This window comes from Pseudidiomarina xizangensis (assembly GCF_052541995.1).
The window spans coordinates 115,344-173,014 of sequence record NZ_JBOBQA010000002.1 but is presented as its reverse complement, the minus strand read 5'-3'; the positions used below and the strand labels follow the sequence as shown (position 1 = coordinate 173,014).

The 57,671-nt window shown below is 48.5% G+C and carries 50 protein-coding genes and 1 tRNA gene (2 of these 51 cut by a window edge); 33 read left to right on the top strand and 18 right to left on the bottom strand.

Annotation, left to right across the window (positions count from 1 at the left end; all coding sequences use genetic code 11):
- The 6 genes from ACQ5ES_RS08195 to tgt all read left to right on the top strand — a co-directional run.
- On the top strand, positions 1–211 hold the end of the coding sequence (locus tag ACQ5ES_RS08195; RefSeq protein ID WP_445015700.1) for an inorganic phosphate transporter. Its footprint begins 1,058 nt before the window's first position; only the last 211 of its 1,269 coding nucleotides appear in the window; the start codon falls outside the window, past its left edge; its stop codon occupies positions 209–211.
- 135 nt (positions 212–346) lie between these two features.
- Positions 347–889: an RNA polymerase sigma factor gene (locus ACQ5ES_RS08190; protein WP_445015698.1), complete on the top strand. Its 543-nt coding sequence runs from the start codon at positions 347–349 to the stop codon at positions 887–889.
- Entirely contained in the window at positions 886–1,431 is a 546-nt protein-coding gene (locus ACQ5ES_RS08185; RefSeq protein ID WP_445015696.1) for a hypothetical protein, read from the top strand. Before ACQ5ES_RS08190 ends, ACQ5ES_RS08185 begins: the two co-directional genes overlap by 4 nt.
- A gap of 34 nt (positions 1,432–1,465) precedes the next feature.
- Entirely contained in the window at positions 1,466–2,419 is a 954-nt protein-coding gene (locus tag ACQ5ES_RS08180) for a hypothetical protein (RefSeq protein ID WP_445015694.1), read from the top strand.
- Between the two features lie 108 nt (positions 2,420–2,527).
- Complete coding sequence (gene queA, locus ACQ5ES_RS08175) at positions 2,528–3,574, top strand: tRNA preQ1(34) S-adenosylmethionine ribosyltransferase-isomerase QueA (RefSeq protein WP_445015692.1); 1,047 nt, start codon at positions 2,528–2,530, stop codon at positions 3,572–3,574.
- A 54-nt stretch (positions 3,575–3,628) separates the two neighbouring features.
- A complete protein-coding gene (tgt, locus tag ACQ5ES_RS08170) occupies positions 3,629–4,744 on the top strand; it encodes a tRNA guanosine(34) transglycosylase Tgt (protein ID WP_445015690.1) in 1,116 nt (371 codons plus the stop codon).
- Positions 4,745–4,772: 28 nt separating this feature from the next.
- On the opposite strand, the gene ACQ5ES_RS08165 is transcribed toward tgt, so the two are convergent.
- Entirely contained in the window at positions 4,773–5,420 is a 648-nt protein-coding gene (locus tag ACQ5ES_RS08165) for a MarC family protein (RefSeq protein WP_445015688.1), read from the bottom strand.
- A 448-nt stretch (positions 5,421–5,868) separates the two neighbouring features.
- On the opposite strand from ACQ5ES_RS08165, the gene rpsU reads away from it, so the two are divergent.
- The 9 genes from rpsU (at position 5,869) to ACQ5ES_RS08120 (ending at position 17,242) form a co-directional block, all read left to right on the top strand.
- Positions 5,869–6,084 (top strand): 30S ribosomal protein S21, encoded by a 216-nt coding sequence (gene rpsU / locus ACQ5ES_RS08160; protein WP_034733010.1) that lies wholly within the window; start codon positions 5,869–5,871, stop codon positions 6,082–6,084.
- Between the two features lie 213 nt (positions 6,085–6,297).
- A complete protein-coding gene (dnaG, locus tag ACQ5ES_RS08155; protein ID WP_445015686.1) occupies positions 6,298–8,085 on the top strand; it encodes a DNA primase in 1,788 nt (595 codons plus the stop codon).
- Positions 8,086–8,392: 307 nt separating this feature from the next.
- Positions 8,393–10,225: an RNA polymerase sigma factor RpoD gene (gene rpoD, locus ACQ5ES_RS08150; RefSeq protein ID WP_445015684.1), complete on the top strand. Its 1,833-nt coding sequence runs from the start codon at positions 8,393–8,395 to the stop codon at positions 10,223–10,225.
- 148 nt (positions 10,226–10,373) lie between these two features.
- On the top strand, positions 10,374–11,168 hold the full coding sequence (locus ACQ5ES_RS08145) for an amidohydrolase family protein (protein ID WP_445015682.1): 795 nt from the start codon (positions 10,374–10,376) through the stop codon (positions 11,166–11,168).
- Between the two features lie 78 nt (positions 11,169–11,246).
- Positions 11,247–11,323, top strand: a tRNA-Ile gene (locus tag ACQ5ES_RS08140).
- Positions 11,324–11,456: 133 nt separating this feature from the next.
- On the top strand, positions 11,457–13,532 hold the full coding sequence (locus tag ACQ5ES_RS08135; RefSeq protein WP_445015680.1) for a S8 family peptidase: 2,076 nt from the start codon (positions 11,457–11,459) through the stop codon (positions 13,530–13,532).
- A gap of 382 nt (positions 13,533–13,914) precedes the next feature.
- On the top strand, positions 13,915–15,021 hold the full coding sequence (locus tag ACQ5ES_RS08130; protein ID WP_445015678.1) for a GGDEF domain-containing protein: 1,107 nt from the start codon (positions 13,915–13,917) through the stop codon (positions 15,019–15,021).
- A gap of 68 nt (positions 15,022–15,089) precedes the next feature.
- Complete coding sequence (locus ACQ5ES_RS08125; RefSeq protein ID WP_445015676.1) at positions 15,090–16,631, top strand: S10 family peptidase; 1,542 nt, start codon at positions 15,090–15,092, stop codon at positions 16,629–16,631.
- Positions 16,632–16,687: 56 nt separating this feature from the next.
- Positions 16,688–17,242, top strand: a complete 555-nt coding sequence (locus ACQ5ES_RS08120; protein WP_445015674.1) for a YaeQ family protein — start codon at positions 16,688–16,690, stop codon at positions 17,240–17,242.
- A 54-nt stretch (positions 17,243–17,296) separates the two neighbouring features.
- Here ACQ5ES_RS08120 and ACQ5ES_RS08115 read toward each other — a convergent pair whose 3' ends face one another.
- Both ACQ5ES_RS08115 and ACQ5ES_RS08110 read right to left on the bottom strand, forming a co-directional pair.
- The gene (locus ACQ5ES_RS08115) at positions 17,297–18,217 is read right to left on the bottom strand and encodes an alpha-E domain-containing protein (RefSeq protein WP_445015672.1); all 921 of its coding nucleotides are present in this window, start codon (positions 18,215–18,217) and stop codon (positions 17,297–17,299) included.
- Between the two features lie 2 nt (positions 18,218–18,219).
- The gene (locus ACQ5ES_RS08110) at positions 18,220–19,671 is read right to left on the bottom strand and encodes a circularly permuted type 2 ATP-grasp protein (protein WP_445015670.1); all 1,452 of its coding nucleotides are present in this window, start codon (positions 19,669–19,671) and stop codon (positions 18,220–18,222) included.
- 146 nt (positions 19,672–19,817) lie between these two features.
- Here ACQ5ES_RS08110 and ACQ5ES_RS08105 point away from each other — a divergent pair, with 146 nt between their 5' ends.
- Positions 19,818–20,558: a proteasome-type protease gene (locus ACQ5ES_RS08105; RefSeq protein ID WP_445015669.1), complete on the top strand. Its 741-nt coding sequence runs from the start codon at positions 19,818–19,820 to the stop codon at positions 20,556–20,558.
- 2 nt (positions 20,559–20,560) lie between these two features.
- Here ACQ5ES_RS08105 and ACQ5ES_RS08100 read toward each other — a convergent pair whose 3' ends face one another.
- Positions 20,561–21,646 (bottom strand): zinc-binding metallopeptidase family protein, encoded by a 1,086-nt coding sequence (locus ACQ5ES_RS08100; RefSeq protein ID WP_445015668.1) that lies wholly within the window; start codon positions 21,644–21,646, stop codon positions 20,561–20,563.
- A gap of 289 nt (positions 21,647–21,935) precedes the next feature.
- Here ACQ5ES_RS08100 and arcC point away from each other — a divergent pair, with 289 nt between their 5' ends.
- The 4 genes from arcC to ACQ5ES_RS08080 are packed head-to-tail and all read left to right on the top strand — an operon-like array spanning position 21,936 to position 24,991.
- On the top strand, positions 21,936–22,838 hold the full coding sequence (arcC, locus tag ACQ5ES_RS08095; protein ID WP_445015667.1) for a carbamate kinase: 903 nt from the start codon (positions 21,936–21,938) through the stop codon (positions 22,836–22,838).
- 11 nt (positions 22,839–22,849) lie between these two features.
- Positions 22,850–23,569, top strand: coding sequence for an EamA family transporter (locus tag ACQ5ES_RS08090; RefSeq protein ID WP_445015666.1), 720 nt, complete (start codon positions 22,850–22,852; stop codon positions 23,567–23,569).
- Positions 23,570–23,593: 24 nt separating this feature from the next.
- The gene (locus ACQ5ES_RS08085) at positions 23,594–24,433 is read left to right on the top strand and encodes a patatin-like phospholipase family protein (RefSeq protein ID WP_445015664.1); all 840 of its coding nucleotides are present in this window, start codon (positions 23,594–23,596) and stop codon (positions 24,431–24,433) included.
- Between the two features lie 33 nt (positions 24,434–24,466).
- A complete protein-coding gene (locus tag ACQ5ES_RS08080; RefSeq protein WP_445015662.1) occupies positions 24,467–24,991 on the top strand; it encodes an NUDIX hydrolase in 525 nt (174 codons plus the stop codon).
- Here the strand turns inward: ACQ5ES_RS08080 and ACQ5ES_RS08075 are convergent.
- From ACQ5ES_RS08075 to ACQ5ES_RS08065, 3 genes are read right to left on the bottom strand one after another with little or no spacing between them, the layout of a single operon-like run.
- Positions 24,988–25,326 (bottom strand): TraR/DksA family transcriptional regulator, encoded by a 339-nt coding sequence (locus tag ACQ5ES_RS08075; protein WP_445015660.1) that lies wholly within the window; start codon positions 25,324–25,326, stop codon positions 24,988–24,990. The genes ACQ5ES_RS08080 and ACQ5ES_RS08075 overlap by 4 nt on opposite strands.
- Positions 25,310–27,517 carry an OsmC domain/YcaO domain-containing protein gene (locus tag ACQ5ES_RS08070; protein WP_445015658.1) on the bottom strand — a complete coding sequence of 736 codons (2,208 nt, stop codon included), beginning with the start codon at positions 27,515–27,517 and terminating at the stop codon, positions 25,310–25,312. Before ACQ5ES_RS08070 ends, ACQ5ES_RS08075 begins: the two co-directional genes overlap by 17 nt.
- A 55-nt stretch (positions 27,518–27,572) precedes the next feature.
- On the bottom strand, positions 27,573–28,226 hold the full coding sequence (locus ACQ5ES_RS08065) for a DUF1707 SHOCT-like domain-containing protein (protein ID WP_445015656.1): 654 nt from the start codon (positions 28,224–28,226) through the stop codon (positions 27,573–27,575).
- A 330-nt stretch (positions 28,227–28,556) separates the two neighbouring features.
- On the opposite strand from ACQ5ES_RS08065, the gene ACQ5ES_RS08060 reads away from it, so the two are divergent.
- The 3 genes from ACQ5ES_RS08060 (at position 28,557) to ACQ5ES_RS08050 (ending at position 32,600) form a co-directional block, all read left to right on the top strand.
- Positions 28,557–29,996 (top strand): YdgA family protein, encoded by a 1,440-nt coding sequence (locus ACQ5ES_RS08060; RefSeq protein ID WP_445015654.1) that lies wholly within the window; start codon positions 28,557–28,559, stop codon positions 29,994–29,996.
- 245 nt (positions 29,997–30,241) lie between these two features.
- Entirely contained in the window at positions 30,242–31,732 is a 1,491-nt protein-coding gene (locus tag ACQ5ES_RS08055) for a SulP family inorganic anion transporter (RefSeq protein ID WP_445015652.1), read from the top strand.
- Between the two features lie 16 nt (positions 31,733–31,748).
- A complete protein-coding gene (locus ACQ5ES_RS08050; protein ID WP_445015650.1) occupies positions 31,749–32,600 on the top strand; it encodes a universal stress protein in 852 nt (283 codons plus the stop codon).
- A gap of 22 nt (positions 32,601–32,622) precedes the next feature.
- Here ACQ5ES_RS08050 and kynU read toward each other — a convergent pair whose 3' ends face one another.
- Genes kynU through ACQ5ES_RS08035 form a run of 3 tightly spaced genes read right to left on the bottom strand, consistent with a single transcriptional unit; the run spans position 32,623 to position 35,257 of the window.
- Complete coding sequence (gene kynU / locus ACQ5ES_RS08045; RefSeq protein WP_445015822.1) at positions 32,623–33,891, bottom strand: kynureninase; 1,269 nt, start codon at positions 33,889–33,891, stop codon at positions 32,623–32,625.
- A 1-nt stretch (position 33,892) separates the two neighbouring features.
- Positions 33,893–34,741: an alpha/beta fold hydrolase gene (locus tag ACQ5ES_RS08040; RefSeq protein WP_445015648.1), complete on the bottom strand. Its 849-nt coding sequence runs from the start codon at positions 34,739–34,741 to the stop codon at positions 33,893–33,895.
- A 24-nt stretch (positions 34,742–34,765) separates the two neighbouring features.
- Complete coding sequence (locus ACQ5ES_RS08035; RefSeq protein WP_445015646.1) at positions 34,766–35,257, bottom strand: Mpo1 family 2-hydroxy fatty acid dioxygenase; 492 nt, start codon at positions 35,255–35,257, stop codon at positions 34,766–34,768.
- Between the two features lie 82 nt (positions 35,258–35,339).
- Here ACQ5ES_RS08035 and ACQ5ES_RS08030 point away from each other — a divergent pair, with 82 nt between their 5' ends.
- Positions 35,340–36,386, top strand: a complete 1,047-nt coding sequence (locus ACQ5ES_RS08030; RefSeq protein ID WP_445015644.1) for an AI-2E family transporter — start codon at positions 35,340–35,342, stop codon at positions 36,384–36,386.
- A gap of 8 nt (positions 36,387–36,394) precedes the next feature.
- Here ACQ5ES_RS08030 and cfa read toward each other — a convergent pair whose 3' ends face one another.
- A complete protein-coding gene (cfa, locus tag ACQ5ES_RS08025) occupies positions 36,395–37,510 on the bottom strand; it encodes a cyclopropane fatty acyl phospholipid synthase (protein ID WP_445015642.1) in 1,116 nt (371 codons plus the stop codon).
- Positions 37,511–37,686: 176 nt separating this feature from the next.
- On the opposite strand from cfa, the gene ACQ5ES_RS08020 reads away from it, so the two are divergent.
- Together ACQ5ES_RS08020 and ACQ5ES_RS08015 are read left to right on the top strand one after the other, a co-directional pair.
- Positions 37,687–38,064, top strand: coding sequence for a hypothetical protein (locus ACQ5ES_RS08020; protein ID WP_445015640.1), 378 nt, complete (start codon positions 37,687–37,689; stop codon positions 38,062–38,064).
- Positions 38,065–38,083: 19 nt separating this feature from the next.
- Positions 38,084–39,130, top strand: coding sequence for a cysteine synthase A (locus ACQ5ES_RS08015; RefSeq protein ID WP_445015638.1), 1,047 nt, complete (start codon positions 38,084–38,086; stop codon positions 39,128–39,130).
- On the opposite strand, the gene ACQ5ES_RS08010 is transcribed toward ACQ5ES_RS08015, so the two are convergent.
- Together ACQ5ES_RS08010 and ACQ5ES_RS08005 are read right to left on the bottom strand one after the other, a co-directional pair.
- Positions 39,123–39,581: a GNAT family N-acetyltransferase gene (locus ACQ5ES_RS08010; protein WP_445015636.1), complete on the bottom strand. Its 459-nt coding sequence runs from the start codon at positions 39,579–39,581 to the stop codon at positions 39,123–39,125. The genes ACQ5ES_RS08015 and ACQ5ES_RS08010 overlap by 8 nt on opposite strands.
- Positions 39,581–41,047, bottom strand: coding sequence for a RimK family ATP-grasp domain-containing protein (locus tag ACQ5ES_RS08005; protein WP_445015634.1), 1,467 nt, complete (start codon positions 41,045–41,047; stop codon positions 39,581–39,583). The genes ACQ5ES_RS08010 and ACQ5ES_RS08005 overlap by 1 nt, the downstream gene beginning before the upstream one ends.
- A 158-nt stretch (positions 41,048–41,205) precedes the next feature.
- Here ACQ5ES_RS08005 and ACQ5ES_RS08000 point away from each other — a divergent pair, with 158 nt between their 5' ends.
- Both ACQ5ES_RS08000 and ACQ5ES_RS07995 read left to right on the top strand, forming a co-directional pair.
- On the top strand, positions 41,206–41,712 hold the full coding sequence (locus tag ACQ5ES_RS08000; RefSeq protein WP_445015632.1) for a TIGR03546 family protein: 507 nt from the start codon (positions 41,206–41,208) through the stop codon (positions 41,710–41,712).
- Between the two features lie 4 nt (positions 41,713–41,716).
- Positions 41,717–43,492, top strand: a complete 1,776-nt coding sequence (locus tag ACQ5ES_RS07995) for a TIGR03545 family protein (RefSeq protein WP_445015630.1) — start codon at positions 41,717–41,719, stop codon at positions 43,490–43,492.
- Positions 43,493–43,512: 20 nt separating this feature from the next.
- Here ACQ5ES_RS07995 and ACQ5ES_RS07990 read toward each other — a convergent pair whose 3' ends face one another.
- Genes ACQ5ES_RS07990 through ACQ5ES_RS07980 form a run of 3 tightly spaced genes read right to left on the bottom strand, consistent with a single transcriptional unit; the run spans position 43,513 to position 47,700 of the window.
- Entirely contained in the window at positions 43,513–44,703 is a 1,191-nt protein-coding gene (locus tag ACQ5ES_RS07990; RefSeq protein WP_445015628.1) for an E22 family MetX-like putative esterase, read from the bottom strand.
- 12 nt (positions 44,704–44,715) lie between these two features.
- Entirely contained in the window at positions 44,716–46,389 is a 1,674-nt protein-coding gene (locus ACQ5ES_RS07985; protein ID WP_445015626.1) for a long-chain fatty acid--CoA ligase, read from the bottom strand.
- Between the two features lie 15 nt (positions 46,390–46,404).
- Positions 46,405–47,700: a GntP family permease gene (locus ACQ5ES_RS07980; RefSeq protein ID WP_445015624.1), complete on the bottom strand. Its 1,296-nt coding sequence runs from the start codon at positions 47,698–47,700 to the stop codon at positions 46,405–46,407.
- A gap of 215 nt (positions 47,701–47,915) precedes the next feature.
- Between ACQ5ES_RS07980 and ACQ5ES_RS07975 the strand changes: the two genes are divergently transcribed.
- Both ACQ5ES_RS07975 and ACQ5ES_RS07970 read left to right on the top strand, forming a co-directional pair.
- On the top strand, positions 47,916–50,183 hold the full coding sequence (locus ACQ5ES_RS07975) for a TonB-dependent receptor (RefSeq protein ID WP_445015622.1): 2,268 nt from the start codon (positions 47,916–47,918) through the stop codon (positions 50,181–50,183).
- 69 nt (positions 50,184–50,252) lie between these two features.
- On the top strand, positions 50,253–50,951 hold the full coding sequence (locus ACQ5ES_RS07970) for a response regulator (RefSeq protein ID WP_445015620.1): 699 nt from the start codon (positions 50,253–50,255) through the stop codon (positions 50,949–50,951).
- On the opposite strand, the gene ACQ5ES_RS07965 is transcribed toward ACQ5ES_RS07970, so the two are convergent.
- Both ACQ5ES_RS07965 and ACQ5ES_RS07960 read right to left on the bottom strand, forming a co-directional pair.
- Positions 50,929–54,306, bottom strand: coding sequence for a hybrid sensor histidine kinase/response regulator (locus tag ACQ5ES_RS07965; protein ID WP_445015618.1), 3,378 nt, complete (start codon positions 54,304–54,306; stop codon positions 50,929–50,931). The two genes, ACQ5ES_RS07970 and ACQ5ES_RS07965, sit on opposite strands and share 23 nt — an antisense overlap.
- Positions 54,307–54,308: 2 nt before the next feature.
- A complete protein-coding gene (locus ACQ5ES_RS07960; protein ID WP_445015820.1) occupies positions 54,309–54,929 on the bottom strand; it encodes a trimeric intracellular cation channel family protein in 621 nt (206 codons plus the stop codon).
- Between the two features lie 219 nt (positions 54,930–55,148).
- Here ACQ5ES_RS07960 and yajC point away from each other — a divergent pair, with 219 nt between their 5' ends.
- The 3 genes in view from yajC to secF are tightly spaced (at most 18 nt apart) and all read left to right on the top strand, a layout consistent with a single transcriptional unit that may run on beyond the window.
- On the top strand, positions 55,149–55,484 hold the full coding sequence (gene yajC, locus ACQ5ES_RS07955) for a preprotein translocase subunit YajC (RefSeq protein ID WP_445015616.1): 336 nt from the start codon (positions 55,149–55,151) through the stop codon (positions 55,482–55,484).
- Between the two features lie 18 nt (positions 55,485–55,502).
- Complete coding sequence (gene secD / locus ACQ5ES_RS07950; RefSeq protein ID WP_445015614.1) at positions 55,503–57,350, top strand: protein translocase subunit SecD; 1,848 nt, start codon at positions 55,503–55,505, stop codon at positions 57,348–57,350.
- 8 nt (positions 57,351–57,358) lie between these two features.
- Positions 57,359–57,671: the beginning of a protein translocase subunit SecF gene (gene secF, locus ACQ5ES_RS07945; RefSeq protein ID WP_445015612.1), read on the top strand. Its footprint extends 635 nt past the window's final position; 313 of the gene's 948 nt are visible here — the first part of the coding sequence; the start codon lies at positions 57,359–57,361; the stop codon falls past the right edge of the window.

The window sequence follows — 57,671 nt, the reverse complement described above, 5'->3', positions numbered from 1 at the left end:
CGTGGTCATTGCCTCAGGTACAGGGTTGCCGATTTCAACCACGCAAACCCTTGTTGGTGCTGTATTGGGTGTTGGTATGGCACGCGGAATCGCAGCATTGAACCTAGGCGTGGTACGTAACATTGTCGTGTCTTGGGTCGTTACTTTGCCTGCAGGTGCCATCATGTCGATTATTTTCTTCTATATTATTAAGGCGTCATTTGGCGTGTAAGCGTCCTTGATAATTAACCCAAAAGGCGACTTCGGTCGCCTTTTTTTGTGTCTGAACAAACTATTTTCAAATCTCTGACAACTTTTTACCTGGTTTATACGACTCTATAAGCAGAGAAAAAAAGGAAAGCACATTGTGTTTGCACCATCAGACGAACGGCTCGTGAAGCGAGCGCTGGAAAATAACAAACAAGCGTGGTTGCAGCTAGTAAAGCGTTACGAAGCACTTGTGTTCAACTATGCATTGCGTATGAGCGGTAGTCGCGATGACGCAATGGACCTGATGCAAGACGTGTTTATGTCGCTGTTTCGTAACCTGCAAGGGTGGCGCGGGGAAAGCTCGTTTAAGAATTGGTTGATGACCATTGCGCACTATCGTTGCATTGAACACTTCCGCAGGCGCAAGGACTATGCCGATGACTACGACTTCGAGCAGCAGTCGAGTGACTCGGACTGGCATGATCCGGAAGCGGTGTATCAGGGACAACAACAAACCCATATATTGGTAGCTGCCATGCAAAAATTACCGTTGGAACAGCGTTTGGTGGTGGAATTGAAATTTTTTCAGCACTTAAAGTTACAACAAATTAGTGTGCAGCTTGAAGTGCCATTGAATACCGTGAAAGCACGCTTGTACAAAGCGGTAGAAACCTTACAGACGTTGGTGGAGGGTGTATGAATAAGCAGCAGGAATTTCAAGCTTGGTTAGAGACAACCGCCACAGCGACGCAGCCAGAATCAGTTCCCGAATGGCCGCGAGAGTCCACCTTTCGGGCCCAGAGGTTAACTGAGACATCGTGGTGGCAGCGGCCATTTCTACCGATTGCATCGCTGGCTTGTTCAGTCTTGGCTGTGCTCACGGTTGTGACGCAACTGCAAGTACAGGTGACCGAACAGGGTTTTAATGTCCATTTCGGCGGGGGCTTGAGTGAACAGCAGTTGCAAGCTGCGGTTGATGAAAAAATGACACGTCTTGCCACCGAACAACAGTTACAGCTCGCAAACTATGCGGCCAACCTGCGCCAGGACTTCAGTGATGATGTTGCAGCAGCGAATCAGCAACTGGTGAATTACGTGTTAACCACTAACCGCAACGAGCGACAAGAAGATATGGAAGATCTGATTCGCTACGTCAACGCACAGCGCGAAGATGACCAAGTCTATTTGGCGCATCAGCTTTCACAGGTCACCAGTCAATTCTTGGACCAAGGTGACTTATAGAACTACCCAACTTAGGGATTCAAGGAGTAAGACCATGCGTACATTAGTACTAGCTTCAGCCATAGCGGTTGCTTTGGTGGCCAGCGTGACAGCACAAGCGGACCAACAACAACGCGATGAGCTGCGTAAGCAACTCGAAATTATGAACAGTATTTTAACCACAGCGATGGAACAACAACGTGATGATGACTCAGACCGAAGATTTCAACGTGTTCGCCTAAACTACAACTATTTAGCAGGGCAAGGCGTGGTTTATCGAACTCAAATGGGTGGTGGCCGGATGGTGTTTTTTAATGGTGATGCGCCTATGCCTCCGATGCCTCCGATGCCTCCGATGCCACATCTGGATGACATCGAAAGTATTGAAGTCGAAGCCGCTATGGCGGAAGGTTTAGCAAAAGCAGGCAAAGTTATACGGGACTTGGAAATTGTCACTGACGAAGTCGTCGTTGGCGACGGTGAAGTGTTCTTCCGTTCTGACGATGGTGCGGGCAATGTCGAAGTTGTGCGACAGGTGTCGCGAAAGATGCGTGACAATGCGCATGAAGTTCGTGAACTACGGCGTTTGGTGAGAGATTTGGAGTTAGCCAAAGCAAATGCGGATGGTGATACCAAAAATATTGAGAAAGAGCTTGTTGAGGCCCAGTCTGAGCTGCTTAGACGCGAACAGGAAATGGCGACAGCACATAGTGAACTTGCTGAAGTGCGCAAGGAGTTGAGAGTCAAAGCAGCGGAGCATCGGGCTAAACGCGTGGAGCGAAAAGCAGTGCAACTGGCGCAATTTGAACAAACTATGGTAACCACCTTATGCGATTATGGGCGCACGTTGCGTGCTCTTCCTGCAAATGAAAATATTTCCTTTGTCGTAGAAAACGGCGGAGATTCTGAAAAGGGTAGCGATAAGATCTTCATTTTTAACAAACAGCAACTCGATAATTGTTCATCGCCGGGTGATCTTTTGAGCACGGCAACGACGTATAGCTTCTGACTGGTCAAAAGATCGGTTGTCATCTCTGTTTAGCACGTCTTCGGACGTGCTTTTTTTTGTCTCGTAAAAAAGGTAAAGTACGCGCTCAAAACAGCAGCAGTAAGCTTTATGGACGTAAAAGACTTTAGTTTCGACTTACCCGATGAATTAATCGCTCGTTATCCGCAACCGGAACGCAGTGCGAGTCGTCTGTTGGTGCTTGATGGCGCCACTGGCAACGTGAAACATGACCAATTCAAAGCCATCGTAGATCATCTACAGCCAGGCGATTTATTGGTGTTTAATGACACCCGAGTGATCCCAGCGCGTATGTTGGGTGAAAAGCTGTCTGGTGGCAAAGTCGAAATCCTGGTGGAACGTATGCTTGATGACCATCGCGTGCTGGCGCACGTGCGCAGCAATCGGGCCCCAAAGCCCGGGCAACGCATGCGCATGGAAAACGCCGTTGACGTCGAAATGATTGGCCGTGATGGCGCGTTGTTTGAGTTGCAATTTATCACCGAACAAACGGTTCTCGATGTGTTAGAAGAGCATGGCCACATGCCTTTGCCGCCCTACATTGATCGTCCTGATGAAGCCAGCGATCGCGAGCGTTACCAAACCGTCTACAATAAAAAACCCGGAGCCGTTGCCGCACCGACGGCGGGTCTGCATTTCGATGATGCTATTCTCTCCGCACTGCAGGCAAAAGGTGTCAATTTTGCCTATGTCACTTTGCATGTTGGTGCGGGTACATTTCAGCCGGTACGGGTTGATAAAATTGAAGAACATCACATGCATAGCGAGTATGCTGAAGTGCCGGCCGAGACCGTTGAGGCGATCAAGCAAACGCAAACCAACGGTGGTCGCGTAGTTGCGGTTGGTACGACCTCAGTACGCTCACTGGAGTCGGCGGCGCAGGCTGCGTTAAACGAGCAACGTGAGCTGGCGCCATTTTTCTCTGATACGGATATCTTTATCTATCCAGGTTATAAGTTCCAGATAATTGACGCCATGATCACCAATTTCCACTTGCCGGAATCGACTTTAATCATGTTAGTTTCGGCATTTGCGGGGCGTGACAATGTGCTCGGTGCGTATCAGCAAGCTATTGATAACACCTACCGTTTCTTCAGTTATGGCGATGCAATGTTTGTGACCCGCCAGCCGAGCTAAGATATACTGTTACCCTCGGACTGTTTTTCCGTGATTTAATCTAACGGTGATGAAATGAAGTTTGAATTACTCTCTACCTGCGGCAAAGCGCGCCGCGGGCGCATGATTTTTGAGCGCGGTGTGGTCGAAACACCAGCTTTTATGCCAGTAGGTACCGCGGGTACCGTGAAAGGCATGACTCCAGAAGAAGTGAAGGCCACCGGTGCCCACATCTGTTTGGGTAACACCTTTCATTTAATGCTGCGCCCCGGCACACAAATCATCAAACAACATGGTGACCTGCATGACTTTATGAATTGGGACAAGCCGATTCTCACGGATTCCGGCGGGTTTCAAGTATTCAGTCTTGGTGAGTTACGCAAAATTACGGAAGAGGGCGCGACGTTTCGATCGCCGATCAACGGCGAAAAAATTCTGCTGACTCCGGAAAAATCAATGGAAGTTCAGCGCGATCTTGGCGCTGATGTCGTAATGATTTTTGATGAGTGCACGCCTTATCCGGCGACGCAAGGCGAAGCTCGCAATTCGATGGAACTTTCATTGCGCTGGGCTGAACGTTCGAAGACAGCACATGGCGACAACCCGGCGGCATTGTTTGGGATTATTCAAGGCGGCATGTACGAAGAACTCCGCACTATTTCCCTCGAAGGCTTAACAGATATAGGGTTTGATGGTTATGCCATCGGTGGTCTGTCGGTAGGCGAACCGAAAGATGACATGATGCGGGTGCTTAATCATATTGCACCGCAAATGCCAATCGACAAACCACGGTACTTGATGGGCGTAGGTAAACCCGAAGATTTGGTGGAAGCGGTGCGGCGCGGAGTGGACATGTTTGATTGCGTGATGCCAACGCGCAATGCTCGCAATGGTCATTTGTTTGTGAGTACCGGGGTGGTGAAAATTCGTAATGCAGTGCATCGCACCGATACCGGCCCCTTAGACCCGGAATGTGATTGCTACACCTGTAAGAATTATTCACGAGCCTATTTGCATCATCTGGACCGCTCAAATGAAATGCTCGGTGGACGTCTAAATACGATCCACAATTTGCACTTCTATCAGAAAGTCATGCAAGATTTGCGTGATGCGATTGAAGCGGATCGACTTGATGAGCATGTCGCAGAGTTTTATGCAAAACGTGATTTAGACGTGCCAGCTTTAGGCTAACTAAGCTAATCAGCCTCGGTCCCGGCGGTTAGGCAGGGATCGAGGTGGCGATATCGATAATGTAGGGTTTGATACCGGCGAAGAAAAATTCGACGGCAATAAGCATGACAATTAAACCCATCAAACGCATCAGAATTTTACTGCCACTGCGGCCCAACTTAGCCAGCATTTGCCGGCCGCTGGCGAGCACAATTGCGGTGAGTACGCAGACAGCTGCAATTGCAAGAAACAAACTGATAGTGGCCGAAGCGGTCGCAACGGTAGTTTTACCTTCCTGAATAAACAAAATTACCATGGTAATGGCACCGGGACCGGCAATCATTGGAATACCGATGGGCGTGACGGCAACGTCAGAGCCAAAATCGCCATCGGTTTCGCCATCAACTCGTTTAGGCACGGTGCGGCCGCGGAGCATCTCAAAGCCCATAACGAAGAAAAGAATACCACCAGCAACACGCAGACCATTCACGGAAATATTAAAAAAGCTAAAAATAACTTCACCTAGCAGTGCGAACACCGCCAGCGCAATAAATGCCGTTATCGCTGCACGCATTGCCACCCACCGGGCAGCCTTGGGGGTCATGGCCTCAGTAAGTGCAATATAAATCGGAATTGCTGCTATCGGGTTAATCATGGTGAATAACGAGGTGAACTGGAATAGGAAAGTATCAAGCATAATAAAAATCTCTGCGCATAAGTTGTCGTATTGTATCAACTTTTAAAAATTGTAGCGAAAAAAGCGAAAGGATTGCGCAAAAAGAATCGCTGCGACATGAGCTGACGCAATACTATGGCATAGTATTTGTTACAAAAATAATACAAAATATAGCGTTGTTTTTGTAGAAATATCTTTCTCTGACTATTCTCTGAATAGGAAGCGGTGGCTCAAATGCATGGGACTCTCGTTGACCAGCCTGATACCATGCGTCACCGCTTCCATCCATCGCTTTCATCCGCAAAACATACTGAAGAACTTCGACCTTTTCTCTACTAATTAAATTGATCGTACGCTTTACATCAGGATCTGAACTCGCTACAATTCAGCACCATTTTTATTCGTCTTGGTCAATAAATGGCCAATGTTGATAACCCAACAACAGAATTTTCATTGAGGTGAGATTTTAATGCCAGTTGTTAAAGTAAAAGAAAACGAACCGTTTGACGTAGCATTACGCCGTTTCAAGCGTTCTTGCGAAAAAGCCGGTGTACTTTCAGAAGTGCGTCGTCGTGAATTCTACGAAAAGCCAACTTCAGAGCGTAAGCGCAAGAAAGCTGCAGCCGTAAAACGTCACGCGAAGAAATTATCGCGCGAAAACGCGCGCCGCACTCGTCTGTACTAAGCCTGCGCTTAGCATAGAGAGTCGCTAGCTTTTACGTCGCGACTGGTTGCTGGAACGCTCAGTAACTATTCGAAGGCCGGGGCACGGAAACGTGGTCCGGCTTTTTCATTTGGGTTTTGCGATTTATCTTCAAGCAAGTACAATTTATCTAACTCATTTATCTAACTCATTTATCTAACTCAATAACGTGCAGACGAACGGAACACAAACACCATGGCAGGCCTAATACCCAAAAGCTTTATTCACGATCTCCTCGACCGTGCCGATGTGGTTGAAGTTGTGGATAGCCGTGTGCCGTTAAAAAAAGCAGGTCGCAACTATCAGGCCTGTTGCCCGTTTCATAACGAAAAATCGCCGAGTTTTACGGTTGCCCCAGACAAACAATTCTTTCATTGCTTTGGTTGCGGCGAGCACGGAAATGCAATTGATTTCCTGATGCGTTATGACGGTTTAGAATTTCCCGATGCAGTAGAAGAATTAGCTGCACTGTTGGGTATGGAAGTACCGCGGGAGACCTCTGTTAACCCCCAGGCTGAGGCGCGAAAACGTCAACAAGCAGCTGACGACTATCAACAGATGGAGCATGCAGCAAAGTTTTTTGCGCATCAGCTGCGGCGTCATAAAAACGCCCCGACGGTGATCGACTATTTGAAAGGTCGTGGCTTAAGCGGCGAAATCGTCAAAGCATTTCAAATCGGTTATGCCCCAGACGGTTGGGATGAGTTACTCAAGACCCTCAGTAAAGATCAACGAGCACGGGATCAGTTAGTCGACCTTAAACTGGTAAATCGCAACGATAACGGCCGTTATTATGACTTCTTCCGTGACCGGGTGATGTTTCCTATTCGCGATCGCCGTGGCCGCGTGGTTGGTTTTGGTGGGCGTATTCTTGAGGGTGATGGACCGAAATATCTCAACTCGCCGGAAACACGGATTTTTCATAAGGGGCGTGAACTCTATGGTTTCTATGAGGTAAAACAAGCACACCGCCAGATCGAGCAAGTAGTGATTGTGGAAGGCTACATGGATGTGGTCGCACTGGCGCAAGCGGGCATCGATTTCGCGGTCGCCTCGTTAGGCACTGCGACCACCACGGATCAACTGCAGATGCTGTTTCGGGCAACGCGAAAAGTGGTGTGTTGTTATGATGGTGATCGCGCCGGTCGAGATGCTGCGTGGCGCGCTCTGGAAAATGCATTGCCTCTGCTTACCGATGGTCTGGAGCTAAGTTTTCTGTTCTTACCTGACGGTGAAGACCCCGATAGTCTGGTGCGCAAAGAAGGTGCCGAAGCCTTTACTGCGCGACTTGGACAAGCGCAGAGCTTTACCAGCTACTTTTTCAGCCACCTATCTGAGCAGCTTGATTTGGCGTCAGATAGCGGTCGAGCTGCACTATTGAGCCAGGCAAAACCACTTATTGAACGCATTGCCAGTGACTATTATCGCGAAGCCTTATTGGCTGAGTTGGCGCGGTTGCTAAGACGCGAGGTTTCCCAGATTGCGGCGCAGGTGAAGCAAGCACAGTCGACGACGGTAAAACGAGAAGAGTTGAAGATCACGCCGATCCGCCGTGCAATTGCGTTACTGTTGCAATACCCGCAGCTGGCGCAAGAAGTTCCGGTGCACGAGGCGCTGGGGCAACTTAAGGTGCCAGGTATTCAGGTGTTTATGCAGTTGCACAAACAGGCGCGCGAGCAAAATCTGACTTCGGCACAATTACTTGAGTTATGGCGCGATACCAGGGAAGAAAAACTGTTACGCCAGTTAGTCACCTGGGAACACCATCTCGACCAAGATAAAATTAGCCAGGAGTTCTTCGACACCTTTTTGTACTTCATCGATTTATTTGTCGAGCAGCGTGCCAACCAGCTATTAGCCAAAGAACGTGAAGCCCCGCTGACGCATACCGAGAAGAAAGAGTATATGGCGTTGATGCAGCATCGCGCGCAGAAAAATACCAATGGTGATGAAGCCAGTGAGCAAAGTCGTAAAAAAAGTTAGTTAAATTTGCGAAAGCTTTGTCGTTTCTGACGGTAAGCATGGTGACAATTATTCAAGCAGCGATTTTCGTAAAATGGAAGAAAAAAACCGTCGTATGATTTCGGCACGTGATGATAGCGCCACTGGTCTTTAAAGACGGCGTATTGGTCGGAACAGGCGACTTGGCAATGAGCCGAATCCGACAAAGTTACTGATTAATTTCTGGCTCAAAACTGCATAATCTGCTACAATTTCCGGTCTTGAATTTGATTTTCCGTGTAAGATCGGATTTTACTTATCCATTTGAAATCACAGGTGGTAGATCTGTATGCAGCAGAGTCGTCAATCGCAACTCAGAATTCTTATTGCCAAGGGAAAAGAACAGGGTTACCTGACTTTTGCTGAGGTTAACGATCATTTACCTTCTGAGATTGTAGATTCCGATCAAATCGAAGATATTATTGCCATGATCAACGACATGGGTATCAAGGTGTTTGAAAACGCACCGGATGCCGATGACTTGATGATGAGCGAAGACACCGCCGATGAAGATGCCGCGGAAGCAGCAGCTCAAGCGCTTGCTAGCGTTGACGGTGAGCTTGGTCGTACCACCGATCCCGTGCGCATGTACATGCGCGAAATGGGTACCGTGGAGTTGCTGACTCGTGAAGGTGAAATCGATATCGCCAAACGCATCGAAGAAGGCATTAACCAGGTCCAGTGCTCAGTTGCTGAATATCCCGAAGCGATTAACTTTTTACTTGATCAATGGGATCAATGTGAAGCTGAAGAGATGCGGTTAACCGACATCATCTCTGGTTTCATCGACCCAAACGAAGTGGATAAAGCCCCCGTCGCCGCAACACACATTGGTTCTGAGCTCTCAAAAGAAGAGCTGGAAGACGAAGATGATGACGACGATGATGACGATGACGATGCTAACGAAGGTGGTATTGACCCTGAGTTTGCACGTCAGAAGTTTGGTGAATTGCGTGGACAATACGAGAAAACTCGTAAAGCCATTAGCAAACACGGTCGTGACAACGCCAAAGCCCGCAAAGAAATTGATGCGTTAAGTGACTTGTTCAAGCAGTTTCGTCTGGTCCCTAAACAGTTCGATCGTTTAGTTAAAGACATGCGCGACATGATGTACCGGGTGCGTGTGCAAGAGCGCTTGATCATGAAAATGAGTGTAGAACAGGCGCAAATGCCAAAACGCGCATTCATGAAAGCTTTTGCTGGCAACGAAAACAGTGTGGCTTGGTTAGACGCAGCTATTGCTAACGGCGCAGGTTACTCCGAAACGCTGGACAGCATGCGTCCTGAACTCGAGCGTTGCATTGCCAAACTGTCAGAAGTTGAAATCGAGACGGGCTTGACCATCGCAAAGGTAAAGGACATCAACCGGCGCATGTCGATTGGTGAAGCCAAAGCACGTCGTGCTAAGAAAGAAATGGTTGAAGCGAACTTGCGCTTGGTTATTTCTATTGCGAAGAAATACACCAACCGTGGCTTGCAGTTCTTGGATTTGATTCAAGAAGGTAACATCGGTCTGATGAAAGCCGTCGATAAGTTTGAATACCGTCGCGGCTATAAGTTCTCGACCTATGCAACGTGGTGGATCCGCCAAGCGATTACTCGTTCGATTGCGGACCAGGCACGGACTATCCGTATTCCTGTGCATATGATTGAAACGATCAACAAACTCAACCGTATTTCGCGGCAAATGCTGCAAGAAATGGGACGTGAACCGTTGCCGGAAGAGTTGGCTGAGCGTATGGTGATGCCAGAAGACAAAATCCGTAAGGTACTGAAGATTGCCAAAGAGCCAATCTCCATGGAAACCCCTATTGGTGATGATGAAGATTCACACCTTGGTGATTTCATCGAAGATACAACCCTCGATTTACCGGTTGATTCTGCTACTTCTGAAAGCCTACGTAACTCGGTCCGCGAAGTACTTGGTGGATTGACCCAACGTGAAGCGAAAGTATTACGCATGCGTTTTGGCATTGATATGAATACCGATCATACCTTGGAAGAGGTGGGTAAGCAGTTCGATGTAACTCGTGAACGAATTCGTCAGATTGAAGCTAAGGCATTACGTAAATTGCGTCATCCTAGCCGTTCTGAGCAACTGAAGTCGTTCCTCGACGAGTAAGCAGGCCTAAAGGTAAGTGCTTACTTCCTCGAAAGCCCTTGTAGCCTAATGCTCAGGGGCTTTTTTGTAGTGAACATAAACGCGACTGATGTGAAATTTGCCGCTAAATTTGTTAAGGTGAGGCTAACTTCGCTGAAAAGGATACCTTATGACAGCAATGGATCAGAAAATCACTGATACCCCACAACCGGGTCGAATTATCGATGCGCATTTGCATATTTATAATGATGCGTATCCGTTGATTGAGAATCAGGGATTTTTGCCTCCACCGTTCTCGGTGGAAGACTACAAACACCGTACACGCGACTTACCCATCGTGGGTGGCGTCGTGGTGTCAGGCTCTTCGCAGGGCTTTGATCAAAAATACCTAAAACCTGCGCTGGAGAAACTGGGAGATCAGTTTGTTGGCATCACCAACTTACCAAGTACCGTTTCTGATGAAAAAATTCTGTCTCTGCGCGACAGTGGTGTACGCGGCGTGCGCGTCAACCTAAAGCGTGGCGTAGTCAGCGGCCTCGATAACTTAGTCGATTTCGGTATGCGCATTTGGGATCTTGCCGGTTGGCATCTGGAAATTTATGTCGACAGCCGTGAGCTTGATGAAATTATTCCAAAGCTAATTAAGCTACCCAAAGTATCGGTTGACCATCTTGGTATGGCACGTTCGGGCTTGTCACAAATACGTAAGCTTGCAGAAGCAGGCGTACACATCAAAGCCAGTGGTTTCGGGCGCACCGAGGTGAATATTGTCGAAGCGGTGAAAATATTGTACGAGACCAATCCAGACTGTCTAATGTTCGGTACTGACCTGCCGTCGAACCGCGCTGAGCGACCGTTCAATCGAACCGATATTTCAATTGTTGCTGGTGCGCTCAACAGCGAAGACGCGATCGATAAAGTGTTCGCGCGCAACGCCGCCGAATTCTACAAGATTAAACTGTAAAAACAGCCCCTCGGGGTCATGACAAGCGGGCCGAAATCTCATATACTTGCGCCCGCTTTTTAAATTCATGTTCGTAATGGCCCCTTAGCTCAGTTGGTTAGAGCACCCGACTCATAATCGGTAGGTCCCCAGTTCAAGTCTGGGAGGGGCCACCATCTCGCATTATTTCTGCCGAGCGTAAGCGCCAGCATCGATTCATATCAAAATCTAGGGGATCTCCCCTATATCAGACTGCTACATTAGATGTAACTCTGTGAAGGTCAACCACGATCTTTTTGGAGAATACTAATGAAAAGAACTCTTCTATCTTTAAGCATTTTAGCTTCAGGCCTGCTCGGCGCGTCATCAGTTCACGCTGATGCATTGTTAGGACCGAAACTGGCGCAAGATATACAGAACCTTACAGGGCCGTACGATGTCATCGTCTCGTTTGACGAGCACAGCAATGTGGATCGAGTTTTGCAAAACTTTGGGATCCCTTACCTTGCACTGAAAACCATGCCTATGGCTGGTGCTACTGTTACTAAGCTGCAGTTGCAGGCACTGATGGAAAATGCGGCGGTTAGCAGTGTCTACGCGAATGCTCCATTGGAATACAGTAATTACACGTCGGGTGAAATTACCGGTGGGCATTATGTTCACGATTATTATGGCGTCGTCGGCCATGGAGTCACTATCGCGGTTCTTGATTCTGGAGTGGATGCGACGCATCCCGATCTAGAGTTTCAGACGAAAACAGTTGAGAACGTTAAGATTGTCGGCGATCTCGATTTGCTTGGCGGACGCAACGCATTTATCGAGGGAGTGCCAAACAGTGATACTTCTTCAGGTCATGGTACGCACGTTGCAGGTACCGTTGCAGGCACAGGCATGGCGTCTGTTAACGATGAACGAAGAGCGTACTACCATGATGGCATAGCCCCAGGAGCAAATCTTATTGGCCTGGGCGCTGGGGAAGGTATTTCTATCTTGTATGCGTTGTTAGGGTTTGATTATGCCATTGCGAATCAAGACCGTCTCGATATTGATATTATTACCAACAGCTGGGGCGGCGGTGATGGCGCCGAATTTGATCCGAATAATCCGATCAACAAAGCCTCCTTCGAAGCCTATAACAAAGGTATGGTCGTAAGTTTTGCAGCCTCGAACTCAGGTCCTGCTGAAGATACACTTAATCAGTATGCGGTGGCACCTTGGGTCATTAACGTTGCGGCGGGCACCCCTGAAAAACAGCTAGCCGACTTTTCAAGTCGTGGCGTAGCTGGTCACCCGTTCAAGTTGCCGGATATCACGGCGCCAGGACAAAATATCACTTCTACTCGTGCTCCGAATACAGCTATTGGAGCATTGGGACCGGTAGTTGATCCAGCGCACCCTGAATATTTGGCGTATTACCATACGATCAGCGGTACTTCTATGGCAACTCCATTTGTAGCCGGAGTGGCTGCATTGCTGCTGGAAGTTAACCCGGATCTGTCGCCTGACCAAATCGAGCAAATTCTGAAAGATACAGCAGAGCCGATGGATTACGCGCCACACGAAGTTGGGGCGGGCTACATAGATGTCAAAGCTGCTGTTGATCGCGCGAAAGTAACCACCGGCGAGCGCGTTGCCTTTTTGAATGGCGACACGTTGTGGGCTAGTCAGGGGGAGTGGAACCAAGCTGATAATAGCGCGGAAGAATTCGTTTACGTGGGTAATTGGCAAAGTAAACAGGATGATTCGGCATTTCAGCAAACGATTGCTAAAGCTAAAAATAATCACTCGTCAATTTTTGCAAAAATACGCGGCGAGCGGGTACGCTTTCACTTTTTAGCCAGTAATAACGACCCTGCTTCAATTGAACTTATTGCAGATGGTCGCTCTATGGGCACTCAAACACTATATGCTGCTGACGCGTCCGGAGGGTCACCGAAGGATGTTGCCGTAGCTTTTGATAATTTGGGTGAAGGTGTCCATGATTTGGAAGTTCGCATTCTGAATAAGAAAGTAATGTTTGATCGTATGGATGTCGATGGTGCTCTATTATCTCCAGATGTCAGCTTCGCAAACAGCCAACAGATTGATTCTGGTACCATGGGTGTTTCGGCTGAAAACCTAGAAGTACAAGAGTTCCCTTTGGAAATTAATCCGAATGATGTCAATGTAACTTCAACATTGGACTGGACTGGTGTAGCTGATCTAGACTTTTATCTCGTAAACCCAGAGGGTGTGGAAGTGGCTTCCAGTGCGTCATTGGACAACCCTGAAGTGATACAGTTCTGGACGGATATGGCAGGAACCTATACTTTGCGTGTTACTGGGTATATTAGTGTTGCTACGCCATTTACCATCACTACGGACATCACGTCTGAAGTACAATAACTGTTGCTCAATGCAGTGAATGCGTGCAGCGTTCAACAGCTCTAAAAAAAGGCGCCAATTTGGCGCCTTTTTACTTTTCTCATACAGTAAATTCGAATTTGGACATCATCAATAATTGCCTTTTTTATTTCAGCCGGCAAGAATGAAGCGCCGAGCATGGCCAACCATCAGCTTAGTTAGTCGACGTCGATGATTAAAATGTTATGATTCGTAAACCATAAATCCATCAATCCATCAATCGCGATAAGAGACAGGATTACCGTTTTACACAGCAAACAGGAGCGTTGTCATCACTAAAAAACAATATAACGTCGATTGGTTGACGGGGCAGTTTCGCGAAACTAGTAAAGAGCTGAGATATCGCAATTCTATCAGAAAGAGCGTGCGGTTTGAGTCCCGCCTTGCGTTGGTTCTGGTGTCGATGGTCTTTGCCATGTTTGCCATTACCGACTACAACCTGCTCGGTCTAACTCGCGAGTATTATCTGCTGCTCAGCATGCGCACTGTGGTGATTAGCCTCTGCCTGGTTTTGGCATTCGTGCTCGGGCGCTGGGGTGGTTACTCACGTAACGTTTGGTTTCATGCTTTGCCGCTGTGGATAATTGCGACGGGAATTATTTTAATCGTTCCGTTGCGCCCCGATACCCTCTCCACTCAGATAACAGCAGTGGTAGTCGCTACCATGGCTTTCTATCTCTTAATCCCCAACCTGCTTACGGTGGCGGTGTTAGCGAGCCTCTATTTAAGTGTTGGCTTTTTTGCTGCTGTGGTATTTTTTACGGGAATGTCACCGACCGATACACTGCATGTAGCACTGTTGTTGATTATGGCTAATGTCGTGGGCTATTTTGCGTTGTTGCGTTTAGAATTTCTGCAGCGCAAGCAATTTGCGTTACTTCACGAAGAGCTGGACCAGAACCGTAACCTGCTTAAGGAAATAGAACATCGAAAATCACTGGAAGCACAATTGCGCATGGTTGCTGAGCGGGACACTTTGACGGGATTAGACAGTCGAAGTTACTTCATGAAGCGGGCCGAGACTCTGTTAGAACGTTCTCGGTTGGAAAACTCACCGTTCTCCTTGTTCATGATCGATGTGGATCATTTTAAGAGCATCAATGATACCTGGGGTCACACTCGCGGTGATTTGATTTTGACCAAAATAGCTGAGGCTTGTGCGCAATCTCTACGACCGTCAGATGTGATAGGGCGCTTTGGTGGCGAAGAGTTTGTGGTGGCGCTGTCGCATACCAGCCCCGACGATGCGAAAATGGTGGCTGAGCGCTTGAAGAACAATGTTGCAGCGCTGCCATTAAACGACGAAATGAGCGAACTACGGCTGAGCGTCACCGTCGGTATTGCTGCAGCGCACGCTGAAGACGTTGATCTTGATGCTGTTATCACGCGAGCCGATAAGATGCTTTATGCAGGTAAGCGGGAGGGCAGGAACCGCGTCATGATGTGTCACGAGGGGGGCGAACACATTTAAACCATGCATGGCATTGTTTTTTCTATTTGTGGTAACCTGACGAAATCGGCCTGATAGGAAATAAAACAGTGAAATCATTGACCAACTCTCTCGTTTTTTTATCTGTTCTTCTGTTGGTGGCGCTACCCACCAGCGTTTCGGCAAAAACTGACGCGACTGCGTCAGATAAAGAGCAAGCAGAACAAGCGATTGCCGAGCCGACGCGCTTTCACTCGCAGCACCAAGGCATCTTTAATGGCGAACGCCTGACCTACACGGTGGACGCCGGTGAAACCTATATTCGCAATGGCGAGGGTAAGCCAACGGCGGCGATATTTTCGTTTGATTATGTGGTTAAAAGCGACAACAACCGCCCGGTAACCTTTATCTGGAACGGCGGACCGGGTTCGTCTTCGAACTGGTTGCATATGGGTGGTTATGGTCCCAAGCGTATCGTCGTACCCAGTGACGCAGAGCATCCAGGCGTTGCTCCTTACACCATTAAAGACGCACCAGAAACCATTCTTGATGTCACCGACATGGTATTTGTGGATCCCGTTGGTACGGGCTTTTCACGTGCAATCGGCAAAGGTAAAAAGGAAGACTTTTGGGGCCTGACCGAAGATGCCAACTCAATGGCAGCGTTCATTGCCAAGTGGCTAACCGCCAATAATCGTTGGAACTCACCGGTGTTCTTGTTAGGTGAGAGCTTTGGCACCACCCGCGCTGCGGCAGTTGCTAAAGTGTTGCTCGATGACTACGTGATCAACGTCAACGGCATTGTGTTTGTTTCGCAGGCTTTAGATTACCAAGGTTCTACCCCGTACGTTGACGACAATATTATTTCCTACATCACCTATGTGCCAACCATGGCGGCGACAGCTTGGTATCACGGCAAAGTGGATAACTCGGGCGACTTTGAAGCTTTCATTCAAGAAAGCCGTGAGTTCGCAACACAAGAACTGTTGCCGGGCTTGTTTCAGGGCAATCTGCTGAGCGCAGACAAGCGAGCGGAGTTGGTGAGCGAACTGCAACACTTTACGGGCTTAAGCAAAGAGTACATCGAACGCGTCGACTTACGCATCAATGCATTTCGCTTTGCTAAGGAGTTGCGACGCGACGAAGGTATTGCCGTGGGGCGCCTCGATAGCCGCTACACCCAAGATGAACGCGATGATGTTGCGGCACGTCCTGAAGGTGACGCGGCCCGCGTGATCTCGCCTGCTTACAAAGCGGCACTAATGTATTACATGGGTAATGACTTAGGTATTGACTGGAACCGTAAGTACCTCAATCCGTCGGATCCTGAGCTTTCTGGCAAATGGCGTTGGAGCCCTCTACCTGAGGGGCGGTCGTGGGAGCCTCATTACGTGAACACGGCTCCGGATTTGGCCGCGGTACTACGCAGTAATCCTGCTCTGAAAGTCATGGTAAGCTCGGGATATTACGACCTCGTCACCCCATTTTTTGACGCTGAGTACACACTTAACCGCCATGGTATTGCCCGTGACGACATCATCTACCATTACTATCATGGTGGCCACATGATGTATGTGCATGAACCAGCTCGAAAAGCTTTACTTGAAGATACTCGGCAGTTTATTCAGACGCAGACTGGTAATACCGATTAACCATCCTGATAGCGCGGAGCTCAGGTGAGCTTCGCGCCCCTCACTTAGGTACCGAAATGGCATTGCAAGCAACCCCTTATAAAATCTCTCTGGATATTTCGGATACTGATCGTGGCGTTTATGAGAGTGTGAAATTTACCGTTGCCCGACATCCGTCCGAGACAGAGCTGCGCTTAGCCTCACGAGTATTGGCTTATGCGATGTTTTATCATCCGCAGTTAGCCTTCGGCCGCGGATTATCTGATAGCGACGAGGCCGCACTGTGGGAAATGGATCTCACTGGTGAAATTCAGCATTGGATTGATGTTGGTCTGCCTGATGCGGTACGGGTTATCAAAGCCAGTCGGCGTGCACCGCAGATGTCGGTAGTTGTGTACGGCAATGCGCGGTTGTGGCGAGAAAAGGTGCTACCGCAGTTTGCTCACTTAACCAATGTGAATGTTTTTGTGTTACCGCAAGACGAATTAGCTGAAATTGCTGCAAAATTACAACGCTCAACACATTGGGGCGTGATGATTAGCGACGGTCAGCTGTACATCAGTGATGATGCTGAACAAATGACCGTTGCGCTGGAGTGTTGGCATGGTGAAATGCCGAAGGCCCCGTTGTAACCTGCCATTTGTTCTGCGCCAAAAGCCGTACTATGTACCTTTAAAAGTGTACCTTTAAAAGTACGTCTCACTGATCTCCTCTGCAATCGTAATCAAACCGAGCTGCATTTCATCAATAAACTCGTGCAGGCTCTCTTGCTTTAACGCTTGGGGTTTGGCTTTTAACAGTTTCGATTGCAGCTTATCAATAGGCACTATCGCGCTTTCATGGTGTGGCAGCTCCTGCAACAGCTCCTTTACTTGCTCGAGGGCATGCAACAAGGAGCGCGGAAAGCGGGATTCCTGCAAAAGGAATTTCAGCACGTCGGCGCGGTTGATACGCAGGCGCATTTCCCGTCGGTACATCTGATACCCAGACATCGATTTAAGTACGCCCATCCATTGAATATTGTCGAACGCCGATAGCTCATGATCAAGTTCTGGCAGCAAAGTGGCCGAGCGCACATCAATAATTCTGGTGGTCATATCCCCCCGCTCAAGATTGCGTCCGATGCGTAAAAAGGCGTAGCCTTCATCTTGGGTCATGGTGCCGGATAGCATCCCGGTGATGGTTTGATTGGAACGGATGACATCACTCAGAGCTTCGTAACGATGGCGTCGGCCAAGCATCGCCTGGCGGTTCTTCATTGCCGACAGATATAAGGTATTGATCTGCTCCCAGGTCTCTGTAGGAATAATCTCCCTGATGGTTCGGGCATTTTCCCTAGCCATGGTGAGCGAGCTGATAATCGAGCTAGGGTTGTTTTTATCTGTGACCATATATTTGACCACACTGTGCTCATCGGCTTCCTCATAGTGGTCATAGAAATCTTCTCGGACTGACAAAATATCTATGATCGGCTCCCAGCCAAGCTTTACCGTGCGTGGTAAATCCATTAACAGGTGCGAGTTAACGTTAATCACCCTAGCGGTGTTTTCGGCTCGCTCAAGGTACCTAGCCATCCAGAATAAATTGCTTGCTACTCGTGACAACATGATTAAGCCTCCATATCCACTATCCAGGTATCCTTACTGCCGCCACCCTGAGACGAGTTGACCACAATAGAACCTTTGCGCAGGGCCACCCGGGTTAGTCCGCCCATGGTGACCTGAATGTCTTTGCCACTTAAGACAAAAGGGCGTAAATCTAAATGTCTGGGCTCGGCTTTATTTTCAATCAAGGTTGGCGCCGTGGATAGCATCAGCATTGGCTGTGCGACGTAGTTACGAGGATCCCTGCGAACCAGACGCTTAAACTTCTCACATTCTGCTTTACTGGCATGGGGACCAATCAGCATGCCAGCGCCGCCGGATTCATTGGCCGGTTTAACCACCATGTTATGTATATTTTCAATGACATAATCGCGTTCCTCCTTGTTAATACACTTATAGGTGGGAACGTTAGGGATGATGGGCTCTTCATTTAAATAATACTTAATGATATCGGGTACAAAGGCGTACACCACCTTATCATCGGCAACCCCTGAGCCAGGGGCGTTGGCGAGTGCTACTTTACCAGCTTGCCAGGCTCGCATCAGACCGGGAACACCGAGCATAGAATCGGGATTGAATACCTCGGGATCGATAAAGTGGTCATCTACCCGCCGATAAATCACATCCACTCGCGCGGGTCCCTCAATAGTGCGCATATAGACAATATCGTCGTCATCTACGAACAAATCGCGCCCTTCAACCACCTCTGCTCCCATTTGTTGAGCGAGGTAAGCGTGCTCAAAATAGGCAGAGTTGTAGATACCCGGAGTCAGTAACACGATTTCTGGTTGCTCAATGTCTCTGGGCGATAACTGGCATAATGTGTCATAGAGTTGAGAGGGATAGTCGTCCACTGGCAAAATACTGTATTGCTCGAACATTTCGGGGAAAACACGCTTCATCACCTTGCGGTTTTCAAGCATGTAAGACACTCCGGAAGGAATACGTAAATTATCCTCAAGCACATAAACTGTGCCGTCGTTATCTCTAACCAAATCCGAACCGCAAATATGTGCCCATATTCCCAGTGGTGGGTGAACACCCTTGCACTGAGGCAAAAAATTCTTAGACTTTTTCAGCAAGTCTGCGGGAAATACACCGTCTTTGATAATCTTCTGATCGTTGTAGAGATCATCGATAAACATATTCAGAGCTTTGATGCGTTGTTTCAGCCCTGACTCTATCTTGAGCCATTCCTTCTTGTCGATAATTCTGGGAATAATGTCAAAAGGCCAGGCTCGATCGATAGAGCCTTCGTCTTCATGATAGACCCGAAAACTAATGCCCATGACATGAATGGCAGACTCTGCGGCAACCTTGAATTCCTCAAGATCGTCGTCGGTCAGGTTGCGCAAATAGCTGCATATTATTTCGGCCGCTGCACGTGGCTTGCCTGACGCTCGTAATAATTCATCGTACAAATTAGTGACTTTATAGCTTCCCCAACGAATGGTCATGCACAGTCCTCTTTGTGTTTGATTACCTTATATAAAGATAGCGTTAGTTACAGCAAAAATGCAAAATTGTTTGTTTTTAGGACGACTTGCATAGAGAATATGCGGAGTTTAGGCTGAGCATCAGCTGATATTTTTTGGAGTATTTTGTGACCTATTGTTTGGCAATTCGTGTTAATAAAGGCTTGGTGTTTGCGTCTGACTCGCGCACCAATGCTGGGGTGGATTATGTGGCGACCTACAGTAAGATGCATCGGTTTACCTGGCCTGGTGAGCGCACTGTGGTGCTGCTTTCGGCGGGCAGTCTGGCAACCTCACAGTCGGTACTCAACGCGATAAACTCAGATCTGGAAGATCCTGAGGCAGCGTTTGATTTGCGTAAAGGCAAACACTTGTATGATGTCGCTAGTTACATTGGAAATTTGAGTCAAAAAGAGCAGCAACAGCACGCGCCGGCACTGGAAAAAAGTAATGCCAGTGCTGAAGCCAGTTTCATTCTCGGTGGGCAAATTGCCGGAAAAACATGTGAAATCTATATGATTTATCCGCAGGGGAATTACATCAGTGCGTCTGAAGATACGCCGTATTTACAGATCGGCGAAAACAAATATGGCAAACCGATCTTGGATCGTATTATTACGCCCAATACATCACTGGAAGACGCTGCTCGTTGTGCCATGGTATCCCTTGATTCTACCGTGCGCAGTAATATCAGTGTAGGTTTACCGATTGAACTGGCGATTTACACTGATGATAGTATTGCCGCCCCTTGGCACAATAAATACAGCGCTTTCAGCCCGATGTATAAATCTATGCAGAAACAGTGGAATGAAGGGCTGCGACAGGCTTTTTCCGGCCTGCCAAGATTTGATTGGGAAAAAGAGGATTAAATTTAATTGCTATGAGCTGAGCTTATGACCTTGTGTACAAAACGAAGTTTATCGATGGCGATGTTCGACAGTACAAAAGGATAAGCATCATCCAGTCCCATGCTGCGATTAAGCGCGTTTAATACTGCCGTTAGCCGACACCAGTCGTTGTACAGCTGATTAAAATGCGCTTCGCTTTTGGCCTCATTAGTTTGCGGTAGCTGCTGCAAAGGGTTGATGACCTGGTGTGAGGATACGCTGAAATCAAAGTCACTGGCGGTTTCTAAGGTATCCACCATGTGCAGGTAGTGTGCCCAGGTTTCCGCCCAGTCCTCCCAGGGGTGCATGCTGGCATACGCGCTGACCCACACTTTATGCCAGTCGGGAGCCGGACCCTGCTCATAATAATGTTGCAGGGAATAGGTGTAATCCAGCCTCTCATCACCAAAAAGTTCGCGGAATTCATTTAACCAGTCGCTGTTACGTACCAGTCTGTCCCAATAGTAATGACCGGATTCATGACGAAAATGGCCCACAAGAGTACGGTATTGCTCGTTCATTTCTTCGCGCATTTTTACACGTGAACTTGGCTCAGCTTCTTTTAGATCAAGCGTAATGATGCCCGCATTATGGCCGGTGGTGACGAAGTTTTTAACGGTCAGTTCGTTGCCGTACTCGTCTTCAGTCTGATCTTCAAGGAACTCGAAACCCAGACCCTGCAGCGGATCTTGTTGCCGTGAAATGACCGGCAACTGAAGTTTATAAAGGGTATAAAGCAAACGCCGTTTGGCTCGCTCCATTCGTGCCCAAAGTCGCCTGTTATCAGGTTGATCCAGATTAGGAATAGTTCTGGTTAACTCGCAGGAAGCACATAATTCACCGTGCTGCTCAATCGGAATCATCCAGTTACATACGTCCTGTACAGAATAATTCTTACACTGGCGATAGAGTCTACCGTTGGCTGCGGCTCGCCAAACCCCTTTGTCATGGCGGGTAAAGGCACTCAGCTTTTTTTCATCAGGCATAAAACCCAACATTAGCCCACAGCTGACACAGCGAGTGTTAGCAAAATGCAGAGTATTACCACACTGACAAGAGAAAGTTTGCATAATTAAGTACCAAGGGTCCGATGCTCTTTTGTATTGAGCGTTAATTTTGAACGTTCATTTTATGCACTATTTTAACACGTTACTAAAAAAGCGTTCAGTATTATGGCAAAAATACCGCAATTTCATATCGATAGAGCTATGCCCAAGGCTGTTAAATCGTTCCAGATGATTATTCTCAGCGCAGCGCTGCAGTTAACTGGACGGATCCCACGGCAATCAACTAGGGTTTACCTGAAGAACTTTACAAAGAACCCTACAAAGAACTCTACTGTACTCGCGAGGAGGTTCAATGTTGGTGGTAGCGGCTTTAGGAGGCAATGCACTGTTGCGTCGTGGCGAAGATGTCACCGCCGACAATCAGCGAACTAATGTGAAGAGAGCCGTGCGCGCGCTGGCAGATATCGTGCGGGCAGGCCACCGATTGGTGGTGACGCATGGTAATGGCCCGCAAATAGGTCTGCTAGCGTTACAGAACAATGCCTATGATGCTGACAAAGCGTTTCCACTGGATATCTTAGGAGCCGAATCTGAGGGCATGATCGGCTATCTGCTTGAACAGGAACTCGAGAATCAATTGGGCGAGGGGTATGCCGTCGCTACCTTACTCACGCAGATTGTTGTCGATGCTGATGATCCCCATTTTGACAACCCAAGCAAATTTATCGGTCCGGTTTACGATAAAGAGCAGGCCGAGAAATTAACGCAAAGACATGGCTGGACGATTGCTAAAGACGGCGCTAACTGGCGCCGGGTGGTGCCATCTCCCGAGCCGAAAAACATACAGGATCTGAAGGTTGTCAAAATTCTGCTTGAGCAACAGGTGATCACCATTTGTATCGGCGGCGGCGGTATTCCGATTGTGCGTCAGAAGGACGGGACTTATACGGGGGTTGAAGCGGTAATCGACAAAGATGCCGCCAGTGCCTTACTCGCCGAACAGGTCAACGCCGATGCACTTTTGCTACTGACTGATGTTGCCGCGGTCTACCAAGACTTTGATGGTCCGAGTGAGCGCGCAATTAACCAAATGACCGCCAGCGAAGCGGAGGAGTTTGACGCGCCAGAGGGATCGATGCGACCTAAGTTAATAGCTGCGGCACGGTTTGCCCGACAGGGTCGTTTTAGTGCGATAGGGGCAATGGAAGATGCGCTCGGTATGTTGCAAGGTACAGCTGGTACACACATCTCTTAAGGATAAAGCTTATGGGGTTGCGTTTACATGCTCCTTTAAGGTTAGCAACGCCCGGTAAGTGGGTCGGCAGAAGTACATTGTTGGTGACACTTGCTGCGTTTTGCTGGGGTATATCGGGCGGCATCGGAGCCATTCTGATGGAACGGGGGTGGGATGCCTTGACGGTGTCATTCTACCGTGGCGCGGTCGGCCTGGAGACGCCTTCGCTGTTCAAGTGGCTGGCTATTGTTTTGGTCATGTTGGGGGTGGTGCTGCTGACACAAATTTACGCACTGGGCACGGCAGAAGTGACATGGATAGCGGTAGCCACAGGCTTACTCTCAGGCTTGTCATACGCGTTATTCATTTTCGGTTTTAAATATGCGGCTCCGCACGGTAGTCCACAAGCGATTCTTCTGATAGCGTTTGCGATGCTTTCGATTATTCTAATCTTGGTCGGTGACGCGCATCGGGTAGTGGCAGCACTCTCCACCCCAAGCTTGCCTTTATTGGTGCTGTTGGGAGTCCTGGGCGCGGGCCTGTCGTTTATTTTCTATATCGTCGGACTGAATTATACTGCGCCGGCTATCGCCTCGATAGTGGCTATGGTGGAGCCCGTAACCGCCTCGTTATTCGGTGTTGTGGTTTTAGGTGAAGAACTCGACATAGTACAAATGGCAGGTATGGCGCTGATTTTAATTACCGTCACTGCATTAAGTGTACATTCGAGTCGTCGCAAAGCATTAATCTAAGTCGCACTAAGGTAAATAGGGACTATGAAGACAGATCAATCGAGAGCATTGGTTGTTGAGGGCGGTGCGATGCGCGGTATTTTTGCGGCCGGTGTGCTTGATGGCTTTATGCGTGAGTCCTTTAAGCCCTGTGATTTTGCACTTGGTGTGTCCGCTGGCTCGACCAATTTAATTGGCTATCTTACCGATGATTATCAACGTAGTTACCGAATCCTAACAGAGTTAGCGCAGTCGAAAGATTTCATCAACCCGATGCGAGGCTTGCTTGGCGGTCACTTCTGCGATGTTGAGTGGCTCTGGCGCACCTCGTACAATACCATTGAATTGCACTTTGAACGCTATTTATCGGCTAAGGTGCCTCTTTATGTAGTAACGACCCGTGTTGATGACGGCGCACCTTGCTACATTGAAGTCACCGACAACAACTTGCACCAGCTTTTCCCAGCTTCTTGTGCCATTCCGTTAGCATTTCGTGACTTTCCCGAGGTTGATGGCGTGGCCATGACCGATGGTGGTGTAGCGGACTCGATTCCGGTACTCAAAGCTTATGAAATGGGAGCTCGCGAAATTACCGTTATCCTTTCCCGCGCAAGCGGCTATCGCAAAAAAAACGGACGCTCCTTAGGCATCACGCGGCGTATTTTGAGTAACTACCCCAAATTATGTGATGCTATCGAAGACCGAGCTGAACGTTACAATGCCACTGTCGATTTTATTGAGAACCCACCTGAAGATTGTGTCGTACACATTATCGCGCCGCCTGAAGACATGCCAGTCGGTCGCTTTACGCGGTTACGCGAACGCTTAGATGTAGGATATAATGCTGGTTTGCGTGCCGCGTTCGAGCATATTGATCATCTTTAACATTTGTTTCCGACCTAAGAGAACACGTTTTCTATGCGCTTAATTGCTGATTTAATACACCCGGCGTTACAGGATCTAACTGGCGATAAGCTTCATCGACAAGCGGTGCGCGGAATTGTGCTTCGTGACGACAAGATATTACTGCTTTATACCGAACGCTATGACGATTTTAGTTTCCCTGGCGGTGGTATCGATGAGCATGAAGATCATCTGTCAGCTCTAAAGCGTGAGCTTCATGAAGAGGCGGGGGTACTGGTCGTCGGTCAACCTCAACCTTTTGGTATGGTGAGTGAATATCAACCCTATTGGAAACCGCAATGGCCGATCATGTACCAGAAGTCTTATTGGTATCAATGTGATGTCGCAGTTGAGTCAGTGGCTACTAAAATGGAGCACTATGAAATCGCAAATGGCATGGGTCCGCAATGGATTAAGCTAGACGACGCGATTCGGCATAACGAAAAAGTACTGCGTGAAGCTCCCGCCACCATGGGGTTGTCGATTCATCGGGAAACCCGAGTGCTGAAACATTTGGCGGATGAGTTGAGTGTTGCTTAGTCGGTACAGTCGATACAGCGGGTGACCGCGGGGTCAAACTCGAGACGTTGTTTTGCAATTTCATCCCCACAAACAAAACAATAACCGTAATCACCGGTTTCGATGCGTCGCAGTGCTCCATGCAGTGCTTTAAGCCGTTGTTCATTGCGGCGCTGTTGCGCTAAACCCATTTGTTGACCTTGCAGGGCGTCCATCCGTGACAGTCGTCCCACGCGTGACTGATCGAGTTCTACGGTGGCGGTGTTATCGCTGGCGAGCGACTCGGAGATTTCAGCAATCAGCGTTTCGATGCGTTGTTTCAGTTGTTCAAGATTTAAATCACTGGAATTTGTCATGGTGACTATGTTCCTTATTGCGTGCCCGTGCCGCATGCAGCTTCTTGTAGCTATCGAGTAAGCGTTGATGCTTGTCGAGACCGTCCAGTTGCATGTTGGTTGGCGTTAGGCCAGAGAATTTAACCGCCCCGTCAACCGAATCTACGACTGCGCGCATGGTGTCGACCCCATACATGCGTTGCAGGTTATGCAGGAAGTCTGCCATTTGCAGCTCTTCATCAAGTTCAATCTCCAGTGTCGCTTGCATGGCGCGGTAGAAGAGTACCCGTTCGACGGTGTTGTCATTGTATTGCAAGAAGGCTTCGACCAGCTCCAGCGCTTCTTCATGACGTTGCAGCGCTAGATAAATTAACAGTTTGAGTTCAAGTAGGGTGAGTTGACCCCATACGGTATTTTCATCAAATTCAACACCAATCAAAGTGATAATATCGGTGTAATTATCGAGCTGGCTCTCTTCGAGTCGCTCGACTAAATCCTCAAGCTGAGCGGCGTCGAGTTGATGCAGATTAAGAATGTCCTGACGGAAGTTCAGAGCCTGATTGGTGTTATCCCAAACCAAGTCTTCAACCGGATAAACTTCGGAATAGTCGGGCACCAAAATCCGACAAACGGGAGCGCCGAGGTCATTGTGCTGGGCGACGTAAACTTCCTTTCCCATGTCTGTAAAGATGCCAAACAAGGTATCGGCTTCTTGTTGATTGGAGCCAGAAAAATCCCATTCACAGAAGTCGAAATCACTGCGTGAACTAAAGAAACGCCAGGAAATAACACCTGAGGAATCGATAAAATGTTCGACAAAGTTATTGGGCTCGGTGACTTCCATACTGTTAAAAGTTGGTGGTGGCAGGTCGTTAAGACCTTCGAAGCTGCGACCTTGTAGTAGCTCAGTCAGACTGCGTTCAATTGCCACCGCCATACTTGGATGGGCACCAAATGACGCAAACACACCACCGGTACGAGGGTTCATCAAGGTCACACAGGCGACTGGGAATTGTCCGCCAAGCGAGGCATCTTTGACCAGCACCGGATAGCCCTGGCTTTCCAAGGCCTGCACGCCCTCAACTAAGTGGGGATACTTGGCAAGCACCGCATCAGGTACGTCAGGCAGGGCAATTTCCTGTTCAATAATGTGTTTTTTCACTGCTCGCTCGAAGATCTCCGACAAGCATTGAACTTGGGCTTCCGGGAAGGTGTTACCGGCGCTCATACCGTTACTCAAGTACAGGTTCTCGATCAAATTCGAAGGAAAGAACACTGTCTCGCCATCGGAGTGACGCACAAACGGCAAGGCACAGATGCCGCGTTCAGTGTTGCCTGAGTTGGTGTCAACCAAGTGTGATGCGGACAGCTCGCCATCAGGATCATAAACTTCGCGACAATAGGCATCCAGAATACCCTCTGGGAGGCTGTCATCGGCATCTGGTTTAAACCATTTTTCGTTGGGGTAATGAACAAACTCAGCATTCGCGAGCTCTTCGCCGAAATACTGGTCGTTATAAAAGAAGTTGCAGCTTAAACGTTCAATGAACTCACCGAGTGCTGAGGCCAGCGCTGCTTCTTTGGTAGCACCTTTGCCATTGGTAAAGCACATTGGCGATGCGGCATCGCGAATATGTAACGACCACACATGAGGAACGATGTTGCGCCACGATGCAATTTCAATTTTCATACCTAGGTCGGCAAGGATCTGTGTCATGTTGGCAATGGTCTGCTCAAGTGGCAGATCTTTACCTTCGATGTAGGTGAGTTCGCTGCCGTCTGGTGCACCCATCAGCAAGGCCTGTGCATCCTCATCAAGATTCTCAACTACTTCTATCTGGAACTCAGGGCTCGTTTGGACCACTTTTTTAACGGTACACCGCTCGATTGAGCGCAAAATTCCCTGCCGATTCTTAGCGGAAATATCTTCCGGTAGTTCCACCTGGATCTTAAAGATTTGGTTGTAGCGGTTTTCGGGATCGACAATATTATTTTGCGACAAGCGAATGTTGTCAGTGGGGATATCGCGCGAGACGCAATAGACCTTAACGAAGTAAGCGGCACATAACGCTGACGATGCCAGGAAGTAATCAAACGGACTCGGCGCTGAACCGTCGCCTTTATAACGAATAGGCTGATCTGTGATAACGGTGAAGTCATCAAATTTAGCCTCAAGGCGCAGATTGTCGAGAAAGTTTACTTTAATTTCCATGGCGGGCTACCGAGGTTACGAATGAGGAGGTATGCCCGCTATTATCCCTGATAAGTTAGCGCTTTTCCATGCCGAAAGCTTCACGCATATTATTTGCAAAGGCGACTAACTTTTCTTTCATGGTACGTTTCACGGAAATTTCTACGGAACCAAGCAGCGACCACCCGGTGATAGTGATTTGCGGAGCCTGACGACCTGCCATTGAGGGCGCGTTATTTTCCGTCGAGCCAATAATATTAAACACTCGGCTCGATACATTGACGTTTTCTGGAATGAATATTTCGAGATTGCCAATCACGTTGGTGACATTAATTTCGATATTTTGATGTTGAAATATGGCATCAGTAAAATCAATCTTTGCAGAGCCCAGCACATCGACTACGACGATTTTTTTCGGTACCACCCATTGCCCGTCGCGCACGTTAGAGCCGAGAATACTGATTAATTTGTCATCCACTGAATTCCCGGATGCGGCATAATTGGGTGTGAATGAGCGTTCTTTTTTGTCGTCGTAACTGGTGTCCGCCTCAAGTGGTAGATCAGCAACTAAGTCGACTAATTCTTGATGGGTGTCGGTTGCCATAGCTTCATCAAGCCGGCGCTCAAAAGCTTCGGCGGAAATAATAGCACGGCTGTAGTTGACGATGAGTTTGTCGACGGTTTCTTCGCGGACTTGCTCAATTGGACGATCTTCGAGTTTAACAGGCATAGTTGTTCCTTATTATTCGAGCCATGCTAAAATCTATGCAATATAGGTGCCAAAACTTAACGCACTGTATTTATAGCATTTATTTATAAACTTCAGCTGTTTCAGGTAGGCAATTTAACCAACTATAGCCAAAAACCACAAAATAGTGTCAAAAACCTAACGTTTTCCGTTAATAGCCTGGTATTCGTTGGCACAGGGGTAGCGTTGCGAATTCATGGCAACCACCTTGATTAGGTATTGGACAAAGATTAACGGTAAAAAGCGATGATAAGAACGATCTTTTTTGTTATATTCCCGTTACTTTAAACGTCTAAGTTTGGATCAACTTTTATGAGCAAGAAAGGCATTGTTATCGGCGCTGTGGTAGTGGCAGCAGGACTCTCCATTACTCCTTACTTTATTGGTTCGCAAACTGAGTCTGCAATTCAAGATCAGGTTGCGCTTTTTGATAGTTCGCAGCCGGTTTACCAAGCGCGTGTGGTCAGGTATGACCGTGGTTGGCTCAGTTCCAATGCCCTGATTGAAGTCGGGGTCGATCTAAACGCTTTGGGTTTCAGTGACGAAGTCGAAGCTAGAATGGCGACGTCGGAGTTTCAGCTGTCGTTGCAGCATGGCCCCATTTTGACCGACCAAGGTTTGTCGCTGGGGCTGGCATCCTGGCAGTTAACCAACGTCGGCCAAGGCCTTGAAGACTATGTTCAGTGGGACAAAGAGCAACCACTTTACTTGCAGCAAGGCAGCGTAAACCTAGCTGGCAAAGCAACCTATCACGATGTCATGCCACAGCTGAATAACAACACCAATACTGGTGAGGTTAGCTTTGCTCTGGCTGAATATGTAGGACAAGGGAGCTACGATGGCGAAAATTTTACTTATAACGGACTCTTTTCTGACTTGGTTTTAAGTGTGGAATCGGTGATGCTCGAACTGCGCAATGCCAAACTTGGCATGTCGGCCAACGCGACCATTGAAACCATGTTGCGAGGAGAATTCTACGAAGGTACTGGTGAACTTACGTTTGACTCGTTGGTGGTAACCACAGCTGAGGTTGGTGAGGTTGTCGGGGTGAATGAATTAGCAATGGATTACATCACATCCGTTACTAATGAGACCAACGCTGAGACTACCCTTGCCCACATGAGCATGAATTATGCTGCTACGAGTTTGCGGATAAATGGCGTCGAGGCAGAAAATCTTCGTTTCAATACTGCTATAAACAATATTGAGAAGTCATTCTTAGATAGCTATTTAGAACAAATGCGAAACAGCTACGATGGTGATCCACAGCAGTTTTCCGCGATGATGTCAGAGCTGTTTCAAGCTCAAGGGTTGGCGTTATTACAAGCTGAACCCGAATTAGCGATTACGGAATTTAGCGGTATCCTGCCGCAGGGTGAGTTTCATGCTAATGCGGAGATGTCAGTAGCGGGCGTAACGGCCTTACCACAATCATTCGGAGATAATGTTTTTTGGCGCGAACACATGCGCGTAAACAGCTATGCGACGGTAGCGAAGCCATTGTTGCAGTGGGCGGCAAAAAGCTATGTGTACATGAGTTTGGTCAAGACTAGACAAGCCAGCGAACTGACCGCCGAAGAGTTAGAGCAGATTGCGGCGCAACAAACAGCAATGATGATTGAGGCATCTATCGAGCAAGGTATGCTGCGCGAAGAAGATGATAACTACGTATTCGATCTTACTGTTGCCGACGGTGTCGTCACTATTAATGGCCAATCGACCCCGTTAAACCAAGCCATGGCTGGAAAGTAAACTCGGGAGTAAAGGCGGCAACTAATGCCGCCCTAAATTTGCCCAAGCGGTCATTTTTCTGTATGATCCGCGGCCTCTGATGGGCTGCTGCCCAAACTAATTACCAACTATGGAGTTTGGGCCCTTGTTCCTGCTTACGCCACCCTAGACGTAACAGCTTTCTCTTCTTTAATTCGTCGACGCTTAGTGTGGCTGTTGATGCAGTATCTGTTTCTAATTTCTTAACTTAACAAGTGATGACAACTATGTTTAAGACCATTCAAACTCAATGGTTCTCGAATATCCGTGGCGACCTGCTCGCGGGTATCGTAGTGGCCTTGGCGCTTATCCCTGAGGCAATTGCCTTCTCTATTATTGCTGGCGTGGATCCAAAAGTCGGCCTTTATGCATCATTTAGCATCGCAGTTATTATTGCATTTACCGGTGGTCGGCCGGGCATGATTTCTGCCGCTACGGGGGCAATGGCATTACTAATGGTCACGCTCGTCCGTGACCATGGTTTAGAATATTTGCTGGCGGCGACCTTATTGACCGGGCTGCTGCAAATTGCTGCAGGCTACTTAAGACTTGGTGAATTAATGCGGTTTGTTTCGCGTTCCGTAGTCACTGGGTTTGTCAACGCTTTGGCGATTTTGATTTTTATGGCGCAATTGCCAGAGCTAACCAATGTGACCTGGCATGTATACGCGATGACGCTAGCTGGACTTGGGATTATTTACCTATTCCCCTATGTACCTTACGTAGGTAAATTACTGCCATCACCGCTGATTTGTATTATCAGCCTGACTCTTGTTGCTATATTTTTCAATATCGATATTCGTAACGTGGGCGACATGGGGCAGTTACCCGATACACTACCGATTTTTCTTTGGCCTGATGTTCCGCTGAATCTTGAAACCCTGGGTATTATTTTGCCGTACTCTGTCGGTTTGGCAGTTGTTGGTTTGCTGGAGTCGATGATGACCGCAACCATTGTTGATGACCTGACAGATACAGAAAGTGACAAGAACCGTGAGTGTAAAGGTCAGGGTATTGCCAATGTCGGCGCTGGTCTGCTTGGTGGTATGGCCGGTTGTGCGATGATTGGTCAATCGGTGATCAACATAAAATCTGGCGGACGTACGCGATTATCTAGCTTGTTGGCCGGTGTCTATCTTCTGATAATGATTCTGGTGCTCGATGAGTGGCTGAAGCAAATTCCAATGGCTGCTTTGGTTGCTGTTATGATCATGGTTGCTATCGGTACCTTTAGCTGGGATTCATTGCGCAAAATGCGCAAGCATCCGTTGTCGACCAATATTGTAATGGTGACCACGGTGGTGGTAGTGGTAGCTACCCATAACCTGGCCATTGGTGTCGGTGTGGGTGTGTTACTGGCTGCTATGTTTTTTGCTAATAAAATTGGCCACTTCATGCATGTTAGTTCGTCCATAGATGACGCCGGAACAGAACGTCAGTATCACGTAACAGGTCAAGTTTTCTTTAGTTCTGCAGATAAATTTGTCGCTTCCTTTGACTTCAAAGAAGCAGTCGATAAAGTAGTGATTGATTTAACGCGTGCGCATTTCTGGGATATCACTGCCGTGGGAGCTTTAGATCGAGTCGTACTGAAATTCCGTCGTGAGGGTGCCGATGTAGAAGTGCTCGGCCTGAATGAGGCAAGTGCAACAATCGTTGACCGCTTTGGCGTCCATGATAAACCTGGCGCTACTGACGAAATTATGGGCGGCCACTAAGCCGCAGGAGAACAAGATGTCTTATGTAATTGGATGTATAGATGGTGCCACAGCCAACACGGCAGTCTGTGAATACTCAGCGTGGGCAGCGAAACAATTGACTGCGCCACTGATGTTGCTACATGTGCTAGAAGATTCAACTTTAGAAGCTAGTACAGATATTACCGGTAATATTGGTCTTGGTACGCGTGAGCACTTATTGGAGCAACTGGCTTTGCTTGACGAAGAACGCGCCAAGTTAGCGTTAAAGCATGGCCACATGTTACTCGAACAAGCTGAAGAAAAGGTTCGCAACACAGGTGTAACCGATGTACACCAGCGGCAACGTCACGGTGAGTTGGCGGACACTTTGCTTGATATGGAAATGGATGTACGTCTCGCCGTGCTTGGTCTGCATGGCGAAGACTCGGTGAATCAAATGCATAAAGTTGGCAGTCATCTCGAAACTGTGATTCGCACCGTGCACCGCCCGTTGCTACTGACACCCGATGAATTTCAAGAGCCGAAAAGCGCAATGCTGGCATACGATGGCAGCGCCACGACTAAAAAAGGCATTGAACTGCTGGCAAAGAGTCCAATGTTTAAGGGTATGCCAGTGCACTTGGTGATGATTGATGCAGAAACCGCTGACAATCAGGAGCGTCTGGATTGGGCAGCTGAACACCTTCGCGCGGCCGGGCACGAGGTCGAAACTAAGCTGTTAGCCGGTGATGTTGAAGAGAGTTTACACAAGTACCAAACCGAAAATAGCATCGACATTATGGTGATGGGTGCGTTCGGACACTCGCGTATTCGACAGTTTCTGGTCGGTAGTACGACCATGCGTATGTTGCAGGAAAGCACAACACCAGTGCTGGTGCTGCGCTAACTTAGTTATAGCCGAGAACGCATCAAGTCACAGCTTGACGTGTTTGGAAGCGCGGGTCTAAATAGGCCCGCGTTGCCATTATGTGTTGCAAGCGTTGCAGGGCGACACCAATATCCTTAAAGCTGGTGTAAAGCGGGGTAAAGCCGACACGTAAATAATTCGGCGCACGAAAATCAGCAATAACCTTGTACTCAATCAACGCCTGACAAATGGCATAGGCTTCAGGGTGAGCGAAGGATAACTGGCTACCACGGTGAACCGAGTCAGTCGGCGAAATGCAGTCAAACTCTTGTGCCAGACCTGTTTCAGCAAGCAGTTTCAAGAACACTCCAGCCAGTTGCACAGATTTGTCGCGTACCTGCTGCATCGATAGTTTAGCAAAAACCTCTAAGGCCGCATCGACAGCACTCATGGCCAGAATCGACGGCGTGCCACTCAGCATTTTCTCTATACCTTCAGCTGCTGCGAACTCTGCGTCAAAAGCAAAGGGCTGAGCATGACCGAACCAGCCGGACAAGGGTTGGGTGACGGTTGCTAAATGTCGCTCAGCAACATAAATAAAAGCTGGCGCACCAGGACCACCGTTCAGGTACTTGTAAGTACATCCCACGGCAAAGTCAGCTTGCCACTTATCGAGTTCTACGGGTACCGCTCCGGCGCTATGGGCCAGGTCGACAATAACCAATGCACCGACGGCATGAGCTTGTTGAATAATCTCAGCCATAGGTAAGCGCCGACCACTACGGAAATTCACCTCGGTCAGCATGACGATTGCGGTGTCAGTGGTAATATGCTGAGCAAGGTGAGTGAGTAAATCAGCCTCCTCGGCCAACACCAGCTTACAATTTTCAGCACCAACCAGTTGTTGTAACCCCTGCACCATATACAAATCGGTCGGGAAATTATCCGCGGTAGACAGTACCTGGTTCCGTGTGTGACGCGACTCACCTCTTGCATCGAGCACCGTAAAGGCAGCACTTAGCGCTTTGAACAGATTAATGGATATGGAATCACAACAAATTACTTGTCCGGGCTGTGCGCCAATTATCGGACCTAGTTTGTCACCGACTACGCGTGGCAGGTGAACCCAATTGTGTTGATTCCAGCTACTTATGCCATCTTGTCCCCATTGTTGTGCGGTGACTTCAGCTACCCGGCGTTGGGTTGCGTGAGTTAGCAGGCCCAATGAATTACCGTCTAAATAAACCGTATCTTCTGGGATGACAAAGTGATCGCGTAGATGGGCAAGCGGGTCAGCGCCGTCGCGATGTTCAAGCTCAGCGAAGTTGATTTCAGTCATTGATGGATTCCAAAGTCGTCAGCAGTTGTTGCCAGGCTGCTGTGCCTGGGTGAACCCAGTCAAAATGACCTGCTTGGTCTTGCAAGACCAACTCCACTAAGTTGTGGTCGGCATAGTCTGTGGCCTGTTCGATAGGTACGATGCTATCCGCTTTGCCCTGCAGTAAAGTGACATTCAAATTTACCGCCTGGGTGCTTGGGTTAGCTGTTTGCCAATCCTGCGCTGTGGCGTCTGCCATAAATTGCGCTCCAGCTTGTTGGCATCCGCCATCAGCAGCGGTGTAGCTGGCTAGGTCGGTGATCGCTGCGAGCCCCACAACATGGTCGATGGTGTCTGGGAAGGTATTGCCAGCAAGTAAGGCTAAATGGCCGCCGGCACTATGGCCCATGGCGATAACTTTACGCTGTTGGAGGTGTAAGCTTGGGGCTTCACCCAGGGTTTTTAGCGCTTGCTGAATATCGTGCCAGGTGCCTGGCCAACCACCGCCATTATCACCGGTGCGGCGATATTCTATCGATGCCACTGCATAGCCGGCTCGCTGTAAGGCGCTGGTTGCAGCGTAGGTGTGTTTAATGTCATAGGCATTTAACCAGCAACCACCGTGAATAAAGATGATCAATGGCGTAGTGGCGGTTCCACCCGACCAGAGTTCAATAAACTGCAATGGGTCATCGCCGTAGTTCAGACGCCGTTCTGAAGCTTGAAAATGGAGTTCTGTTACCGTGGAATAAGGCACATTTGCAGCCACTTGGGCGTTGGTGTCGGTTGTGGCAAAGGCGAGCAGTGGCGTGAGCGCAATGCTCGCGGCCACCGCTGAATAAAGAAGTTTATAAGAACGCATGAACGACCTAAGTTTTTAGAGGGTTTATGAAAAACGTTTTTCGATAGCTTGGTGCAATTGTTTCTTCATGCCCAGCATGAACACAACTTCGGCAACCACAAATAGGGGGCCAATCGCTAGTCCCATGATGTCATCAACAAATGCTGGTTTACGGCCTTCAAAATAGTGACCGATAAATTGGAACACCCAGCCCACGACGAATAAGCCAATACCCCAACTAAGCCATAGGGTGGTGGAAAGTGCCGCTACTTGAACGCCGAGTAGTACTGTCAGTGCAAGAAGTACTGCCATCAACCATCCTAATACGCGGTCAAGACGCAAGTAAAAGAACGAGGCGGCCACGGCAACCAGCAAGGCTGGGCTTAAAAACCACCCGTCAAATGCCCAATACGGTCGCGACAGTAGAATTTGCAAGGCGATGACAATCATCGGAATACCGACCAGATGAGTCGCAATATTACGGCGGTCACGATGATAGGCGGCGTAATCAGCTAAATGATCCGTTATTGTTTTCATAATCTTGCCCTGTCGCAATTGTGCTGTCAGTATAATGGTTTGCCGTCTACTATAAATAGAAAATGCACTGAAGGGAAAGTCCATGCGCGATAAATTGGAGCGTCGCTCGTTTTTACTTCTACTGGTACTGGTGAGTATAGCTTTCGGATTCATTTTAGAACCTTTTTTTGGTGCCATCTTTTGGGCTTGCGCGGTCACGGTTATTTTTGCCCCCATGCAGGGTTGGGTGTTAACAAAAATAGGTGATCGCCCGAACACCGCCGCTGGTCTTACGTTATTGACCTGCATGGCAATCGTGGTAATTCCGGTTATTTTCCTCAGTACCGCTTTCGTCAAAGAAGGCATACAATTTTATCAACGCGTGGAAGCTGGTGAAATTGACCCCCGCCAAATTTTGCAACAGCTGCGCGATGCCTTTCCGTGGTTTGATCGAGTACTGGTCGAGCTTGGTGTTGATACCAGTAATTTACGTGAGCGCATTTCAACTAGTTTGGTGAGTGCGACACAGTTTCTGGCAAAAGAAACCCTGAGTATTGGTCAAAATACCTTTAGCTTTCTTATCAGCTTAGCGTTGATGATGTATTTGACCTTTTTCCTATTACGCGACGGCAGCAAGTTGATAAAACTTATCGTTCGCGCCTTGCCATTAGGTGATGATCGAGAAGAAGCGTTATTCAAAAAATTCGCTGAGGTAACCCGCGCAACGGTAAAAGGAAATTTGGTGGTGGCCATTGTGCAAGGTGCACTGGGTGGGTTTATTTTCTGGATCCTCGACATACCCGGACCTCTGTTGTGGGGTGTGGTGATGGCCTTCCTGTCGCTTATTCCTGCGGTTGGCGCTGCCATTATCTGGTTTCCGGTGTGTTTGTACCTGTTTGCCACAGGCGACTGGGTAAGCGGTACCGTGTTACTGGTTTATGGTGCGGTGGTTATTGGACTTGCAGATAACGTGCTACGGCCGATTTTAGTTGGCCGTGATACCAAACTGCCAGATTACATTGTACTGTTTTCCACCATCGGTGGTATCACGATTTTTGGCATCAACGGCTTTGTGATAGGCCCGTTGGTTGCAGCATTATTCATGGCCACCTGGCAGATCTTCATGAAAGACTTTAACGGTGAGCTTTGAGCATTTAATTAGTCAAGATTGGGGCGGTGGTAGCCGCCCTGGATACCTTCTTTACTAAATACCCACTGCCAAAGTTGTAGGTCTCGAGCACGGAAAGCACCTGCACAGGACAGTAAGTAGTAACGCCACATACGTTTGAAGGTGTCGTCATAGCTGTCACTTAACTGTTCCCAGTTGCGCTCAAAGTTTTTACACCAGGCCATCAGCGTACGATCGTAATCAGCGCCAAAATTATGCACATCTTCTGTGGTGAAATGCTGGCGCGAGGTCTCGTCAATATGCGCCAGACAAGGTAACTCGCCGTTTGGGAAAATATAGCGATCTATCCAAGGGTCGGTGCCGCGTTCATCGCGATTACGACCGATGGTGTGCAGTAAAAATAGTCCATCGTTTTTCAGGCATCGGGCCGCAACTTCCATAAAACTCGCGTAGTTTTTTTGCCCCACGTGCTCGAACATACCGATGCTGACGACTGCGTCAAAAGGCTCGTTTACTTCGCGATAATCCTGCAACCTAAACTCTACTGGTAACCCTTCACAGAGTTGCTCGCCTAACGCGACTTGTTCTTTAGAGACCGTTACACCGACACAACGAACACCGTAGTTCTCGGCGGCGTATTTCATGAAGCTGCCCCAGCCACAGCCAATATCGAGTACTTGCATACCTGGTCGCAATTGCAGTTTACGGCAAATGAGCTCCAGTTTGTCGCGTTGTGCATCCGCTAAATTATCGGCCTTATGCCAGTAACCGCAGGTGTACACCATGCGTTCATCAAGCATAGCTCGGTAGAGGTCATTGCCTAGATCGTAGTGATGCTGGCCGACTTGAAATGCACGTTTACTGCTTTGCAGATTAAGTAACCGTGCTTTTAGGTGGTGCCACAAAAAGAGCATGGGTTTAATTTGCTCGCCGACTCTCGCGCGTAGTACGCGATGAAAAAACTCATCTAATTGTTCGCAGTCCCAGTCGCCCTGCATGTAGCCTTCGCCAAGGCCCAAGTTACCGCGAGCAAGTACATCATTCAAAAGCTTAGGTTCATGCAGTTGCATATCCCATGGTCGGGAACCATCGATACGAATATCGGCACCGCTAAGTAACTCTTCAATGTATGTCCTCGTCTGCATGATGGCTCCTTTAATGGCTGTGATAAGTTTAGCTTAGCTGGGTTAAAACGCAGTCTATCCTAGCAAGTGTTTTAGCATAGCGCCAAGTAGTAAGTGTTTTAGTATAAAGCGAAACGTTCTAGACTTTGGTCAGTGCAAAACGTATGGTTTCAATAAATTCATCGAAGAGGCATTTTATGCGCAATAGAACTGTCGCCATGTTTGCTGGTGTGCTTTTTAGCTTCGGATTGCAAGGCTGTGCAACTGCGCCGCAAGGATTGAGTGCAGAACAACTTGCCGCCGCCGGGCAAGTGGAGTTTATGCGGCCCTACGAGCTATCACGCATTGATGTGGAATTTATTAGTGTGGGTTCGGTACGTGGTGAGTCTTGCGCGAGTCATGTGCTTGCTGATGAGGCCTCGCAGGATGAAGCGTTAATGCAAATGAAGCTTGCTGCCGCAGAACGCCAAGCCAATCGAATTGTACTCAAGCGTTGCCTACAAGATGATGAAGGTGGTTGTAGTTCGCGTTGGTGGTGTGAAGGTGATGCTTACCAAGCGATGCCCTTGCAGTAATCGAAATAAGGAGTTGGCTATGCGAAATGCACAACGTCCAATAGATCTGATTGGGCAAACGGATATGATTCGTGTCCGGTCGTTGTCGGAACTTACCGGTTGTGACATTTGGTTGAAGTTGGAATCACAAAATCCCGGCGGTTCAATTAAAGATCGTGCCGCGTATCAAATCATCAAGGATGCCCTCGATAGCGGCGAATTAGAGCCGGGTATGACAGTGGTTGAGGGCACTGCTGGCAACACCGGAATAGGTTTGGCAATCGTTGCTCGTTCGTTTGGCTTGAACATGCTGGCGGTTATGCCTAATGACCAATCGCCGGAAAAGGAGCGGATGATTCGGCTGCATGGCGCTGAATGTAAAACCGTAGACCCAGTGCCATTTCGCAACGAGAACCATTTTTATCATACCGCCCGAAGGTTGGCCGAAAGTCGCGATGACTACTGGTGGGCGAATCAATTTGAGAATACCAGTAACACGCGTGCCCATTACTTGGGAACTGGACCGGAAATTTGGCAGCAAACCGAAGGTGCGGTGGACATTTTGGTTTCGGTTGCGGGTACGGGAGGGACCATTGCAGGCTCGTCCACGTACTTGAAGGAGCGTAATGAAGCAGTTGAGGTGTGGCTGACCGATCCTGACGGTTCAGGTATTTTTAGCTTTCTGCAGCAGGGTGAGTATGTTGCCACAGGCAGTTCGTTTACTGAGGGCATTGGGATCATGCGTCTGGTCGAGAACTTCAAGCAAGCGCGTATAGATGCGGCAGTGAATTTACCTGATCAGGACTTGTATGCGTTATCACGTTATGTCCGCGACCACGATGGCATTGTACTGGGCAGTAGTTCCGCGCTGAATCTCGCTGGTGCTATGCAAGCGGCCGCATTAAATGGTCCGGGCAAAACCATCGTAACTTTTGCCTGTGACTTGGGTGAACGTTCAGCAAGTAAACTCTACAACGAGACCTTTCTGCGCGAACGCGGTATCGCGTTAAAGCCTGAGTCAGCAACAGAGTTGTTGGCGCGCTACCGTGACGAGGATGAGCGCGTTTGGTACGCGGCGACTAAGTAAAACTAAGGCGCATGCGGTAACCATCGGCGTGCCCGGGATAATAATCTGTGAGTACGTCGATCACTTCAAAGTCGTAGCGGCGGTAGAGCTCTATCGCTGCTTTATTGTCGACTTTGACTTCCAGAGATAAAGCGCGCGCAGCATGCTGTTTGGCATAAGTTAAAGAATGTTCCAAGAGTTGTCGGCCCACCCCTTGGCCACGCGCTTGTGCGGCTACGGCAATAGAGTAAAGCCGCCATACGGAGCTGTTTTTACGGGTCAGCAATAAACTGTAGCCCAGTAGCGTTTCAGGTTGTTGCGGCGCGGTGAGCACGAACACATGTGCCGAGGTGCCTTTTAGCAAACGTTGAAAGCTGCGCTTACCGAGCTGGCTATAGTCAAAGGTGGCGGCTTCAAGCGCGACCAGTGCATTGATATCACTTAGTCGCGCAGGGCGAATTGAACTGGTCATTACTTCTCGTCGAGACGCCTCGCAAAGTCACGCATAACAATGTGGTAAAGTTCATCACCAAGTAACAAGTCTTCAACACCTGAATCGATCGATGGGTTGTCGTTAATTTCGATGACCACGGGCCCTTTATCGGTGAATTTCATATCCACACCGTAAAGTCCGTCACCAATCAATCGTGTCGCTTGCAGGGCTGTTTTAACGATGTCTTTTGGTACCTGATGCACTCCGACGGTCTCGAATCCACCGGATTTACTACGACTGGTTCCGCTGGCATGGTTATAAATTTGCCAGTGGTTGCGGGCCATATAGTATTTACAGGCGTAGATAGCGCGATTATTCAATATACCAATGCGCCAATCAAACTCAGTTCGAACGAACTCTTGTGCCAAGAGAATGGTCGACTTTTTGAACAAGTCAGCTGCAATGGTCCTAAGTTCATCTATGGATTCAGCTTTTTCCACCCCGATTGAGAATGAGCCATCTGGAATCTTTAGCACTACCGGATAACCCAAGCGGTCGCCAATGGCTTGGTAGTCGATATCCTGCTGGCTCAGAATGAGCTCTGTGCGCGGTGTTGGAATACGGTGTTTATCCAGCAACTCTTTCAAGAATACCTTGTTTGCACATTGCAAAATTGAATGGGGCGCATCAATAACCACCATGCCATTAGCTTCGGCTTTTTTCGCGAAGTGATAGGTGTAATGACTTATCCGGGTAGTTTCCCGGATAAACAGCGCGTCGAACTCCAGCAAACGGTTGTAGTCGTCTACGGTGATGAGTTCGGCATCAATATCTGCGTCTTTTGCAGCCTTAATAAACTTCTGTAAGGCCTTTTTGTCACTGGTCGGAATCGGTTCGTTCGGGTCATATAAAATCGCTAAATCATAGCGGTATTCTTTTGGCGCGCGCGCTTTACGCCATACACGCTTACTGAAGCTATCCAGTGAATCACCAAAAAAGGTCTGTTGCTGGTCATCTAATTCGGTCAGATTTCCGGCATAAAGGTTATGAATAAACCAGCGCCCCTGATAGCTAAGCTCAACCCAAATGATCGGACACGGATAGAGGTCGAAAATTTGTCGGGCAAAATTCGTTAACTGCGGATCTTCGGTTTGGCCAAAACAAATGAGTATGCGATGGCGTTCACTTGGCGACTGCTGAGCTAAGTATTTGCTGATTTGCTTGTCGGTATTTGCGGGCAGCAACAACTGATAGTGCGAAAAATTCGCCAAGTCGTTGATGGTGGATACTGACGGGAGTACCCGTTGTCCGCGTGCTTCAGCCAGCAAGCTGACGTAGTAACCGGTAGACAAATAGCTTAAATCACCGCATAAGTTAAGTAGTTGCGGGCGCGCTTTAGCGTCTTGCTGCAACAAATAGTCACTTGCGGTGACAATGGACTGACTGGGGTAATAAGGCTGCCAATCAGTAATCGAATCAAGAATAATTAACGCTGCATTTTGCATAGAAACTCCGCACCAGAATTGCGCGCATATTTACGGCTAAATTTACGAAAATACAAGCAAAATTTTCAATATTGCCTCAGAAAAAAGGGTAGCACATCAAAACAAGTGCGCTATCCTTAAATTATATCAATGTGTTCAATATTTTGAGGAGAGTTTGCATGCTCACGTTACTAGCGCGATTGCTCCGTGCCCTGAACTCGGAGTCGGGAGCCTGGGCATTAGCAATTGCCTTTGTACTTGGGATGATGATGGGATTCACGCCACTTTGGCGGGTCCACAATCTGATTATTCTACTCGTTGCGTTATTGTTTCGTGTGAACCTCTCCGGCTTTATTCTTAGCTTCGTGATTTGTTCCGGTCTTGCTTTTCTTCTTGATCCGGTATTCCATCAGGTCGGCTTTGCAATACTCTCGGCCGAGGGCTGGCAACCGGTTTGGCAGGCCATGTACGATTCCGCGTTTTGGCGTGTCGTGCAATTTCATCACACCATAACTTTAGGTAGCCTCATAATTAGTCTCGCCTTTGCGCCGATATTAGCCGTCGTAAGTTTTTGGCTGGTGAGCCAATATCGTCGGCGCATTCAAACTTGGTTCAATAAGTTGCGTATCGTGCAAGCGCTGAAAGCGAACCGATTCTGGGCTATTTATTCGAATTTGAGAGGGTAATAGCATGGAGCAGCATACCGTTCGTCGTAGTGCTTTTCGTTGGCCTGGACTGGTCGCTTTTCTCATTATAGTGGGTCTGATAGCGGCATTTTCATGGCTGCTTTTGGACACAATTTTAAAATGGTCGTTGGAGCGTACCCTGGGTACCTTGAACGGCGCTGAGGTAAATATTGAAAGAGTTGATCATAAATGGGTACCGTTAACCATTGAAGTATCTGGCGTACAAATGACCGATCCATTACAACCTGACTTCAACCGCGTTGCGGTCGGTGATTTGCGTGGCGAGTTAAATTGGGAACAATTGCTGCTCGGGCGTTTTCATTTCGAACAAGTGGTCAGTACCGGGATTCGGGTGCATACCCCGCGTGAATCGACAGGTGAGGTTTATCAGCTGCCCGGTAAGGATCAGATGGGAGGTTGGCTCGGAGAAGGTATGGATAGCATTCAGTTATCGATGCCGTCTGTTGACGAGGTGATGGAACGTGTCGACCTGCGTACGCCAACGGCTGTAGCGGAGGCAAAAAAGAGTTTCACCGAGCAAAAGCAACGTGTGCAAGAAGTGCTGAGCAAGCTTCCCAGCAAAGAAGCCATCGCAAACTATGAAGCTGAGGTGAAACAGCTGACCGAAAGCGAAATTGAAACACCCGCACAGCTGCAAGCCAAGCAAGAGCAATTTGCCGCACTGAAAGAAAAGTTTGCTGCGGACCGTCAGGCGCTAAAAGAATTTAAACAAGTAGCCTCCAGCGCTGTGACTGAATTAAAAACACAGATGACGAAGGTTAAGGCTGCGCCACAGCATGACTTAGATCGTGTAAGTGAATTAATGCAGCTTAACAGTGACGGTTTGAGCGAGATCACCACGGTGCTCTTTGGTGAGCAGGCGCGTCGTTGGGGGGATTATATGTTACTCGCGTATGAGCAACTCGCCCCAATGCTACAACGCTCAGCTGATGAAACTGCTGTGCAGCCACCACGCGGTGAGGGTATTTGGTTTTCCTTTACCGGCAGCGATGCACCACCAGATTTTCTTATTAAAAAAGCGCGCACAGAATTTGCTGTAGGACCAACGGTGCTTGATGTCGATTGGGAAAATATTACGCACCAACATCAACAGCTTGGGCAACCAACAACGTTCCGTGCCCGTGGCGAAAATAACGCACTCTGGTCGTCATTACAGCTAAATGGTGAAATGGCACTTACTGCTGCGGGATTGGATGCGCGTCAAGAGTGGCGGGTGCAAGGTGTCAATTTAGCCCGCACAGCATTAAGTGAGCGCAGCGAGTTGGCGGCAACCATTTTGTCCGCTTTACTTGATAGTGAGGGCAACGTCGCTCTTCGTGATAGCCAATTTGATGGTAACGCTACGCTACGACTGGCTGATATGGTGGTGCAGGCCACTGCGGAAAACCAGTGGGCGGCGGTGATTGCGAAAGCCTTGGAGAGTTTGCAGCGACTTGATATCAGTGCAGATATTAAAGGTGCGCTAATGGATCCGGACTTTAGTTTATCGTCTGATCTTGATCGGCAGCTCGGACAAGCTTTACAAGCAGCGGCAATGGATGCCGCCAAGAGTGAGCTTACGCAACTACGGCAACGGTTAACGTCACAATCTGATGGCTTCGTGGGTGAGTACCAAGATGAGCTGAGTGAGTTAACGAGCTTACTTAGTGATGCCGAAGATCGTGAAGCGCGGTTGCAAGAAATGATGGAAATGAAGTTGCAAGACCAGCTGAAAGATAAAATAAAAGATAAGTTTAAAGGCATACTGGGGAACAACTAGTTCCCCAGTTGTAACTGAAGTTATTCTTCTAGAAAGGCTTTTATGGTATCCGCTTTACTGGAGATGCTGAATACCCCGTCTAAATGCCCCCAAACTCCGTCAATTTCTTCATATTGCGGTTCTTTACCTTGCTGCTCAAGTTCGGTGACGACTTGCTTGGTGAGGTAGGGTTGCAGCAAAAGGTCATTAGTTGCCGGCAGGAATAAGGTTTTGGCTTTCACTTTTGCCAAGCCTGTCGCCAAGTCGTTCTCGTGACCTGCAACAAAGAGCTGGTTCGCACGCACTAAATAAAGCAGATGATTAGCGTCTGCGAGTGGTGCTCGGGTTGCGCTACTGGCAAATAAATAATCAAGTACTGGGGTGCTATTCGCGACGCTGTCCAATGCGGCTTCAGGGAGCACTTCGGGCTTTGGTGCGTGTAAATTCATGATCACCGGGTGCATCGCTTGCTGGGTAATCATGGCCAAGGTACTGGTGATACCGGTCAAAGGCGCGTCGCCGTCGTAATAATCGCCGTTGTTCCAGTTCGGGTCATGTCTGATAGGGCGAGCCCAGTGTTCGAGAGCCATAACGGTCCAGGCATCCATTGCGCCTGCGCCAATCACTGAAACCATGCGCTCAACCATATCTGGGTAGGCGATCGACCATTCTAACGCTTGCAGAGAGCCCATAGAAGCGCCGATAACGGCGTGCAACTTATTAATCCCAAGGCTTTGTAAAAGTTGGTGCTGGACGTTAACGAAATCGCGGATGGTGACCACTGGAAAATCGAGACCGTATGGCTTTCCTGTTGCTGGATTGATAGAAGCTGGGCCCGTGGTGATCACATTTGGATCGTGGGGGAAAGCATTGACCAGGGTGTCAGAGCTAATGACAAAATACTTATCGGTATCGATGGCTTTGCCCGGGCCAATAATTGCGTCCCAATAACCGGGTAACACATCATCTGCTTGGTACTTACCTGCAGCATGACTGTTACCGGAGAAAAAGTGGGTAATCAAAATCACGTTGTCTTTCGCAGCATTAAGCTCACCGTAACTTTCCCAACCGACGGTAACTTCAGGAATGACTTCGCCACCGAGCGTGGTGTAGTTCTCAAAGGTAAACGATTGTTTTTCCGTTAATAATGGGTCAGCACCGGTTTGCGCGTGACATCCATAACTAAGAAGTAAAATAACAAAGCTAAAAATTATAACTACCGAACGTTGCATAGCAGGCCCCCGTTATGCGTCAGATGATTGTTCTAGCAAGTAATTTTGATACTGCTTGCGCAATTCGTTTTTTATTAGTTTACCGGTACCGGTATGCGGTAACTTGGACACAATCAAAATATCGTCGGGCATCCACCATTTGGCAATCTTCCCTTCAAAGAAAGTGTAAAGGGTTTCCTTATCTATGGTTTTACCTTTGTTGGCGACGACCAATAGCAGTGGGCGCTCGTCCCACTTCGGGTGTTTTACCCCGATGACGCAGCTCTCATTGACCGCTGGGTGCTGGCTACAGATGTTTTCTATATCTAACGAACTGATCCATTCACCCCCGCTTTTGATAACATCTTTCTTGCGATCGACAACTTTCATATAGCCTTGTGCATTAATGACGGCAATATCACCGGTCGCCAACCAACCGTCAGCAAAGGTTTCAGGATCACTGCGTCGGTAATAACTATTGGCGATCCAAGGGCCGCGGACGCGCAGCTCGCCGCTGGTTTCACCGTCGTGTGGCAAAGCTTTTCCGTCAGCATCGACGATTTGCATATCGACACCAAAGCAAGCCCGGCCAGCAGTGGTTTGAATGCGATAACGTTGCTCACGCGGCAGAGCCAATAAATTCGGTTCTGGTGGAGCGGAACAGGCCAGTGGACCCGTTTCGGTCATGCCCCAGATCGGTTGCCAGTAAACACCGTAGTCTTGATCATAGGTTTTTACTAAGCCCAGTGGTGATGCCGCCCCGCCGACACAAACACGCTCTAACGAAGGCACGTTGCGAGCGGTTTCAGCAAGGTAATTGTGCAGGGTTAACCAGATAGTAGGTACACCTAACCCTACGTTAACTTTTTCTTCAGCAATCAACTCGTACATCGCCGCACCATTCATGCCATTGCCCGGAAGTACCAGTTTGCAGCCCGCGAGTGGAGCGGCATAGGGAGCTCCCCAAGCGCCAGCGTGGTACATAGCGACCATCGGCATGAGCACGGTGCTGACGCGTAGATCCAGAAGTTCTGCGCTGACTGTCGCCTGAGCGTGCAGTACCATGGCGCGGTGAGAGCTTAAGACGCCCTTAGGATTACCCGTCGTGCCTGAGGTGTAGCAAAGTAACGCCGCGCTATCTTCGGGGAACGCAGGCCAATTGTAATGGTTTGGCAACCCTTCAAGAAGTTGCTCGTAAGCGTGCAGTGGGTGCTGGCACTGTCCGAGTTCCGGCTGCTGGCAACTGTCGGCAAGCACGATTACACCTTTTAGCTGAGGTACACTATTGACCACTTCAGCAGCGAGTTCGGCAAAGCAGGCATCGACAAATAACCACGTGGCCTCGGCGTCATTTAAAATCCATTCGATCTGGTCCGCGATTAAGCGCGGGTTTACCGTGTGCAATACGGCACCGACACCGCTGACAGCATAATACAGCTCAAGATGGCGATAGGTATTCCATGCTAGCGTTGCAACCCGTTCACCAGGTTTGACCCCCAGCTTATCGAGCCGATGCGCCAATTGGCAGGTGCGGTGGTAACAGTCTGCGTAGCTGTATCGATGAATGTCGCCTTCAATGCGGCGACTTACGATTTCCTGGCTAGGGTTCCGGCGCACGCCATGGCGCAGCAGGTCGATGATAAGCAGCTGGCTGGCTTGCATTGCCCCTGCCAGCTGCGAAGTTTCGTTCTTTGATGTTTCAAACATTTTTACAGCCCTTGCTTAAAACAGGTTAAATAATGCGATGGCGATGCTTAAACCGATAAAAGGCACCACTACCGTAACAGCAGCGACCGGCCAATACGCGGCTTGGTGTGTTTCATTACAAATAGCCCGAATAGTGGTCACCACATAACCGTTGTGCGGCAACGAATCTAAGGCTCCAGATGAAATTGCTACGATACGATGCAGTTGGTCAGGGTTAACTCCTTGGTCCAAATAGTGCGGTCCGATTTCAGGTAGCGCAATGGCCTGACCGCCCGAAGCGGAGCCGGTGAGACCGGCAATAACGCTAACTGCGACCGCGGCACCAACCAGTTCATTACCAGGCAAGTTGGTCATAAAGGTAACGGCTTCAGCAAAAGCTGGTGTTACTTTGGCTATGCTGCCAAAGCCGACAACTGCTGAGGTATTACCGATGGCAATGAGCGCGCCTGTCGATGCTTCACCAACTGCTTTCGACATATTTTGGAAGTACTTGAAGTTTATAACTGTAATGGCGAGAACACCGCCGCTTAATGCAATAATTAGCGCGTTTTGTTTCAAGTCTTCATGGAATAAGAAACTTAGGGATAACACCACGATTAGGGGAACAAGGCCGCTAAACGGCGACGGCAGGTCACGCTCGACGAGCTGTGGGTCGTTCTCTCGTTGTTGAAAGCGCTCACCTTTGGATACCGCTGCTTTTATCATTTTGGTCAACCACCAGTAGCCGATAATAAACATAATTACAGCGACCACCATAGAAACTTCCCAAGCAGCGTAAGGTGATGTGCCTAAATACTGAATCGGAATCCAGTTTTGAATCTCTGGTGAACCAGCTGAGGTCATAGTAAAGGTCACGGAGCCGAAAGCTAGCGCCGCAGGAATAAAACGGCGTGGTAAATCGGCGTCTTTAAATAATGACAGCGCCATTGGGTAAACAGAGAATGCGACCACGAATACGCTGACACCGCCATAGGTCAGAATTGCACAGGCAAAAACCACCGCAAGTACGGCCTGACTTTTACCGAGTTTGCCGATAATCCAATGGGCAACACTGTCGGCAGCTCCGGTGTCTTCCATAAATTTACCGAACAAGGAACCAAGCAGGAACATGAAGAACCAGGCCGCAACAAAGCTGGCAAAGCCATCCATGTAGGCACTGACAAAATTAACGTCGCCTTGAAATAAAGGAACACCACTGGTTAAAGCGACCACAACAGCACACAATGGCGCGCTAATAAATAAGTTCATGCCGCGCAGCGTCAGTACAATGAGTAGTACCAGGCCGCCGACTAATCCAATCATGCTTAACATGCATTACCTCGTTGTAGTTATTATTTCGGCTTGTGTTCTTGATCCGGTGCGATGGCAACATCATGCGTGAGAAGGTTGAATAATTACATAGTACTAACGTACAGAATACAAACCTAGTACTTTGCGCTAGGGTAACTGTGCCATAACAAGTAACGTGCCGTCACACGCACTTTTTATAACAGTACAACAATAACAGTAACCGGGAGAATGACATCATGAGTCAACCCAAGTTTCGTCACTCATTATTGGCCTTAGCTATCGCATCAGTTGTGAGTTTGCCAGCTTATGCGCAAGCGCAAGATGAGCAAGAACAACAGGCAGAAGACAAAGGCGCATTAGAGCGGATTGAAGTTACCGCGCGTCGTAAAACAGAAAGCTTGCAAGACGTGCCAGTTTCAGTATCTTCATTTGGCGCTGGCGATCTTGAAGAACTTGGTGTCGAAGACATCACGGAGCTTCAACAACGCATTCCTAACGCAACAATTCAAGTGAGCCGTGGTACCAACTCAACACTTACAGCGTACATTCGTGGCGTTGGTCAGCAAGATCCATTATGGGGATTTGAGCCGGGCGTTGGGGTTTATATTGATGATGTTTATATCGCCCGCCCGCAAGGTGCTGTGCTGGAAGTATTTGACCTCGAACGCATTGAAGTGCTGCGCGGTCCGCAAGGAACACTCTATGGTAAAAATACCATCGGTGGCGCGCTCAAATATGTGACAAAAGAATTAACCGGCTACGATGAGCTTTCAATTAAAGGTACGGTGGGAAGTTATAACCAACGCGACCTCAAAATCTCGGGTCAGACGGCACTTACCGATAACTTCTTCATTGGCGGCGCTGTAGCCTCACTGCAACGTGATGGCTTCGGCGAATACGTTAACACCGGTGATGAAAACTACAACAAAGACCTTTTGACCTATCGACTCTCAGCGAAGTGGTTGTTAAGCGACACCATGGATCTGAAATTCTCGTACGATAAAACCGAAGATGAATCGAACTCGAAAGGCGCACATCGCTTGTTGACCAGTGGTATTACCGGTCAAGCACCGTATGAAGATGTTTACGATTCTAACACCGCGATGCCAGTGGATAACTTGGTTGAAACCGAAGGGGCATCAATGGTGTTCAACTGGGACATCAACACGGAATGGGACTTTAAATCAGTAACAGCAAGTCGTGAAGGCTATACCGATACCAATATCGACTTCAACGCTACTGGCGAACTGATTTTTATGGTGCCAGCAATCTATGAAGATGAGCAGTTTACCCAAGAGTTCCAGCTTAGTTACACCAACAATAACAACTTTGATTTCGTCGGTGGTGTCTACTACTACGATGGTGAAGCCTGTGGTGTATTTGGTACCGTATTACCAATGTTCCTGGCTGCGTTCGGTGGTGTTACCGTTGATAACGGCGGTTGTGTACAAACGGAAAGCTTGGCGTTCTATGGTCAAGGTAACTATCGTTTAAGTGATGACCTGACACTGACAGTTGGCGGACGTTACACCAGCGATGAGAAAGAAGCTGATGTATTCCGTTATACTTATTTAGGTGTGCATTACATCAACCGCGCCGGGCTGGATGTTCCTTACAACCCTGATGAAGTGATAGCTACCTTCGGTCAACCTTTTTCTGTGAACTCGAAGTTTAATTCGCAAGGTGACTGGAGTCGTTTCTCTCCGCATGTTGCTTTGAATTATAAATTGTCAGACGAGGTCATGGTTTACGGTAGCTACAGCAACGGCTTTAAATCTGGCGGCGTCGATATGCGCGCAGACAAGTCGCTTAACCCGACTATCGATGAACCTTATGATCCAGAAATCGTTGATACCTTTGAAATCGGTATGAAGTCAGAGTTGCTTGATGGTCGTATGCGCTTAAACAGCGCAATCTTCTACTCAGACTATCAAGACATGCAGGTAACAGTGCAACGTGTGGTCGAAGCAGGTATTTCGTCACAAGTACTTAATGCAGGTCAGTCGACAGTTAAAGGCTTTGAAGTTGAAACCGTGTTGGCGGCGACTGAGACCTTAAACTTCACTGCGATGTTAGGTTACATCGATGCTGAGTTTGACTCGGTTGTTTATAATGAACCGGCAACTGGCGAAACCACAGATGTGACCGATGCCTGGTCATTCCAGAACACGCCTGAGTTGACCTATAACTTAGGCATGAATAAAACCTTTGAAATGAAAAATGGTCAGGTTGTGTGGTCTGCGAACTATGCATTCCGTGACGACACACAAATGTTTGAAGCTCCGTCACCGCTTGATCAAGAAAGCTACGGCTTGTTGAATACCAGTGTTGTTTGGTACTCAACTAATGGTCAATGGAACGTTGGTTTACACGCGAAGAACATGACTGACGAAGAGTATCGCGTAGGTGGCTACAACTTTGGACCAATCTTCGGTGATGATGCGGTTGTCGGCTATTACGGTGACCCTCGTACCTTCTCCCTGAGTGTGGGTTATAAGTTCTAACCCAAGTTAAGTGGTGGTTGCCCGTATTTGTGCGGGTAACCACTGACTTTTTTCGTCGGACGCGCTAGCATGAGTACTTCAGTTTCAAGCCAACCAGGTTTACATATGGCGCGCGCTATTATCGCAGATGACCATCCGCTGTTTCGTGCAGCACTTAAGCAAGCTCTAACAGAAACCCTCGATACCCCTATTCTAGAAGCCGCTTCGTTTGAGCAATTAAGCGATCTAATCCGCGTTGAACCGCAAGTCGAACTTATCTTGCTAGATCTTACCATGCCCGGAAACCGTGGGCTGACAGGATTAACCTCGTTACGCAGCCGATATCCGGATATATTAGTTGTGATTGTTTCCGCAAACGAGCAAGTTGGCACCATAAGGCAAGCAATGGCGTTCGGTGCCAGTGCCTATATTCCAAAATCCATGCCGTTAGTTGAGCTACAACAAGCTGTGCATGCGGTACTTGCAGGTGATACCTGGCTACCCGAACATTTACGCGACGCAGTTGAAGCAGAAACACCGACGGAACATGTCGATTTTGCGCAGCGGCTAGAACAGTTGACACCACAACAGTTTCGGGTGTTGGAATGTTTAGCTGATGGCTTGTTGAATAAGCAGATTGCTTACGAGTTAAACGTGCAAGAAACCACTATCAAGCAGCATGTTTCAGCAATTTTACGTAAGCTTAATGTCACCAATCGCACGCAGGCGGGCATAGTGTTTAAGCAAATGCTCAATTCGCCGGATGTTAACGCCGCAGTAGACGTTTAATCAGACGTTTTAACGCCGCAATTTTTATCGGCTTGGAAGCAAACAGGGCATGCTCGGCAATAACTTCTTCGCGCACCGTCTCATCCGGATCTGCGGAATTTATGATGGCCGGTAATTTAGTTAGCGCAAATTGTTCGCGGACCCTTTTCAATACTTCAATACCGGTATCGCTATCATCTAAATGGTAATCGAACACCACCAAATCTGGTGCTGCCGTAGACCAAGGTAGCTGGTTACGTTGTGTCGCAGTGGACACCGTTGCTCCCCAACTCCAGAACAGCTGCTCCATAGCCTGCAATACAGTTGCATCATTATCTAAGAGCCAAACCGCGCAACCTTGCAAAAATTGCTCTGAATCTATTTGTGCGATGGGTTTTGTGCGAACGAGCTGCGGTTGCCATGCCACATCGCTGAACGTAAGCGTAAAGGACGTGCCTTGTCCTACTTTCGATTCTAGAGAAAGAGGAATTTTGAGTAGACGGCACATGCGATCAACAATCGCCAAGCCGAGCCCAATGCCTGGGTTGTCACCATGCTGATTGACCTGGTGAAACTCACGGAATATTTTATCGCGTTGGTCGTTAGGGATGCCGCGCCCGGTATCGAGTACTTTTAACTCTGCTCCATTACCGCGGCGACGAACACCAATCAAAACCTTTCCGTTGTCGGTGTAACGAACGGCGTTTGAGAGTAAGTTTTGCACGATACGACCAATCATTTTTCGATCAGTTAGTAGCTGTAATCGACTCGGCACGTAACGCACATCTACCGATTTCTCTGCGGCTATAATTTGCTGGTTCTCTACAATCGGCTGAATGATATCGTGCAGCGACACTTTCTGCTTATTGACCGGCAAATTGCCTGCTTCAAGACGAGTCATTTCGAGCAGCATAGTGAGAAGTTCTTCAGCGTTATAGAGCGATTGCTGAATCTGTTGGGCGAGTTTCGACTCTTCACCTTGTAAGCGTTGCGTCAGCATGTCGCAGAAAAGGGTGGCCGCGTTGAAGGGCTGCATTAAGTCATGGCTGACTGCGGCGAAGAACCGTGTTTTACTCTGATGCGCTCGCTCTTCGGCTTGTTTGGCGTCCAGCAACTGCGCCGTTCTATCGGCCACCCGCTGCTCAAGCTCGGCATTTATTTTTTCCAATGCGCGTTGTGCTTGTACCAATTCGGTAATATCAGTGTAAGTGGTGACAAAGCCACCGCCAGGCATTGGTGCACCTTGCAATTCAATCACGTGCTCACCCTGCTGACGTTGATAACGGTAGGCGCTACCCTGGCGTAGGTAATTCAGTCGTTTCTCCACTTCTTCGGCGATTGCAGTGGCGTTATCGGTCTGAATTAAACCGCGTTCGGCATTGTAGCGCAGCAAATCAGCAACTGGCATGCCAGCTTGTAGAAAGCCTGGAGGGTACTGAAAGACCTCAACGTAACGATGATTCCAGGCGACCAAGCGTAAGTCTTGATCGATGACGCTGATACCTTGGGGAATGTTTTCTACTGATGCCTGCAGCAGTTCGCGATTAAATTTGTACAGTTGTGAGGCTTCCGTGGCCCACGTCACTACCTGCGAGATCGGCACTGAAGGTTGCTGTGTCACGGTATCAAGCAGAATACGGCTGGCGGCACTGCCGATGACTGCCGACAGTTCGCGTTCGACGCGAGCCAGCAGCGAACCGGGTACCAGTTCATCACCGGGCGCAGTGGTTAAGTCGTGTTTGAGCCGTTCATTCAGCCGTTCCAGCTCAATGGAATCAAAGAATCGTGCCAACAGTTGTCGCAACCGACCCCAGGAAATCGGTTGATGTTGATAGAGCTCAGGGTGTCCACCTGTTGGGTCGGTGAATAGACGGCGTTGCTGTTGCTCTGTCGTATTGGGTGCGCTGAGCCACGAAGCAACTATATAGATCAGTAAGTTCAAGCCTAAACTAAGTAACACGCCAGAGCTAAGTTCACTGTCGGTGAGACCGCGATTAAGTTGAATGGATGGAATAAACAGCAACCACAACCATAATGTAGTGCCGACGACGATACCGATGCTAGCTCCAGCTTTATTGCCCCGCTGCCAAAGCAAGCCACCCAGCAATGCCGGAGCTAGTTGCGCCAATAAAGCCAATGAAAGTAATCCCGCATTGACCAATGGTAAGTTGGTTTCGGTTAGTTTATGAAAGCCAAAAGCGAGCAAAATGATAATCGCAATAGTGGTGCGCCGAATGCGCAAAATACGCTTGGGGGTAAAGGTGACATTGCGGAGTCGGCGTTTGGTCGCACGTAACCAGAATGGCATTACCACATCATTGGACATCATGATGCTCAGTGCCAGTGTAGCGATAATCACCATACTGGTCGCGGAAGCCAGGCCACCAATAAAAGCCACCGTCGTTATCCACGGCTGATCCGCTTGCAGTAATAGGGTGAGCATAAAGGTGTCAGACGAAGCTGCTGCGGGCACCAGTAACATTCCAGCCAGAGCGATGGGCAAGATAAACAAATTTATCGCAAATAGGTACAATGGAAATGCCCAGCGTGCGGTGCGTAATTCTTCTGGATCGGTATTTTCGATATAACTCACATGGAATTGCCGTGGTAGGCAAAACATCGAAATAGCACCCAGTAAAATGTGCGTAACATAAACAAAACCGCCGACGGGGCGACCTTGCAATATGGTGCTGACATCGGTCGCCTGAGCGGCTTGTAGGAAAATATCAGCAATCCCATCAAACAACCCATAGCTGACGTAAAGACCAACCCCCATAAAGGCAAGTAACTTAACTACTGACTCAAAGGCGACCGCGTCCATCAAGCCGGAGTGCTGCTCGGCCAAACTCATGCGTCGGGTACCGAATAAAATCGCGAACATCATCATGGCTAATGCCACCAGTGCCGCAATATCACCAAACCATGGCAGAGGTTTATCCGCGAGTCCGGTGACCGCCGCAAAACTGCCGGTAACGGCGCGAAGTTGCAGCGTGATGTAGGGTACAATCCCTACTAAGGCGATCAGCGCGACCGCCAGTGCCAGAGTCGGAGATTTGCCATAGCGATGACTGATGACATCCGCGATGGAGGTTAAATTCTGTTGTTTGCAAACATGCAGCAGGCGCATTTGTATACGGTGCGCGAATAAAAAGACCAACATTGCGCCGACATAGGTGGGCGCCACTGACCAGCCGTAATAAGCAGATTGCGTAATGGTGCCGTAAAAGGCCCAAGTGGTGCAGTGAATGCCCTGCGCAAGCGCATAACGGTAGGGTTTAATTTGGTTAGGCGGCTTGCGCTCACCGCGATAGGCGATGCTGTATAAAATGGCGATGTACGCGACCGCGAGAAAAATTGCAACGCCGGTACTCAACATGCCTAACGATGCCCTTCGTTATGCTCATGAAAAACGTTCAGTGACCACTGCCATCGAATAGCGCCCAGACGCAATAACAAGGTCACCACGCCACCGATCAGCAGCGCTGTAATCGCTGTGTAAGGAGCGAGCAAGACATAAACACTGGCGCCGATAAGACAGGTTGTGGCGTAAAGTTCACCTTTTAGCACCATTGGGATGTCGCGCGCTAAAACATCGCGAAGCATACCACCAAAGCATGCTGTGACCGTGCCCATGACGACACAAACGACGGCGGGAAAGCCTGCTTCAAGAGCTTTTTGCGCGCCCATGACGGTAAAAAAAGCTAAACCTATGGCATCAGCAATTAACAGCGTTTTCTGATGAATATAGTCGCGCAGTCGCAACCATAAGATAGTGACTAAAGCAGCAACTAAAATGGTGTAGATATAGGTTGGGTCATAAGCCCAAAATACTGGCAGGTCGAGGATGAGGTCACGAACAGTTCCACCGCCGACAGCAGTAACTGAGGCGAGTACAACAACGCCAAAGCCATCCATATTTTTACGGAACGCCAATAACGTTCCGGAAATTGCAAAAACTGCAACTCCAAGATGATCAAACCAATAGAAGAAGGTGTCGATAGCCATTGTAAATAGACGCTTTTTTCCTTTTGTGAGCTCAGTTTGGCATGGATTGTTGTAGAAGCCTAGCGATCTGTTATGCGACATGACTCCCCATTCGCTGTTAAATTCGTTAGAATGCGGAACAATTCTCTAAAAAAACAGTGATTGGGCTTGTTTGACGATAGAACAGCCCCATCTCAACGCTATGCAAACTAACTTGATAAGACAGAGGAATTTATGGACTTTTTAATCGGTACGGCTCACGCACAAGACGGCGCAGCATCGCAAGGTGGCGGCATGGAATTGATCTTTATGCTGGTCATGTTTGGTTTGATTTTCTATTTTATGATTTATCGTCCACAAGCGAAACGCGTGAAACAGCATAAAGAACTCATCGCTGGCATCAGTAAAGGTGATGAAGTTTTGATGAACGGTGGTATGGTCGGTCGCATCACTAAGATCAATGAAGAAAGCGACTTTATGGTGATCGCGCTTGCTGAGAGCGTGGAAGTGACTGTGCAGAAATCAGCGGTAACAGCGGTTCTGCCAAAAGGGACCATGAAATCTCTGTAGCAGAGATAAGGATTTAACGTGTTAAACAAGTTTCCGCTCTGGAAAAATCTGATGGTGGTCGCCATTTTGGTGATTGCCGCAGTTTACGCTTTACCAAATTTGTATGGTGAAGACTTCGCGGTTCAGGTATCGGCAACGCGCACCACCAGTATTGATACGCAAGTAATGGGGCGGGTCGAAGATACGCTCGCTGAGCTGGACATCGCGCCAAAGTCAATTGTTATGGAAGAGAACCAATTGTTGGTTCGGCTCTCCTCCGACAACGAGCAGCTGAAGGCTCGAGAGGCTATTCTGCAGGAGCTGGGCACAGACTATGTGGTTGCGCTTAACCTAGCGCCCGCAACTCCAGACTGGCTGGCAGCGTTAGGGGCTAGCCCGATGAAACTGGGTCTGGATCTGCGTGGTGGCGTTCACTTTCTGATGGAAGTGGATATGAACGAAGCCATGCGCAAAATTTTAGGACAAATGCGCGATACCGTGCGCACTGAACTGCGTGAAGAGCGGATTCGCTACACTGGGGTTGAGCGTTTTGGTGATGATATTGTTGTCACTCTGCGTACAGCTGACGACTTTCAAAAAGCCGAAAGTTATCTTGACGGTCTTTATGAAGGTTACACGCTGCTTGAAGATGAAGCAGCTCGTAAAATTACTTTACGAATGACCGATGCGAAGATTCAAGAAACCCGTGATTATGCCATTTCTCAAAACGTGACGATTCTACGAAATCGCGTGAATGAGCTTGGCGTCGCAGAGCCGCTGGTACAACGCCAGGGCGCTGAACGTATTGTCGTGCAATTACCTGGTGTGCAAGATACAGCTCGAGCGAAAGAGATACTCGGTGCTACCGCCACCCTGGAGTTTCGTCTAGTTGATGACGAAAACAGTGTCCGCGAAGCTGAAGTGGGGCGCGTACCTTTTGGTTCGGAGTTGTACCCGAACCGTAATGGCGGCAATGTATTGCTCAAAGAAGATGTCATTTTGACGGGCGATCATATCGTTAACGCAAACTCGGGTTTCGATGAAAACCAGCGTCCACAGGTGAACATTAGTCTAGATGGTACGGGTGGCGAAAAAATGTCGTTGGCGACCCGCGACAATGTCGGCAAGCCGATGGCGACGCTGTTTATTGAATTCAAAACAACGGGCGAACGTGACCAGGAAGGCGATATTATTTTCGAACGGCATGAAGAAGTGATTAACGTCGCTACCATTCAGGCGCGGTTGGGAAGTAGCTTCCGGATTACTGGCCTAGACTCTGTGCAAGAAGCACAAAACCTATCGCTACTGTTGCGTGCCGGTGCCTTGATTGCACCTATTCAAATTGTCGAAGAACGTACCGTGGGGCCAAGTCTTGGTCAGGAAAACATCAACATGGGAATACAAGCCATTGTGTGGGGTTTTATCCTGGTTTTGGCGTTCATGGTGATGTACTACAAAAAATTCGGCATGGTGGCGAATTTAGCACTAGCGACCAACCTGGTTTTGATTGTTGGTGTAATGTCGATGATTCCAGGAGCAACCCTGACCTTGCCAGGTATGGCGGGTATTGTCTTGACCGTTGGTATGGCGGTGGATGCGAATGTGCTTATTTTCGAGCGAATACGTGAGGAAATAAAAGCCAAACGAAGTCCACAACAAGCAATTCATCATGGTTATGACAGTGCATTATCAACCATTGCTGATGCTAACGTTACGACGTTAATTGCAGCGATTATCTTGTTTGCGATTGGTACCGGTCCGATAAAAGGGTTCGCGGTGACTCTCGCAATCGGTATTGTGACCTCAATGTTTACCTCAATTGTAGGTACCCGCGCGGTGGTGAATGCCATCTGGGGTGGTAAACGCATTGATAAGCTGTCGGTTTAGGAGGCCACATGCACGAGCTAATTAAAACGGATAAAACTATTCCATTCATGCGCTTTCGTATGGTCGCATGGATTGTCAGTGGTCTGCTACTCATCGCTTCTATCGCTTCATTAGCGGTAAACCAGCTAAACTGGGGCCTCGATTTTACTGGTGGTACAGTTATCGAAGTCGGTTACGAGCGTGAAGCGGATTTAAGTGAAATTCGAACCACTCTTGATGCGAATGGCTTTTCTGGTGCCGTAGTGCAAAACTTCGGTACCCAGCAAGACGTTCTGATCCGAATCGAACCCCAGGACGGTGCAAAGGCGCAGGAAGTTGGTG

Coding starts and splice junctions, on each gene's coding strand:
- ACQ5ES_RS08020 (WP_445015640.1), top strand. CDS start 37,687: ATGCGCAATAGAACTGTCGCCATGTTTGCTGGTGTGCTTTTTAGCTTC.
- cfa (WP_445015642.1), bottom strand. CDS start 37,510: ATGCAGACGAGGACATACATTGAAGAGTTACTTAGCGGTGCCGATATT.
- ACQ5ES_RS08185 (WP_445015696.1), top strand. CDS start 886: ATGAATAAGCAGCAGGAATTTCAAGCTTGGTTAGAGACAACCGCCACA.
- ACQ5ES_RS07965 (WP_445015618.1), bottom strand. CDS start 54,306: ATGTTGAGTACCGGCGTTGCAATTTTTCTCGCGGTCGCGTACATCGCC.
- ACQ5ES_RS08040 (WP_445015648.1), bottom strand. CDS start 34,741: ATGCGTTCTTATAAACTTCTTTATTCAGCGGTGGCCGCGAGCATTGCG.
- rpoD (WP_445015684.1), top strand. CDS start 8,393: ATGCAGCAGAGTCGTCAATCGCAACTCAGAATTCTTATTGCCAAGGGA.
- ACQ5ES_RS08090 (WP_445015666.1), top strand. CDS start 22,850: ATGGGGTTGCGTTTACATGCTCCTTTAAGGTTAGCAACGCCCGGTAAG.
- queA (WP_445015692.1), top strand. CDS start 2,528: ATGGACGTAAAAGACTTTAGTTTCGACTTACCCGATGAATTAATCGCT.
- ACQ5ES_RS08050 (WP_445015650.1), top strand. CDS start 31,749: ATGTCTTATGTAATTGGATGTATAGATGGTGCCACAGCCAACACGGCA.
- ACQ5ES_RS08120 (WP_445015674.1), top strand. CDS start 16,688: ATGGCATTGCAAGCAACCCCTTATAAAATCTCTCTGGATATTTCGGAT.
- ACQ5ES_RS08080 (WP_445015662.1), top strand. CDS start 24,467: ATGCGCTTAATTGCTGATTTAATACACCCGGCGTTACAGGATCTAACT.
- ACQ5ES_RS08060 (WP_445015654.1), top strand. CDS start 28,557: ATGAGCAAGAAAGGCATTGTTATCGGCGCTGTGGTAGTGGCAGCAGGA.
- ACQ5ES_RS08030 (WP_445015644.1), top strand. CDS start 35,340: ATGCGCGATAAATTGGAGCGTCGCTCGTTTTTACTTCTACTGGTACTG.
- ACQ5ES_RS08000 (WP_445015632.1), top strand. CDS start 41,206: ATGCTCACGTTACTAGCGCGATTGCTCCGTGCCCTGAACTCGGAGTCG.
- dnaG (WP_445015686.1), top strand. CDS start 6,298: ATGGCAGGCCTAATACCCAAAAGCTTTATTCACGATCTCCTCGACCGT.
- ACQ5ES_RS08110 (WP_445015670.1), bottom strand. CDS start 19,671: ATGACCATTCGTTGGGGAAGCTATAAAGTCACTAATTTGTACGATGAA.
- ACQ5ES_RS08070 (WP_445015658.1), bottom strand. CDS start 27,517: ATGGAAATTAAAGTAAACTTTCTCGACAATCTGCGCCTTGAGGCTAAA.
- rpsU (WP_034733010.1), top strand. CDS start 5,869: ATGCCAGTTGTTAAAGTAAAAGAAAACGAACCGTTTGACGTAGCATTA.
- ACQ5ES_RS08065 (WP_445015656.1), bottom strand. CDS start 28,226: ATGCCTGTTAAACTCGAAGATCGTCCAATTGAGCAAGTCCGCGAAGAA.
- ACQ5ES_RS08005 (WP_445015634.1), bottom strand. CDS start 41,047: ATGCAAAATGCAGCGTTAATTATTCTTGATTCGATTACTGATTGGCAG.
- arcC (WP_445015667.1), top strand. CDS start 21,936: ATGTTGGTGGTAGCGGCTTTAGGAGGCAATGCACTGTTGCGTCGTGGC.
- ACQ5ES_RS07990 (WP_445015628.1), bottom strand. CDS start 44,703: ATGCAACGTTCGGTAGTTATAATTTTTAGCTTTGTTATTTTACTTCTT.
- ACQ5ES_RS08145 (WP_445015682.1), top strand. CDS start 10,374: ATGACAGCAATGGATCAGAAAATCACTGATACCCCACAACCGGGTCGA.
- yajC (WP_445015616.1), top strand. CDS start 55,149: ATGGACTTTTTAATCGGTACGGCTCACGCACAAGACGGCGCAGCATCG.
- ACQ5ES_RS08075 (WP_445015660.1), bottom strand. CDS start 25,326: ATGACAAATTCCAGTGATTTAAATCTTGAACAACTGAAACAACGCATC.
- ACQ5ES_RS08135 (WP_445015680.1), top strand. CDS start 11,457: ATGAAAAGAACTCTTCTATCTTTAAGCATTTTAGCTTCAGGCCTGCTC.
- ACQ5ES_RS07985 (WP_445015626.1), bottom strand. CDS start 46,389: ATGTTTGAAACATCAAAGAACGAAACTTCGCAGCTGGCAGGGGCAATG.
- ACQ5ES_RS08085 (WP_445015664.1), top strand. CDS start 23,594: ATGAAGACAGATCAATCGAGAGCATTGGTTGTTGAGGGCGGTGCGATG.
- ACQ5ES_RS07980 (WP_445015624.1), bottom strand. CDS start 47,700: ATGTTAAGCATGATTGGATTAGTCGGCGGCCTGGTACTACTCATTGTA.
- ACQ5ES_RS08115 (WP_445015672.1), bottom strand. CDS start 18,217: ATGTTGTCACGAGTAGCAAGCAATTTATTCTGGATGGCTAGGTACCTT.
- ACQ5ES_RS07970 (WP_445015620.1), top strand. CDS start 50,253: ATGAGTACTTCAGTTTCAAGCCAACCAGGTTTACATATGGCGCGCGCT.
- ACQ5ES_RS08100 (WP_445015668.1), bottom strand. CDS start 21,646: ATGCAAACTTTCTCTTGTCAGTGTGGTAATACTCTGCATTTTGCTAAC.
- ACQ5ES_RS08035 (WP_445015646.1), bottom strand. CDS start 35,257: ATGAAAACAATAACGGATCATTTAGCTGATTACGCCGCCTATCATCGT.
- ACQ5ES_RS08010 (WP_445015636.1), bottom strand. CDS start 39,581: ATGACCAGTTCAATTCGCCCTGCGCGACTAAGTGATATCAATGCACTG.
- ACQ5ES_RS08180 (WP_445015694.1), top strand. CDS start 1,466: ATGCGTACATTAGTACTAGCTTCAGCCATAGCGGTTGCTTTGGTGGCC.
- ACQ5ES_RS07975 (WP_445015622.1), top strand. CDS start 47,916: ATGAGTCAACCCAAGTTTCGTCACTCATTATTGGCCTTAGCTATCGCA.
- ACQ5ES_RS08015 (WP_445015638.1), top strand. CDS start 38,084: ATGCGAAATGCACAACGTCCAATAGATCTGATTGGGCAAACGGATATG.
- ACQ5ES_RS08055 (WP_445015652.1), top strand. CDS start 30,242: ATGTTTAAGACCATTCAAACTCAATGGTTCTCGAATATCCGTGGCGAC.
- ACQ5ES_RS08165 (WP_445015688.1), bottom strand. CDS start 5,420: ATGCTTGATACTTTCCTATTCCAGTTCACCTCGTTATTCACCATGATT.
- tgt (WP_445015690.1), top strand. CDS start 3,629: ATGAAGTTTGAATTACTCTCTACCTGCGGCAAAGCGCGCCGCGGGCGC.
- ACQ5ES_RS07995 (WP_445015630.1), top strand. CDS start 41,717: ATGGAGCAGCATACCGTTCGTCGTAGTGCTTTTCGTTGGCCTGGACTG.